General features: G+C 66.5%; 53 protein-coding genes and 1 riboswitch (2 of these 54 cut by a window edge). Of the genes, 26 read left to right on the top strand and 27 right to left on the bottom strand.

What is annotated here, in order from left to right; translation table 11 throughout:
- The 4 genes from rnk to ACT6UX_RS21065 all read right to left on the bottom strand — a co-directional run.
- Positions 1–384, bottom strand: the 5' portion of a protein-coding gene (rnk, locus tag ACT6UX_RS21080; protein WP_444777114.1) for a nucleoside diphosphate kinase regulator. Its footprint begins 27 nt before the window's first position; 384 of the gene's 411 nt are visible here — the first part of the coding sequence; its start codon is at positions 382–384; its stop codon lies off the left edge, out of view.
- A gap of 194 nt (positions 385–578) precedes the next feature.
- A complete protein-coding gene (gene panE, locus ACT6UX_RS21075) occupies positions 579–1,511 on the bottom strand; it encodes a 2-dehydropantoate 2-reductase (protein ID WP_444777113.1) in 933 nt (310 codons plus the stop codon).
- An 8-nt stretch (positions 1,512–1,519) separates the two neighbouring features.
- Positions 1,520–2,452: a ketopantoate reductase family protein gene (locus ACT6UX_RS21070; RefSeq protein WP_444777112.1), complete on the bottom strand. Its 933-nt coding sequence runs from the start codon at positions 2,450–2,452 to the stop codon at positions 1,520–1,522.
- On the bottom strand, positions 2,449–3,144 hold the full coding sequence (locus tag ACT6UX_RS21065) for a pyrimidine 5'-nucleotidase (protein ID WP_444777111.1): 696 nt from the start codon (positions 3,142–3,144) through the stop codon (positions 2,449–2,451). Before ACT6UX_RS21065 ends, ACT6UX_RS21070 begins: the two co-directional genes overlap by 4 nt.
- A gap of 62 nt (positions 3,145–3,206) precedes the next feature.
- On the opposite strand from ACT6UX_RS21065, the gene ACT6UX_RS21060 reads away from it, so the two are divergent.
- Positions 3,207–4,259 carry a DNA recombination protein RmuC gene (locus tag ACT6UX_RS21060; protein WP_444777110.1) on the top strand — a complete coding sequence of 351 codons (1,053 nt, stop codon included), beginning with the start codon at positions 3,207–3,209 and terminating at the stop codon, positions 4,257–4,259.
- A 162-nt stretch (positions 4,260–4,421) separates the two neighbouring features.
- On the opposite strand, the gene htpX is transcribed toward ACT6UX_RS21060, so the two are convergent.
- On the bottom strand, positions 4,422–5,366 hold the full coding sequence (gene htpX, locus ACT6UX_RS21055; protein WP_444777109.1) for a zinc metalloprotease HtpX: 945 nt from the start codon (positions 5,364–5,366) through the stop codon (positions 4,422–4,424).
- 59 nt (positions 5,367–5,425) lie between these two features.
- On the opposite strand from htpX, the gene ACT6UX_RS21050 reads away from it, so the two are divergent.
- The 3 genes from ACT6UX_RS21050 to ACT6UX_RS21040 all read left to right on the top strand — a co-directional run bounded on the left by ACT6UX_RS21050 (position 5,426) and on the right by ACT6UX_RS21040 (position 8,370).
- Positions 5,426–5,593, top strand: coding sequence for a DUF1674 domain-containing protein (locus ACT6UX_RS21050; RefSeq protein ID WP_444777108.1), 168 nt, complete (start codon positions 5,426–5,428; stop codon positions 5,591–5,593).
- Positions 5,594–5,695: 102 nt separating this feature from the next.
- The gene (locus ACT6UX_RS21045; RefSeq protein WP_444777107.1) at positions 5,696–7,027 is read left to right on the top strand and encodes an NAD(P)/FAD-dependent oxidoreductase; all 1,332 of its coding nucleotides are present in this window, start codon (positions 5,696–5,698) and stop codon (positions 7,025–7,027) included.
- A 101-nt stretch (positions 7,028–7,128) separates the two neighbouring features.
- Positions 7,129–8,370 carry a threonine ammonia-lyase gene (locus ACT6UX_RS21040; RefSeq protein ID WP_444777106.1) on the top strand — a complete coding sequence of 414 codons (1,242 nt, stop codon included), beginning with the start codon at positions 7,129–7,131 and terminating at the stop codon, positions 8,368–8,370.
- Between the two features lie 6 nt (positions 8,371–8,376).
- On the opposite strand, the gene ACT6UX_RS21035 is transcribed toward ACT6UX_RS21040, so the two are convergent.
- Together ACT6UX_RS21035 and ACT6UX_RS21030 are read right to left on the bottom strand one after the other, a co-directional pair.
- Positions 8,377–8,862 carry a DUF2269 family protein gene (locus ACT6UX_RS21035; protein ID WP_444777105.1) on the bottom strand — a complete coding sequence of 162 codons (486 nt, stop codon included), beginning with the start codon at positions 8,860–8,862 and terminating at the stop codon, positions 8,377–8,379.
- Positions 8,859–10,154: an SDR family oxidoreductase gene (locus ACT6UX_RS21030; protein WP_444777104.1), complete on the bottom strand. Its 1,296-nt coding sequence runs from the start codon at positions 10,152–10,154 to the stop codon at positions 8,859–8,861. Before ACT6UX_RS21030 ends, ACT6UX_RS21035 begins: the two co-directional genes overlap by 4 nt.
- Positions 10,155–10,237: 83 nt before the next feature.
- Between ACT6UX_RS21030 and purH the strand changes: the two genes are divergently transcribed.
- Entirely contained in the window at positions 10,238–11,851 is a 1,614-nt protein-coding gene (gene purH, locus ACT6UX_RS21025) for a bifunctional phosphoribosylaminoimidazolecarboxamide formyltransferase/IMP cyclohydrolase (RefSeq protein WP_444777103.1), read from the top strand.
- A 73-nt stretch (positions 11,852–11,924) separates the two neighbouring features.
- On the opposite strand, the gene purT is transcribed toward purH, so the two are convergent.
- The 3 genes from purT to ACT6UX_RS21010 are packed head-to-tail and all read right to left on the bottom strand — an operon-like array spanning position 11,925 to position 17,493.
- Positions 11,925–13,115: a formate-dependent phosphoribosylglycinamide formyltransferase gene (gene purT, locus ACT6UX_RS21020; protein WP_444777102.1), complete on the bottom strand. Its 1,191-nt coding sequence runs from the start codon at positions 13,113–13,115 to the stop codon at positions 11,925–11,927.
- 35 nt (positions 13,116–13,150) lie between these two features.
- Positions 13,151–16,288: an efflux RND transporter permease subunit gene (locus ACT6UX_RS21015; protein ID WP_444777121.1), complete on the bottom strand. Its 3,138-nt coding sequence runs from the start codon at positions 16,286–16,288 to the stop codon at positions 13,151–13,153.
- Positions 16,288–17,493, bottom strand: a complete 1,206-nt coding sequence (locus ACT6UX_RS21010; protein WP_444777101.1) for an efflux RND transporter periplasmic adaptor subunit — start codon at positions 17,491–17,493, stop codon at positions 16,288–16,290. Before ACT6UX_RS21010 ends, ACT6UX_RS21015 begins: the two co-directional genes overlap by 1 nt.
- Before the next feature lie 371 nt (positions 17,494–17,864).
- Here ACT6UX_RS21010 and ACT6UX_RS21005 point away from each other — a divergent pair, with 371 nt between their 5' ends.
- Together ACT6UX_RS21005 and ACT6UX_RS21000 are read left to right on the top strand one after the other, a co-directional pair.
- Positions 17,865–19,010, top strand: coding sequence for an efflux RND transporter periplasmic adaptor subunit (locus tag ACT6UX_RS21005; protein ID WP_444777100.1), 1,146 nt, complete (start codon positions 17,865–17,867; stop codon positions 19,008–19,010).
- A 9-nt stretch (positions 19,011–19,019) separates the two neighbouring features.
- Complete coding sequence (locus ACT6UX_RS21000; protein WP_444777099.1) at positions 19,020–22,205, top strand: efflux RND transporter permease subunit; 3,186 nt, start codon at positions 19,020–19,022, stop codon at positions 22,203–22,205.
- Here the strand turns inward: ACT6UX_RS21000 and ACT6UX_RS20995 are convergent.
- Complete coding sequence (locus tag ACT6UX_RS20995; protein ID WP_444777098.1) at positions 22,192–23,424, bottom strand: MFS transporter; 1,233 nt, start codon at positions 23,422–23,424, stop codon at positions 22,192–22,194. The genes ACT6UX_RS21000 and ACT6UX_RS20995 overlap by 14 nt on opposite strands.
- Before the next feature lie 68 nt (positions 23,425–23,492).
- Here ACT6UX_RS20995 and ACT6UX_RS20990 point away from each other — a divergent pair, with 68 nt between their 5' ends.
- Positions 23,493–24,086, top strand: a complete 594-nt coding sequence (locus tag ACT6UX_RS20990; protein ID WP_444777097.1) for a TetR/AcrR family transcriptional regulator — start codon at positions 23,493–23,495, stop codon at positions 24,084–24,086.
- Here ACT6UX_RS20990 and ACT6UX_RS20985 read toward each other — a convergent pair.
- Together ACT6UX_RS20985 and ACT6UX_RS20980 are read right to left on the bottom strand one after the other, a co-directional pair.
- Positions 24,073–24,570 carry a DinB family protein gene (locus ACT6UX_RS20985; protein ID WP_444777096.1) on the bottom strand — a complete coding sequence of 166 codons (498 nt, stop codon included), beginning with the start codon at positions 24,568–24,570 and terminating at the stop codon, positions 24,073–24,075. The two genes, ACT6UX_RS20990 and ACT6UX_RS20985, sit on opposite strands and share 14 nt — an antisense overlap.
- Before the next feature lie 19 nt (positions 24,571–24,589).
- Positions 24,590–24,721, bottom strand: coding sequence for an RSP_7527 family protein (locus ACT6UX_RS20980; RefSeq protein ID WP_444777095.1), 132 nt, complete (start codon positions 24,719–24,721; stop codon positions 24,590–24,592).
- A 103-nt stretch (positions 24,722–24,824) separates the two neighbouring features.
- Between ACT6UX_RS20980 and ACT6UX_RS20975 the strand changes: the two genes are divergently transcribed.
- From ACT6UX_RS20975 to ACT6UX_RS20960, 4 genes are read left to right on the top strand one after another with little or no spacing between them, the layout of a single operon-like run.
- Positions 24,825–25,763 carry a LysR family transcriptional regulator gene (locus ACT6UX_RS20975; protein ID WP_444777094.1) on the top strand — a complete coding sequence of 313 codons (939 nt, stop codon included), beginning with the start codon at positions 24,825–24,827 and terminating at the stop codon, positions 25,761–25,763.
- Between the two features lie 9 nt (positions 25,764–25,772).
- Positions 25,773–26,138 (top strand): hypothetical protein, encoded by a 366-nt coding sequence (locus ACT6UX_RS20970; RefSeq protein ID WP_444777093.1) that lies wholly within the window; start codon positions 25,773–25,775, stop codon positions 26,136–26,138.
- Between the two features lie 16 nt (positions 26,139–26,154).
- On the top strand, positions 26,155–26,523 hold the full coding sequence (locus ACT6UX_RS20965; RefSeq protein ID WP_444777092.1) for a nuclear transport factor 2 family protein: 369 nt from the start codon (positions 26,155–26,157) through the stop codon (positions 26,521–26,523).
- Between the two features lie 5 nt (positions 26,524–26,528).
- On the top strand, positions 26,529–27,320 hold the full coding sequence (locus tag ACT6UX_RS20960) for an enoyl-CoA hydratase-related protein (RefSeq protein WP_444777091.1): 792 nt from the start codon (positions 26,529–26,531) through the stop codon (positions 27,318–27,320).
- A 130-nt stretch (positions 27,321–27,450) separates the two neighbouring features.
- Here ACT6UX_RS20960 and ACT6UX_RS20955 read toward each other — a convergent pair whose 3' ends face one another.
- From ACT6UX_RS20955 to ACT6UX_RS20945, 3 genes are read right to left on the bottom strand one after another with little or no spacing between them, the layout of a single operon-like run.
- Entirely contained in the window at positions 27,451–28,587 is a 1,137-nt protein-coding gene (locus ACT6UX_RS20955) for a C45 family autoproteolytic acyltransferase/hydolase (RefSeq protein WP_444777090.1), read from the bottom strand.
- Between the two features lie 9 nt (positions 28,588–28,596).
- Positions 28,597–29,223, bottom strand: coding sequence for a thiamine pyrophosphate-dependent enzyme (locus tag ACT6UX_RS20950; RefSeq protein ID WP_444777089.1), 627 nt, complete (start codon positions 29,221–29,223; stop codon positions 28,597–28,599).
- 1 nt (position 29,224) lies between these two features.
- On the bottom strand, positions 29,225–29,758 hold the full coding sequence (locus ACT6UX_RS20945) for a phosphonopyruvate decarboxylase (protein ID WP_444777088.1): 534 nt from the start codon (positions 29,756–29,758) through the stop codon (positions 29,225–29,227).
- A gap of 106 nt (positions 29,759–29,864) precedes the next feature.
- Here ACT6UX_RS20945 and ACT6UX_RS20940 point away from each other — a divergent pair, with 106 nt between their 5' ends.
- Positions 29,865–30,812: a LysR substrate-binding domain-containing protein gene (locus tag ACT6UX_RS20940; RefSeq protein ID WP_444777087.1), complete on the top strand. Its 948-nt coding sequence runs from the start codon at positions 29,865–29,867 to the stop codon at positions 30,810–30,812.
- Here ACT6UX_RS20940 and hemJ read toward each other — a convergent pair.
- Genes hemJ through hemE form a run of 3 tightly spaced genes read right to left on the bottom strand, consistent with a single transcriptional unit; the run spans position 30,799 to position 33,306 of the window.
- Positions 30,799–31,224 (bottom strand): protoporphyrinogen oxidase HemJ, encoded by a 426-nt coding sequence (gene hemJ, locus ACT6UX_RS20935; RefSeq protein ID WP_444777086.1) that lies wholly within the window; start codon positions 31,222–31,224, stop codon positions 30,799–30,801. The two genes, ACT6UX_RS20940 and hemJ, sit on opposite strands and share 14 nt — an antisense overlap.
- Positions 31,224–32,255: a ferrochelatase gene (gene hemH / locus ACT6UX_RS20930; protein ID WP_444777085.1), complete on the bottom strand. Its 1,032-nt coding sequence runs from the start codon at positions 32,253–32,255 to the stop codon at positions 31,224–31,226. The genes hemJ and hemH overlap by 1 nt, the downstream gene beginning before the upstream one ends.
- Before the next feature lie 10 nt (positions 32,256–32,265).
- Positions 32,266–33,306 (bottom strand): uroporphyrinogen decarboxylase, encoded by a 1,041-nt coding sequence (gene hemE / locus ACT6UX_RS20925; RefSeq protein ID WP_444777120.1) that lies wholly within the window; start codon positions 33,304–33,306, stop codon positions 32,266–32,268.
- Between the two features lie 331 nt (positions 33,307–33,637).
- Between hemE and ACT6UX_RS20920 the strand changes: the two genes are divergently transcribed.
- Genes ACT6UX_RS20920 through ACT6UX_RS20910 form a run of 3 tightly spaced genes read left to right on the top strand, consistent with a single transcriptional unit; the run spans position 33,638 to position 35,890 of the window.
- Complete coding sequence (locus tag ACT6UX_RS20920) at positions 33,638–34,471, top strand: pyruvate, water dikinase regulatory protein (RefSeq protein ID WP_444777084.1); 834 nt, start codon at positions 33,638–33,640, stop codon at positions 34,469–34,471.
- A 19-nt stretch (positions 34,472–34,490) separates the two neighbouring features.
- Positions 34,491–34,898, top strand: coding sequence for a hypothetical protein (locus ACT6UX_RS20915; protein WP_444777083.1), 408 nt, complete (start codon positions 34,491–34,493; stop codon positions 34,896–34,898).
- Between the two features lie 11 nt (positions 34,899–34,909).
- Complete coding sequence (locus ACT6UX_RS20910; protein ID WP_444777082.1) at positions 34,910–35,890, top strand: Bug family tripartite tricarboxylate transporter substrate binding protein; 981 nt, start codon at positions 34,910–34,912, stop codon at positions 35,888–35,890.
- Between the two features lie 12 nt (positions 35,891–35,902).
- Here ACT6UX_RS20910 and ACT6UX_RS20905 read toward each other — a convergent pair whose 3' ends face one another.
- Positions 35,903–38,695, bottom strand: a complete 2,793-nt coding sequence (locus ACT6UX_RS20905) for a [protein-PII] uridylyltransferase (RefSeq protein ID WP_444777081.1) — start codon at positions 38,693–38,695, stop codon at positions 35,903–35,905.
- A gap of 118 nt (positions 38,696–38,813) precedes the next feature.
- On the opposite strand from ACT6UX_RS20905, the gene ACT6UX_RS20900 reads away from it, so the two are divergent.
- The 4 genes from ACT6UX_RS20900 (at position 38,814) to ku (ending at position 44,113) form a co-directional block, all read left to right on the top strand.
- Positions 38,814–39,155 carry a ComEA family DNA-binding protein gene (locus ACT6UX_RS20900; RefSeq protein ID WP_444777080.1) on the top strand — a complete coding sequence of 114 codons (342 nt, stop codon included), beginning with the start codon at positions 38,814–38,816 and terminating at the stop codon, positions 39,153–39,155.
- Positions 39,152–40,495: a tRNA uridine-5-carboxymethylaminomethyl(34) synthesis GTPase MnmE gene (gene mnmE, locus ACT6UX_RS20895; protein ID WP_444777079.1), complete on the top strand. Its 1,344-nt coding sequence runs from the start codon at positions 39,152–39,154 to the stop codon at positions 40,493–40,495. The genes ACT6UX_RS20900 and mnmE overlap by 4 nt, the downstream gene beginning before the upstream one ends.
- 71 nt (positions 40,496–40,566) lie before the next feature.
- Entirely contained in the window at positions 40,567–43,209 is a 2,643-nt protein-coding gene (ligD, locus tag ACT6UX_RS20890; protein WP_444777078.1) for a DNA ligase D, read from the top strand.
- A gap of 4 nt (positions 43,210–43,213) precedes the next feature.
- Positions 43,214–44,113, top strand: coding sequence for a non-homologous end joining protein Ku (gene ku / locus ACT6UX_RS20885; protein ID WP_444777077.1), 900 nt, complete (start codon positions 43,214–43,216; stop codon positions 44,111–44,113).
- A 3-nt stretch (positions 44,114–44,116) separates the two neighbouring features.
- Here ku and ACT6UX_RS20880 read toward each other — a convergent pair whose 3' ends face one another.
- The 5 genes from ACT6UX_RS20880 to ACT6UX_RS20860 form a co-directional block, all read right to left on the bottom strand.
- Positions 44,117–44,902, bottom strand: coding sequence for an ABC transporter ATP-binding protein (locus tag ACT6UX_RS20880; RefSeq protein ID WP_444777076.1), 786 nt, complete (start codon positions 44,900–44,902; stop codon positions 44,117–44,119).
- On the bottom strand, positions 44,899–45,855 hold the full coding sequence (locus tag ACT6UX_RS20875; protein WP_444777075.1) for a FecCD family ABC transporter permease: 957 nt from the start codon (positions 45,853–45,855) through the stop codon (positions 44,899–44,901). Before ACT6UX_RS20875 ends, ACT6UX_RS20880 begins: the two co-directional genes overlap by 4 nt.
- Complete coding sequence (locus ACT6UX_RS20870; protein WP_444777074.1) at positions 45,852–46,589, bottom strand: ABC transporter substrate-binding protein; 738 nt, start codon at positions 46,587–46,589, stop codon at positions 45,852–45,854. Before ACT6UX_RS20870 ends, ACT6UX_RS20875 begins: the two co-directional genes overlap by 4 nt.
- A gap of 248 nt (positions 46,590–46,837) precedes the next feature.
- Entirely contained in the window at positions 46,838–47,620 is a 783-nt protein-coding gene (locus ACT6UX_RS20865; protein WP_444777073.1) for a carbon-nitrogen hydrolase family protein, read from the bottom strand.
- Between the two features lie 70 nt (positions 47,621–47,690).
- Positions 47,691–49,619 carry a TonB-dependent receptor plug domain-containing protein gene (locus ACT6UX_RS20860; protein WP_444777072.1) on the bottom strand — a complete coding sequence of 643 codons (1,929 nt, stop codon included), beginning with the start codon at positions 49,617–49,619 and terminating at the stop codon, positions 47,691–47,693.
- A gap of 82 nt (positions 49,620–49,701) precedes the next feature.
- Positions 49,702–49,901: riboswitch (cobalamin riboswitch) on the bottom strand.
- A 111-nt stretch (positions 49,902–50,012) separates the two neighbouring features.
- Between ACT6UX_RS20860 and mnmG the strand changes: the two genes are divergently transcribed.
- Genes mnmG through ACT6UX_RS20840 form a run of 4 tightly spaced genes read left to right on the top strand, consistent with a single transcriptional unit; the run spans position 50,013 to position 54,241 of the window.
- Entirely contained in the window at positions 50,013–51,872 is a 1,860-nt protein-coding gene (gene mnmG / locus ACT6UX_RS20855) for a tRNA uridine-5-carboxymethylaminomethyl(34) synthesis enzyme MnmG (RefSeq protein ID WP_444777119.1), read from the top strand.
- 2 nt (positions 51,873–51,874) lie between these two features.
- Positions 51,875–52,513, top strand: a complete 639-nt coding sequence (gene rsmG / locus ACT6UX_RS20850) for a 16S rRNA (guanine(527)-N(7))-methyltransferase RsmG (RefSeq protein ID WP_444777071.1) — start codon at positions 51,875–51,877, stop codon at positions 52,511–52,513.
- A complete protein-coding gene (locus tag ACT6UX_RS20845; protein ID WP_444777070.1) occupies positions 52,431–53,270 on the top strand; it encodes a ParA family protein in 840 nt (279 codons plus the stop codon). Before rsmG ends, ACT6UX_RS20845 begins: the two co-directional genes overlap by 83 nt.
- Entirely contained in the window at positions 53,267–54,241 is a 975-nt protein-coding gene (locus tag ACT6UX_RS20840; protein ID WP_444777069.1) for a ParB/RepB/Spo0J family partition protein, read from the top strand. The genes ACT6UX_RS20845 and ACT6UX_RS20840 overlap by 4 nt, the downstream gene beginning before the upstream one ends.
- A gap of 2 nt (positions 54,242–54,243) precedes the next feature.
- On the opposite strand, the gene ACT6UX_RS20835 is transcribed toward ACT6UX_RS20840, so the two are convergent.
- Positions 54,244–54,711, bottom strand: a complete 468-nt coding sequence (locus tag ACT6UX_RS20835) for a hypothetical protein (protein WP_444777068.1) — start codon at positions 54,709–54,711, stop codon at positions 54,244–54,246.
- A gap of 125 nt (positions 54,712–54,836) precedes the next feature.
- On the opposite strand from ACT6UX_RS20835, the gene ACT6UX_RS20830 reads away from it, so the two are divergent.
- Positions 54,837–55,232: an encapsulin-associated ferritin-like protein gene (locus ACT6UX_RS20830; RefSeq protein ID WP_444777067.1), complete on the top strand. Its 396-nt coding sequence runs from the start codon at positions 54,837–54,839 to the stop codon at positions 55,230–55,232.
- Positions 55,229–56,044 carry a family 1 encapsulin nanocompartment shell protein gene (locus ACT6UX_RS20825; protein WP_444777066.1) on the top strand — a complete coding sequence of 272 codons (816 nt, stop codon included), beginning with the start codon at positions 55,229–55,231 and terminating at the stop codon, positions 56,042–56,044. Before ACT6UX_RS20830 ends, ACT6UX_RS20825 begins: the two co-directional genes overlap by 4 nt.
- Positions 56,045–56,047: 3 nt before the next feature.
- On the opposite strand, the gene holA is transcribed toward ACT6UX_RS20825, so the two are convergent.
- On the bottom strand, positions 56,048–56,255 hold the 3' end of the coding sequence (gene holA / locus ACT6UX_RS20820; RefSeq protein WP_444777065.1) for a DNA polymerase III subunit delta. Its footprint extends 836 nt past the window's final position; the window shows 208 of its 1,044 coding nt (coding positions 837–1,044); its start codon lies off the right edge, out of view; the stop codon is at positions 56,048–56,050.

Here is a 56,255-nt window from a genome sequence, read left to right as displayed (position 1 = left end):
GTGCTTGCGGCCATTGCGGGCGGTCCAGGAAATGGACTGGCCGACCGCGAGGCCGATCAGCGCGGCGCCGACCGGCGTCATTACCGACAGTTTGTGCGCGTCGCTGTCCTCGTCGGCGGGATAGACCAGCGTCTCGGTCAGTTCATGCTGCTCGCCATCGGTGCCGGCGTCGGAACGGAAGGTGACCTTCGATCCCATGCGCACGACGTCCGGCGGAACCTTGTCCTCGCTCACCACCTTTGCGCGCTCCATTTCCGACAGCAGCTCCTCGGCCACTTCCGGCAGCCGCTCCAGCGACGCGGTCGCGAGGTCGGTCAGGCGATCGCAGTCGGAGTCGCTGACGACGATGTTGGGGACGGAACGGTTACGTGCAACGGCGGGCATCGCGGATGCTCCTGCATTTGATGAGACGAATGGGATGTAATCGGTGATCGCAGAAACGCGATCGTGCCCCGATGCCGGGACACAGAGGCCGGCTCGGGGACTACGCTTCCGCGATCGGATGGTTCCGTCGCGGGACGCGCGAAAAGGGGCCCGAAAAGCTCATGAGAGGAGTTAAACCCCTCCCGTGCCGGCTTTCAAGCCGCTTTGCGTGCACGCTTCGCGAGGTAGACCTGGAGGTGCGCGTAGGCGAGGCGCAGGTTGGGCGTCGCGATGCCGGCCTTCTTGGCGCGGGCGATCATGTCGCCCACGATATGATCGGCCTCGACCATGCCGCCCTTCTCGAGATCGTGCAGCATCGAGGCGGTGAACTTCGAGCCCTTCACGGTCAGGAACGAGCGGATGGTCTTGAGACCCTTCTCACCCGGATCGTGCCCGGCGGCGGCCCCGACCTGGCGCCCCTCCTCGACGGTCTCCAGCACGATCGCCAGGCCCTCGTCGGCTTCGAGCACGTCGCCGGACGAGCCGCGCATCAGGCAGCAGGTCGCCGCCAAGGTGCACAGCATGATCCACTTGTCCCACAGATCCTGGACGATGTTGGCGTTCAGCCCGCCGTCGATGCCCGATGCCTTGATGGCGGCATCGAGCTCGACCAGCGCCGGGCGCGCCGACTTGCCGTCGCGTTCGCCGAACGAGATCACGGCGAAGGGGCTGGTGTGCAGAATGTGGCCGTGGCCGTCCATGGCGACGCCGACCCTCGCCAGACCGCCCACCACCTTCTCGGCACCGAAGCGGGCGTCGAGCGCCTCGAGATGGCGCATGCCATTCAACAGCGGCACGATCGTCGTATTGGCGCCGACTGCCGGGGCAATGGCATCCATCGCCGAATCGAGATCGTAGGCCTTGCAGGTCAGCAGGACGAGGTCGTACGGCCCGCCTTCTCCGCCGTTCGTGACCGTCTTCACCTTCTGGGTGACGTCGCCCTTGGTGCTCTTGATCACCAGCCCGTCGCGCTGCAGCGCCTCGTTGCGACCAGCGCGCACGAGGAACGTCACGTCGGCGCCGCTCTGGTGCAGGCGTCCGCCGACATAGCCGCCGATCGCGCCGGCGCCGAGGATCAGGATCTTCATGACAACCTCTACTTCAAGCCACCACGCGCGCGGCGGGCTTCGTATGTCTGCAGATGGGCGTAGGCATAGCGCAGGTTGGGCGCGGCGATGCCGTGCTTGCGGGCGCGCGCCAGCATGTCGCCGACGATCTGCTTGCCCTCCGCCGCGCCGCCCTTCTCCATGTCGCCCAGGATCGAGGCGACCGCCTTGGAACCCTTGGCCGTCAGCATGCCCTTGAGGTTGGCCACGACCTTGTCGCTGGGCGCCTGGCCTTCGGCGACGGCGACTTTCCGGCTCTCCTCGAGCGTCTCGGCGACGATCGCGGCACCGTCCTCGCTCTCCATGATGTCGCCGATCGTGCCGCGCATCGAGGCGCACATGCCGGCGATCGTCGACAGCATGATCCACTTGTCCCAGAGATCCTGGTTGATGTTGTCGTTCAGGCCGCCGTCGATCCCGGCCTTCTTGCAGGCCGCATCGAGTTCGACCAGCGAGGCGCGCGCCGGCTTGCCGTCGCGCTCGCCGAACGACACGCCCGAGGCGCCGCTGTGCAGGATCTCGCCGTTGGGGCCCAGCATGCCGGAGATGCGGGCGAGCCCGCCGGCCACGTGCACGGCGCCGAACTTCGCGTCGAGCGCGGCGAAATGGGCATGGCCGTTCAGCATCGGCACGATGACGGTGTCGGCTCCGACCGCCGGCGCGATGGACTCCATCGCCGAGTCGAGGTCGTAGGCCTTGCAGGCCAGCACGATGACGTCGTAGGGCCCGCCCTCGCCACCCTTGGTCACGACCTTGACCGGCACGACCGCGTCGCCCTTCGGGCTCTTCACGACCAGGCCTTCCGTGCGCACCTTCTCGGCGCGCTTCTCGCGCAGCAGGAAGGTGGTGTCGATGCCGGCCTGCGTGAGCCGCGCGCCCCAATAGCCGCCGACCGCGCCGGCGCCGAGAATCAGGATCTTCACGTCTTGAGGTTCCTTTCGGTCAACCAGTCGTCGAGCCACGTGGCGAGGTCGTCGGTCTGGTGATGGATGTGGCTGAGATCGGCGTCGGCCGCGCGCTTCACGCTCTCGTCGGTGCGGATCCACACCGTGCGCATGCCGATGTCGGCAGCAGGTTTCAGGTTGACGGAGATGTCGTCGGCGAAGGCGGCGCGGGTCGGATCGACGCCGTGCTTCTTCACCAGTGCGTCGTAGATCTGCGGATGAGGCTTGGGCCAGTACTCGCCCGCGGCGATGTCGAAGATCGCCTCGAAATGATGCGCCACGCCCAGCCGCTCCATCACGCGCTCGGCGTGCGGCACGTCGCCCGCGGTGAAGATGATCTTGCGACCGGGCAGCGCGCGCAGTGACGCTTCGAGCGCGGGATTGGCCTCGACCGGCGAGTAGTCGATGTCGTGGACGTAGTCGAGATAGTGCGTCGGGTTCACGCCGTGCAGGGTCATCATCCCGCGCATCGAGGTGCCGTGGTCGCGCCAGTATTGCTTCTGGACGATTCGCGCCTCTTCCGGCGTGACCTTCAGCCAGTCGGCGATGTAGCGCCCGATGCGCACGTCGACTTGCGCGAACAGGTTGCAGCGCGCCGGATAGAGCGTGTTGTCGAGGTCGAACAGCCACACGTCCGGATCGTGCGCGGGGGGATCGTATTTGCGGGCCATGGGACGCATGGATTACCGGCCAGCCGTGCGCTTGTCGAGCCGGCGGCCTATAAGCAAGGGTAATGGATACCCTCTCGATCGCCCTCCTCGCCGCCGTCGTTGTGCTGGTCCTCGTGCTGGTCGTCGTGCTGATGCGCCAGGGCGGCGGCAGCCATGAGGCCGAGCAGCGGATGCAGCAGCAACTCGCCCTGGCGCTGAGCCAGCAGGCCGAAACCGTGCAGCGGGTCGAGAAGTCGCTACGCGAGCAGGAGCAGGCGCTGGGCAAGGTGGTCGCCGAGCGGCTCGACCGCACCGAGAAGGCCACCGGCCAGATCGTCACCGACCTGCGCGAGCGGCTGGTCCGCATCGACGAGGCGCAGAAGAAGATCGGCGAACTCTCCACGCAGGTCGTGAGCCTGCAGGAGGTCCTGTCCAACAAGCAGGCCCGTGGCGCCTTCGGCGAGGTCCAGCTCAACGACCTGGTCCAGAGCGCGCTGCCGCCCTCGGCCTATGATTTCCAGGTGACGCTCTCGACCGGCGTGCGCGCCGACTGCCTGCTGAAGCTGCCCAACCCGCCGGGCTCGATCGCCATCGACGCCAAGTTCCCGCTGGAAAGCTACAGCCTGCTGCGGGCGGTGCCGGCCGGCGACGGCGCGGCGCTGCTGGCAGCGCAGCGCGCTTTCCAGCAGGCGATCCGCAAGCACATCGCCGACATCCGGGCCAAGTACATCGTGCCCGGCGAGACCGCCGAATCGGCCCTGATGTTCCTGCCCTCGGAAGCGGTCTACGGCGAGCTGCATGCCAACTTCACCGGCCTGGTCGAGGAATCCTACAAAGCGCGTGTGTGGATCGTGTCGCCCACGACCATGATGGCGACCCTCAATACCGTGCGCGCCGTCCTGAAGGACGTGCGCATGCGCGAGCAGGCCGGCGAAATCCAGAAGATGGTCGGGCTGATCCTGGGCGACGTGAAGCGGCTCGACGACCGGGTCGACAATCTCAAGAAGCACTTCGCCCAGACCGAGAAGGACCTGCGCGAGATCGACACCTCGACCACGGCGATCACCCGCCGCGGCGAACGCATCCTGGCCGTCGACCTCGGCGAGGAACCGGTGGCGCTACCGCCGAAGGTTTAGCGGGCAAAAAAACCTCCGTCGTCTCGACCGAAGCCTCGCGCAGCGAGGCGGAGCGGAGAGACCTCCTCTCGACGATTAGCCGGCTTTAGGTGGAGGGAAGATCTCTCCACTCCGCCCCTTCAGGGGCTCCGGTCGAGATGACGGCTTCTTTGTTGCGCCGCCTTACCCCCACGGACCGCGGCGCGGGGTCTGCGGGGCGGGATTTCCCCACGGGCCGCGAGGCGCCGACGAGGCCTGCGCGCGCGGCTGCGCATAGCTTTGGCCGCCCATCGCCTGCAGGCGCGCGATGCGCTCCTCCATGGGCGGGTGTGTCGAGAACAGGCTCGACATGCCGCCGGCCAGGGCGAGCGGGTTGGCGATGTACATGTGGGCGGTCGCCGGATTGCGCTCGGCCGCCTCGTTGTGGATCTGCTGCGTGCCGGCATGCAGCTTGGCCAGCGCCGAGGCGAGCCACTGCGGCTGGCCGCAGATCTCCGCGCCCATGCGGTCGGCCTCGTATTCTCGGCCGCGGCTGATCGCCATCTGCACCAGCATGGCGGCCATCGGCGCCAGGATCATCGCGGCGATGGCGACGATCGGATTGACCAGCGGCCGGCCCTCGGAATCGCGGCCGCCGCCCATCAGGCCGCCGAAGCTCGCCAGCATGCCGATGGCGCCCGACAGGGTCGCGGCCACGGTCATGATCAAGGTGTCGCGGTGGCGGACATGGGCCAGCTCGTGCGCCATCACGCCGGCCACCTCCTCTCGGCTGAGGTGGCGCAGCAGGCCGGTGGTCGCGGCCACGGCAGCATGCTCGGGGTCGCGGCCGGTGGCGAAGGCGTTCGGCTGGTCCTCGTCGATCAGGTAGACGCGCGGCATCGGCAGGCCGGCGCGCTGCACCAGCTCGTGGACGATGCCGAACAGCTCGGGCGCGTTCTCGGGCCCGACTTCCTGCGCGTTGGCCATGCGCAGGACCATCTGGTCGCTGTTCCAGTAGGCGAAGAGGTTCATGCCCAGTGCGGCGACGAGGGCGATGACGAGGCCGGTCTGGCCTCCTAGCAGGTAGCCCGCCACGAGGACGAAGCCCGTCAGCGCGGCGAGCAGGAGGGCGGTCTTGACGTAATTCATGCCGGGTAAGTTGGTCTGCAAAAGTGGCGAATCAAGGTAGGGACAGGCATCATGCGGCCATGACCGACACCAGCAAGCCCACCCCGCCGGAGCCGCCGAAAGCCGACCCGGCCACTCCCCCCACGCCTGAGAAGCCCAAGAAGGTCGAGGAGATCGGCGGCCCGCCCGGCCCCGAGCCGACGCGCTACGGCGACTGGCAGTTCAACGGCAAGGTGACAGACTTCTGAAAGAAGTCTGTCATCCCGAGCGCAGCGAGGGATCTGGCAGTGGCACGAAGACTGCCTCGCCTGCTCTATCCGAAGAACTCCGACCAGGCCCCGAGTAAGCCCATGACCAAAGCCGACATCTTCCACCCCAGCTTCAAGGCACAGCCCTGGTGGTGGGAGGCGTGGACGCCCAACAACGCGCTGAGCATCGATCCGCCGGCGAAGACCGACGTGGTGATCGTGGGGGCCGGCTATGGCGGCCTGTCGACGGCGCTGGAACTGCGGCGCAACGGCATCGACTGCGTGGTGCTGGAGCGCGGCGTGTTCGGGATCGGCGCCTCGACCCGCAACGGCGGCATGCTCTCGGGCGGCACCAACATCGCCAAGGGACTGGGCGGCAAGAACCCCAAGGTCGAGGCCGAGTTCGAAGCCAACAAGGCGGCGTTCCTGGGCAGCGGCGCCGATTCGCTGCAGACCCTGATCGACATCATCCACCGCGAGAAGATCGACTGTGGCCTGATCACCAACGGCCGCTTCACCGGCGCCTGGACGCCCAAGCACTACGACGACCAGGCGCGAAAAGTGGAGATGTTCAACAAGTACGCCAATGTCGGCGCCGAGATGATCCCGCGCGAGCGGGTGCGCGAGATGATGGCGTCGGACTATTACTATGGCGGCATGTATGTGCGGAGCGGCGGCAACCTCCACCCCGCACGCTACTACAAGGGCCTGCTCGAGGCGGCCCACCGCCAAGGTGCCGTGCTGTGCGGCGAGGTCGAAGCCGAGCGCATCGAGAAGACTGGAAATGGCTGGCGCGTGCTGACCGCCAAGGGCCCGATCGCCTGCCGGGAAGTCGTGATCGCGACCAACGGCTATACCGGAGACCTGACGCCGAAGCTGAAGATGCGGGTCGTGCCGGTCGCCAGCCACATCATCGCCACCGAAGAGCTGCCGATGCCGGCAACGGATCTGATTCCGCTGCAGCGCTCGATCGGCGACACCAAGCGGGTGCTGACCTATTACCGGCCCTCCCCCGATGGAAGGCACATGATCTTCGGCGGACGCGCCCGCTTCACCGCGGCGCCGCCCGAGGTGAGCGCGCCGATCCTCTACCAGTACATGATCGACCGCTTCCCGCAGCTCAAGGGTATCCGCATCACCCATGTCTGGACGGGCAACGTCGCCTTCGCGCTCGATTCGATGTCGCACATGGGCCAGGACGACGGCATGCACTATCTGCTCGCTTGCAACGGCAGCGGCGTCGCGATGATGACCTATCTCGGCACCCAGACCGCGAAGAAGATCGCCGGCGGCTCCAACGCGCCGGTCAATGCCTTCGACGGCCGCGACTTCCCCGGGCATCCGCTCTACAACGGCGATCCCTCGCTATACCTCCCGCTGATCGGCGCGCTCTACCGCACGCGCGACTGGCTGGATCGCAAGATGGCCGGTTAGCGACTCATTGGAGCGCGCCACTCCAGTGGCGCTCATGCGCCGTCGCCGAGCAGGATATGAGCGCCACTGGAGTGGCGCGCTCCCATGAGATTGAGTCCGATATGACCAGCGCTTCGACAGACACCCTCCCCGTCTCCCTCGCCGATGTCCGCGCCGCCGCAGCGCGTATCGCGGGCGCCGTCGTCCATACGCCCTGCCTGCGCAGCGAGACGCTGTCGCGCATCGCCAAGGCCGATGTCTGGATCAAGTTCGAGAACCTGCAGTTCACCGCCTCCTTCAAGGAGCGCGGCGCGCTGAACACGCTGCTGCAGCTCACCGACGAAGAGCGCCGCCGCGGCGTCATCGCCATGTCGGCCGGCAATCACGCGCAGGGCGTGGCCTATCATGCCGGGCGGCTCGGGATTCCCGCGACCATCGTGATGCCGTCCTTCACGCCCAACACGAAGGTGAAGCACACGCGCGGCCACGGCGCGCGGGTTGTCCTGATCGGCGACACGCTCGCGGAAGCGGCGGCCGAGGCGCATCGGCTGGCCGCCGCCGAGAAGCTGGTCTTCGTCCATCCCTACGACGATCCCCGTATCATCGCGGGCCAGGGCACGATCGCGCTGGAGATGCTGGCCGACGCGCCCGAGCTCGACACGCTGGTCGTGCCGGTCGGCGGCGGCGGCATGCTGGCGGGCTGCGCGGTCGCAGCGCGCGGCCTCAAGCCGGACATGATGGTGATCGGCGTCGAGACGGCCGGCTACTCGGCGATGCGCCAACTGCTGGCCGGCGAGCCCGTCACGGTGGGCGGCGACACGATCGCCGAGGGCATCGCCGTGCGCGACATCGGCCGGACGCCGCTCGCCATCGCCCGCGCCCTGGTCGACCGGGTGCTGGCGGTCGACGAGGTGGCGATCGAGCGCGCCATCGCGCTGTTCCTCGAGGTCGAGAAGACCGTGGCTGAGGGCGCTGGTGCCGCCGGCCTCGCGGCCCTGCTGGCCCATCCCGAGGTCTTCGCCGGCCGCAAGGTCGGGCTGGTCCTGTGCGGCGGCAACATCGACACCCGCCTGCTGGCCTCGGTGCTGCTGCGCGGCCTGGTCCGCGACGGGCGCATCGTGCGGCTGCGCCTGATGATCCCCGACCTGCCCGGCCAGCTCGCCCGGGTCGCCGGCCTGATCGGCGGCGCCGGCGGCAACATCGTGGAAGTGCAGCACCAGCGCCTGTTCGGCAGCGTGGTCGCCAAGTCCACCGAACTCGACGTCACGGTCGAGAGCCGCGACCGCGACCACGCCCGCGAACTGGTCACGGCGCTGCAGGCCGAGGGCTTCACGGTCCGCGTCCTGGAGGGAGCGGACGCTTGATCTCCTTCACCACAGGTCGGGCTTGGCGACCATCAGCAGATAGATGACGACCAGCGCGATGAAGGCGGGCCATCCGAGAGTGAACCAGATCCGCATGGCGCTGTAATAGTCAGGCGGCAGGGGCTGGCCCGTGGCGACCGCTTGCGCCGCAAGATCACGGGCGCGGATCTGCAGCACGACGACCGGCACCCAGCAGATGAAGGCGAGGACGTAGAGCGCATAGGTCACAACGAGCCAGGAGGCTGCGGGATCGAGGCCGCTCTGCATCGCAAGCGCCAGGCCGGTGATCGGCTGCACAATGCCCGCCGGCAGCGTGAACAGCCAATCGGCCAGGACGACATTGCCCGTCACGATGGCGATGCCGCGCACGTCGCCGCGCAGATGCGCGAACCACATCTGGAAGGCCGTGCCGATGCCCGTCCCGAACAGCACCGTGCTGCTCAGGATGTGCAGCCACTTCATCCAGAGATAGGAATCGATACTCAGGATCACCGCTCCTCCTCCAGGACCACCCACACGGCAATCAGCGCGAGGATGGGCAGGTTCTTGAGCAAGGCCCCGAACGGTTCGAGCCAGAGCCCCGGCGCCAGCACGGTGAGCAGGATCGTGTAACCCGCAACAACGATGAACTGGATCGCCGCCATCCAGCGTGGCCGCCAGCGCGCGAGCAATGCCCCGGCAATCAGCAGGTCTACGCCCGAGAAGGCGAGCGCCAGCGGCCGCGACGGCAGGCCGAGGCTTGAAAACGCGGCATCCACCACGGCGTAGGAAGCGACGGGCGCCAGCACACCGGCGAGGGCCGAGCCGAGCCAAAGCAGGATCAGGATCGTTCGCACCAGCGGCCGCAGAAAGTAGAGGCGGGCGTGCCAGAGATCCTGTGTCTGCGCCGGTCGACGGGCCAGCATGTCGTCCATCCGGCGCGGCGCAAACCCGATCTTGTCGGCGAAGGTCGTGGCCGGCTCATTCCCGGCATTGCCGACCTCGAGCTGGCGCAGGCTCGCTGTGCCGAGCGGGCCGCCACCCGCAAGATCGGCGAGGCGCGCCGCAACGCGCATCACGGGCATCGGGATCGAAAGAACGGGGGCCGGCGCGAGGCCGAGCCAGGCGCGGTACTTCCCGATCAGGCCACGCAAGGTCACCACTTCAGGACCGACGGGTTCGAGGGTCTGTCGCGCAAACCGATCGCTCTCCACGACCCTCACCACCGTCTCGACCAGATCGTCGATATGGATCGGCCGAAACGCCGCTGACCCGTCACCGACAAGCGGACTGATGCCCGGCAAGCCCGCGAGCCCCCGCAGCGTCGACGTGCCCCCATAGCTTCCCTCACCGTAAACGAGCGACGGACGCAGGACGATCCAGTCGAGGGGGAGCGCCCGGAGATGATCGTCGGCCCGCTTCTTGGTCAGGGAATAGATCGTCCCCGCTTCCGTGTCGGCGCTGATGGCGGAGATCTGGACGACGCGACGAACGCCCGTGGCGACGCAGGCGTCGAACAACGCCATGGGCGCCTTGGCATGGATGGCCTCGATATCCTGCCCTCGGCCGCCGTGAAGCACGCCGGCGCAATTGATGACGGCATCGATCCCGGCCAGGCGGGGCCGCCAATCGGACGCCGCGGTATCCCGGTTGAAGTCGGCGGCGAGGGCAGACACACCCGGAAACCTGCTTCGGAGAGCCGCCGGGTTGCGGACCGCGGCAACCACCTCGTGCCCCCGGGCCATGAGCCCGGCGAGAAGCTGCCCGCCAATGAATCCGTTCGCGCCTGTCAGCAGAATTCGCACGGCGGGACCTTAGCAAAACCGCGTCCCCTTGGCGCGATGAGCCGCCATGGCGATCCACCGCCGACCGGGCTAAAAGACCGGCCATGTCCGCCTCGACCCAGTACGTCCCCTCGCCCACGCCCGATCTGGCCCGCATCCAGCGCGCGTTGATCTCCGTTTCCGACAAGGAGGGCCTGGTCGAACTGGGCAAGGCGCTGGCGGCGCACGGGATCGAAATCCTCTCGACCGGGGGTTCGGCCAAGTCGCTGCGCGACGCCGGCCTCAAGGTGGTCGAGGTCAGCGACCATACCGGCTTCCCCGAGATCATGGACGGGCGCGTGAAGACGCTGCAGCCCTCGATCCATGGCGGCATCCTCGCCCGCCGCACCGACGCCGGCCACCAGAAGGCGATGAGCGACCATAAGATCGCGGGCATCGATCTGGTGGTGGTGAACCTCTACCCGTTCGAGGCGACGGTCGCGCGCGGCGCCGACTTCCCGACCTGCGTCGAGAACATCGACATCGGCGGCCCGGCGCTGATCCGTGCCTCGGCCAAGAACCACGACTTCGTGACGATCGTGGTCGACCCGAAGGACTATGCCTCGGTGCTGCAGGAGCTCGATGCCAACAAGGGCGCCACGACCCTGGCGCTGCGCCGCAAGCTCGCGGCCAAGGCCTATGCCCGCACCGCGTCCTACGATTCGGCCATCGCCAACTGGTTCGCGGCCCAGGAAGGCGAGACCTTCCCCGAGCGGCTGACCCTGTCGGCCGAGCGCGTGCAGACGCTGCGTTACGGCGAGAACCCGCACCAGAAGGCGGCCTTCTATAGCGACGGCAGCAAGCGGCCGGGCGTCGCCACGGCGCGCATGGTCCAGGGCAAGGAGCTGTCCTACAACAATATCGGCGACACCGAATCGGCCTATGAGTGCGTCGCGGAGTTCGCCGAGTCCGCCATCGTCGTCGTGAAGCACGCCAACCCGTGCGGCGTGGCGGTCGATGCCGACCAGTTCACGGCCTACCAGAAGGCCTATGCCTGCGACCCGGTCTCGATCTTCGGCGGCATCGTCGCGGTCAACCGCACGCTCGAAGCCAAGGTGGCGGCCGAGCTGGTGAAGCTCTTCCTCGAAGTGGTGATCGCGCCCGACGCGACGCCCGAGGCGCTGGCGATCCTCGCCACCAAGAAGAACGTGCGCGTGCTGCTGGCCGGCGCCCTGCCCGATCCCGCGACGGCTGGCATGACGCTGAAGAGCGTGGCCGGTGGCTATCTCTTCCAGACGCGCGACAACGGTCATCTCACGAAGGCCGACCTCAAGGTCGTGACCAAGCGGTCGCCGACGGCGAAGGAACTCGACGACCTGCTGTTCGCCTTCACGGTCTGCAAACACGTGAAGTCGAACGCCATCGTCTATGCCAAGGACGGTGCCACGGTGGGTGTCGGCGCGGGACAGATGAACCGCCGCGATTCTTCGCGCATCGCCGCCATCCGCGCCGCCGAATCGGGCGAGGCCGCGGGTCTCGCGGTGAGCCCGGCGGTCGGCAGCGTGGTGGCCTCCGATGCTTTCTTCCCGTTTGCCGATGGGCTTCTGGCTGCGGCCGAGGCCGGCGCGACGGCGATCATCCAGCCCGGCGGTTCGATGCGCGACAAGGAAGTGATCGACGCCGCCGACGAGAAGGGCCTCGCGATGGTGTTCACCGGAATGCGGCACTTCCGGCACTGAACGTCTCAATGGAGCGCGCCACTCCAGTGGCGCTCAAAGAGAAGAGCGCAACTGGAGTTGCGCGCTCCAATGACTACCCGACCTTGATCTGCTTGGCCGATGCCATGGCCTTGCGGCGCGCGTCCTTGACGGTGCGGCCGGTCGCGAGCGCGACGGCCATGCGGCGGTGGCCCTTCACCTCGGGCTTGCCGAAGATGCGGACGGACGTGCCCGGCGCGGCGAGCGCCTTGGCGATGCCCGTATAGGTCGGGTCCTCGATGGTGCCGTCGCCAAGGACGGGCACCGAGGCAGCCGGCTGGCAGGTGATCTGCGGGATCGGCAGGCCGAGGATGGCGCGGACATGCAGCTCCATCTCGCTCATGTTCTGCGAGACCATCGTGACCATGCCGGTGTCGTGCGGGCGCGGCGACAGTTCGGAGAACCAGACCTGGTCGCCCTTCACGAACATCTCGACACCGAACAGGCCGCGGCCCTTGGCGCCACACAGCTCGTTCACGACCTTCTTCGCAATATCGCGCGCCTTGCGCAGCGCCGCCTTCGACATGGCATGCGGCTGCCAGCTCTCGCGATAGTCGCCGTCGACCTGGATGTGGCCGATCGGTTCGCAGAAGCCGAAGCCATCCTCGTGGCGCACGGTGAGCAGCGTGATCTCATAGTCGAAGTCGATGGCGCCCTCGACGATCACCAGCCCGGTGCTGGCGCGCGTGCCTTCCATCGCGATCTTCCAGCTCTTCGCGACATCGGCGGGCTTGCGCGCGACGCTCTGGCCGTGGCCGGACGACGACATGGTGGGCTTGATGAAGCACGGGAAGCCGACGGCAGCCGCGCCTGCCTGCAGCTCCTCGAGACTGGCGGCAATGCGATAGGGCGAGGTCGGCAGCTTGAGCTTCTCGGCCGCCAGCTTGCGAATGCCGCGACGGTCCATGGTGAGCTGCGCGGCGCGCGCCGTCGGGATGACGGTCCAGCCCTCCTTCTCCAGCTCGACCAGCGTGTCGGTGGCGATGGCCTCGATCTCGGGCACGATGAAGTCGGGCTCCACCGTCTCGACGACATGGCGCATCGCCCCGCCGTCGCGCATGTCGAAGACGTAGGCGCTGTTGGCGACCAGCATGGCCGGCGCATCGGCATAGCGATCGCAGGCGATGACCTCGATCCCGAAGCGCATGGCTTCGATGACGACTTCCTTGCCGAGCTCGCCCGAGCCCAGCAGCATCAGCTTGATCGCGGAGGGCTTGAGCGGCGTACCGAATTTCTTGATCTTCATGGGGCGATGATAGCAGCTGCCCCCGCAGCGCGCCTCTAGTGCGCGGGCGGCGGTGCCGAGTTCTTTCCGTCCGACTTCACCTCCTCTTTCCGCCGGCGCGTGAGCAGGCGGAAGAAGAGCGGGACGAAGAGGATGGCGATGAAGGTCGCGGCCAGCATGCCGCCGATGACGCCGGTGCCGATCGAATGGCGGCTGGCCGATCCTGCGCCGCTGCTGATGGCGAGCGGCACCACGCCCAGGATGAAGGCGAGCGACGTCATGACGATCGGCCGGAAGCGCAGCTTGGCCGCCTCCATCGCCGCATCGTAGGCCGAGAGGCCCTGCCGGTAGCGCTGCGAGGCGAATTCGACGATCAGGATGGCGTTCTTGGCGGCGAGACCGATGAGCGTGATGAGGCCGATCTGGAAATAGACGTCGTTCTCCAGGCCACGGATCCAGACCGCGAGCAGCGCGCCGAACACCGCGAAGGGCACGGCGGTGAGGACGGCGAGCGGCAGCGACCAGCGCTCGTACTGCGCCGCCAGGATCAGGAACACCATGACGAGGCCGAACACGAAGCCCAGGCCGCCCGTGCCCTGGGTGGCCAACTCCTGATAGGCCGACCCGGTCCAGCCGATCGTGTAGTCGCCCGGCAACGTCTCGGCCACGACCTGCTGCATGGCCGCGATCGCCTGGCCCGAGGAATAGCCCGGCGCCGGCCCGCCCAGGATCTTGGCGGCCGGGAAGATGTTGAAGCGGTCGACCGTGTCGGGGCCGACGATGCGCGTCACCGTCACCAGCTCGTTGAGCGGCACCATGACGTTCTTGTCGGACTTCACGAAGACGTGCCGCAGGTCCTCCGGCCGCTCTCGGAAGTCGGACTCCGATGACAGGCTGACGCGATAGGTGCGCCCGAACAGGGTGAAGTCGTTGACGTAGAGGCTGCCGAACGAACTCTGCATAGTGTCGAAGATCGAGTTGATCGGGATGCCGATCGCCTTGGCTTTGTCGCGGTCGACGTCGATCCGGTACTGCGGCACGCTGGTGGAGAAGGTGGTGGAGACGCCCGCGAGTTCCGGATGTTTGGCCGCCGCGGCCACGACCTTGTTGGCCGCTTCCGCGAGGCTGGCCAGCGAGCCGCCGGACCGGTCCTGCAGATAGAACTCGAAGCCGCCGGTCGTGCTCATGCCCTGGATGGGCGGCGGGTTGAAGCCGATCACCACGCCGTCTCGGAAGTGGGTGTTCAATCCGGCGAGGGACGGCGCGAGGTTGCGCGCATCCTGGGCCGGCTCCGTGCGCTCGGACCAGTCCTTGAGCGTGACGAAGGAGATGCCGGAATTGGTCTTCTGGGCGCCCGAGAGGAGGTCGAAGCCGGAGAAGGTGACGATGTTGGCAACCGCGGGATTCTTGCCCAGCTCCTCGGTCGCCTTCGCCGTCACCGCGCGCGTACGCGTCAGCGAGGCGGCGGGCGGCAGCGCCGTCACCAGGAAGACGTAGCCCTGGTCCTCGTTGGGCACGAGCCCGCCCGGGACGCGCTGGAACAGGAACACGGTGGCACCGACGATCACGGCGAAGCCCGCCAGGCCGAAGATGGCCCTCTTCAGCAGGAACGAGACGCCGCCGGTATAGCGCTCGGTAACCCACGCGAAGCCTCTGTTGAACCTGGTGAAGAACCATCCGGGCTTCTCGTGGCCGGGCTTCAGGATCAGCGCCGCGAGCGCGGGCGTGAGCGTCAGCGCCACGATCCCTGAAATCACCACCGAGACGGCGATGGTGACCGCGAACTGGCGGTAGAGCTCGCCCGCCAGGCCGCCCAGGAAGGACACCGGGATGAACACCGCGCAGAGGACCAGGACGATGGCGATGACTGGCCCGGTCACCTCCTGCATCGCCTGCACCGCCGCGTCGCGCGGGCTCTTGCCCTCGGTGGACATGATCCGCTCGACGTTCTCCAGCACCACGATCGCGTCGTCGACGACGATGCCGATCGCGAGGACCAACCCGAACAGGGTGAGAAGGTTGATGGAGAAGCCCAGCAGGTACATGCCGGCGAAGGTGCCGACGATCGACACCGGGATGGCGATGATCGGGATGATCGTCGCCCGCACGCTCTGCAGGAACAGGAAGACGACCAGCACCACGAGGATGACGGCCTCGATGAAGGTGATCACCACTTCCTCGATCGACACCTCGACGAAGCGCGTCGTGTTGAACGGCACGTCGTAGCGCAGCCCCTCGGGAAAGCGCTTCGAAATGCGCTGCATCGTGTCCTGCACCGACTGCGCGACCTGTAGCGCATTGGCGCCGGGCTGCAGATAGACGCCGATCGGCACCGCCGGCGCGCCGTTGAAGATCGCCGAGAAGCCGTAGGTCAACGCGCCCAGCTCGACCTTGGCCACGTCCTTGAGGCGCAGCGCACCGCCGATCTCGTCGGAGCGGATGATGATGTTCTCGAACTGCGTGGGATCGACCAGCCGCGCCGGCGTCGTCACCGAATAGGTGAACTCCTGCGGGTTCTTCATCGGCTCCTCGCCGAACCGGCCGGCCGCGAACTGCGAGTTCTGTTCGCGGATGGCGGCCGCCACGTCGCCGGGCGTCAGATTGTATTGCGCGAGCTTGTCGGGTCTCAGCCAGACGCGCATGGAATAGTCCGAGGCGCCGAACAGGGCGGCATCGCCGACGCCCGGCAGGCGGCGCAACTCGTCGATCACGTTGACCAGCGCGTAGTTGCTGATGAACACCGTGTCGTAGCGCCGGTCCGGCGACGACATGGTCATCACCATCAGGATCGACGACGATCGTTTCTGGACGACGACGCCCTGCCGCGCGACCTCGGCGGGCAACAGCGGAAGCGCCCGCTGCACACGATTGTTCACGTTGATGGCGTTCTGGTCGGGATCGGTGCCGATCTGGAAGCTGACCGTCAGGCTCATCGTGCCCGAGCCGGTCGATGTCGAGCGCATGTAGATCATACGTTCGACGCCGTTGATCTGCTGCTCGAGCGGTGCTGCCACCGTGGAGGCGATCGTCTCCGCCGTCGCGCCGGGATAGCTCGCCGTGACCACCACGTCGGGGGGCACGATCTGCGGATATTGCGAGATCGGCAGCGCGCGCATGGCCACGAGGCCCGCGAGCACGATGACGATCGACAGGACACTGGCGAAGACCGGCCGGTCGATGAAAAACTTCGAGATCACGGTCTGGTCCCGCCCGCCGCCGGTGTTGCGGCCGGGGTGGCGGGTGCCCCGGAGGCGTCGATCGGCTTCACCTTGATGCCGGGCCGCACGCGGATGACCCCGTCCGTGACGACCCGTTCTCCGGCCTTGAGGCCGCTCTTCACGATCCAGCCCTTCTCGACCTCACGGTCGAGCTGGACGGGGCGGGCCTCGGCCACGTCGTTGGCGTCGACGACATAGACGGCGGCACCCTGAGGACCCTGCACGATCGCCGTCTTCGGCACGAGAACGGCATTCGGCATCGTGACGCCGATGATCTCGACCCGCACGAACTGGCCGGGCAGCAGGCCCCGCTTGTCGTTGGGGAAGACCGCGCGGATCTGAACCGTGCCGGTGCGCGGGTCCACGATGCTGGAGCTGATGTCGACCCGGCCGTCGAATGGATAGACGTCGCCGTTGCCGAAGCGCAGCTTCACGGTGACGTCATCTTCGGTCAGCGGCTTGGCGCGCTTGCGGTTGATCTCCGTCAGCTCGCGCAGTTCGCCGTCCGTGGTGGTGAAATAGACATAAGCGGGATCGAGCTGCGTGATGCGGGTGAGCACCGTCTGCTGCGGCTGGACGAGCGTGCCCTGGGGCGGCGAGGCTTCGATGCTGGTGAGGCCTGCGATCGGCGCCTTGATGACCGTGTACTCGAGATTGAGTTCAGCCGTCTGAACATCGGCCTTGGCGGAAGCGAGCGCCGCCGTGCTTTGCTCGCGCGCGGCCGTGGCGTCTTCCAGGGCCTTCTGCGTCGAGACCTGGCGAGCTGCCAACCCTTCGACCCGGGTGAAGTTCTCCGTGGCCTGGGTCAGCGTCGCCTGCGCCTGCGCTTCCTGCGCCTTGGCGCGGGCGAGCGACGCCTCATAGCTGCGGGGATCGATGCGGAACAGCACGTCGCCCGCCTTGACGGCCTCGCCATCGGTGAATTCCCGCTTCAGCAGGAAGCCACCGACCTGCGACCGGATCTCGACGACACGGAAGCCGGTCACTCGGCCTGAATAAAGCAAAGGCAGCGGTACGTCGGCGGACACCAACGTGACCACTCCAACCTCCGCAGGGGGTGGCGCCGCAGCGACAGGCGGCGCCTTGGGACCGCGCAGGGCGAACCAGTAGACGCACGCCGCAGCGAGCGAAACCAAAGTGACAGCAATGACGGCAATTCGAACCGGGGATGCCTTTGCCATCTAGGCGTCTCCATCCATCGGTCCGCGCCAAAGGCTGCCGCCGTGACCCCAGCGCGAGCGCGCCACGACAGTCGCAGACGCTCCCTCTTCTTTGTCGAACCTGAACACAGGCGCCCCCTCCGCACACGGCAAGGCGACGCATGACACCCCGCTCACGACCTTGCTAAACGTGGATGGGTGCGCAACGTTCCGAATCGAACCGACGGATTTGCGCGCCGAACGGCAGGCGCTGCAGGCCTTTAACCCTACAGTTGTTGCTGAAACTTCGTTCCCGGGAAGTGCGCCAGTTACTCCGCGAGGAATTGACACAGCCTAACGCGGCAACCACATGTCGGCTTCGCGACGCAGAATTGTTCGCGGGGGAGTCCCAAGTGTCCGTTCGTCGCCGCCTGCTGGCCGTTGCCAGCCTGAGCCTCTTGGCTTTTTCATCTCCATCCTTCGCCCAGGGCGGCCCGCCGGCCATGCCGGTCGGCGTTTCCGAGCCGCTGGCGAAGCGCGTCACCCAGTGGGACGAGTATTCCGGCCGCTTCGAAGCCGTCGCGACCGTCGAAGTGCGGGCGCGCGTCTCGGGTTTCATCGACAAGATCGACTTCCGCGACGGCCAGATCGTCAAGGAGGGTGCGCCCCTGTTCACCATCGACAAGCGCCCTTACGAGATCGCGGTCGAATCGGCTGAGGCCGAGGTCGCGCGCAACAAGGCCCAGGTCGATCTCGCGGAGCTGCAGGTCGGCCGCGGCGCGTCACTGATCGCCTCCCGCACCATCACCGAGGCGGAGCAGGATTCGCGCAAGTCGACGCTCGCCGTGGCGCGTGCCCAGCTCAAGTCGGCCGAGGCGGCGCTGCGCAACGCCCAACTGAATCTCGAATGGACGAATGTCACGGCGCCGATTGCCGGCCGCATTTCGGACCGCAAGGTCGATGCCGGCAATTTGATCTCGGGCGGACAGACCGGCGCCACCCTGCTGGCCACCATCGTCACGCTCGATCCCATCCGCTTCGTCTTCGACATCTCCGAGGCCGATCATCTGCGCTACAGCCGCCTCATCCTGTCGGGCGCGCTTGCCTCTTCGCGCGACGGCGCCAATCCGGTCCGCATCCGGCTCTCCGACGAGACCGACTGGAAGCGCACCGGCAAGGTCGACTTCGTCGACAATGCAATGACCGCGCGCTCGGGCACGATCCGTGTGCGCGCCCTGGTCGACAACAAGGACCAGCTGCTGACACCCGGCATCTTCGGCCGCCTGCAGCTGTTCGGCGGCGAGTACGACGCGCTGCTGGTGCCCGACTCGGCCATCATCTCCGACCAGGCCCGCAAGATCGTGTTCGTCGTTGGCCCCGGAGATGTCGTGCAGGCCAAGCCCGTGACCCTGGGCACGATCGTCGACGGGCTGCGCGTGATCCGCTCGGGCCTGGAGCCGACGGACAAGGTCGTTCTCGACGGCCTCGCCAATCCCATGGTCCGGCCGGGCGCGAAGGTCGTGCCCCAGAAGGGCGAGATCGTCGCCAAGGCCAAGTAAGGGCCCCCCATGCGCTTTTCACATTTCTTCATCGACCGGCCGATCTTCGCGTCGGTGCTCTCGGTCATCATCGTGATCGTGGGCTTCATCGCCCAGCGCGGGCTTCCCGTGGCCGAGTATCCCGAGATCGCGCCGCCGACCGTCAACATCACCGCGACCTATCCCGGCGCCTCCGCCGAGGTGATCGCCGAGACCGTCGCCACGCCGATCGAGCTCGAGGTCAACGGCGTCGACGACATGCTCTACATCGAGTCGCAGTCGACCGGTGACGGCCGCCTGTCGATCAACGTCGTGTTCAAGCCCGGCGTCGACATCGACCAGGCGCAGGTGCTGGTGCAGAACCGCGTCGCGGTCGCCCAGCCGCGCCTGCCCGAGGACGTGCAGCGTCTCGGCATCGTGGTGCGCAAGGCCTCGCCCGACCTGATGATGGTCGTGCACATGGTCTCGCCCGACGGCAGCCGCGACCAGCAGTACATCTCGAACTACGCCACGCTCTACGTGAAGGACGTGCTGACCCGCGTCGACGGCGTCGGCAACGTGCTGGTGTTCGGCGGCCGCGACTACTCGATGCGCATCTGGCTCGATCCCGCGAGGGTCGCGGCGCGCAACCTGACCGCTGGCGAAGTGGTGCTGGCGCTGCGCGCGGCCAACCTCCAGGTGGCGGCCGGTGCGGTCAACCAGGCGCCGGCTGTGTCGCCGGGCGGGTTCACCCTGTCGGTGCGCACGCTGGGGCGGCTGAGTTCGCCCGACCAGTTCGAGAACATCGTGATCCGCGCCGAGCCGGACGGCTCGGTGACGCGCCTGCGCGACATCGCCCGCGTCGAACTAGGCGCGCAGGACTACACGCTGAACGCCTACCTCAACAACAAGACGGCTACCGCGCTCGGCATCTTCCAGCGTCCCGGATCCAACGCGCTTTCCACCTCGGATGCGATCATCGCCGAGATGGAACGGTTGAAGAAGACCTTCCCGTCGGGCCTCGACTACACGATCGTCTATAACCCCACGACCTTCATCCAGGCCTCCGTCGACGCCGTCATCACGACGCTGTTCGAAGCCGTGATCCTGGTCGTCATCGTCGTGATCCTGTTCCTGCAGACCTGGCGTGCGGCGATCATCCCGATCCTCGCCATCCCGGTCTCGCTGATCGGGTCGTTCGCGATCATGGCCGCGGTGGGCATCTCCTTCAACACGCTGTCGCTGTTCGGCCTGGTGCTGGCGATCGGCATCGTGGTCGACGACGCCATCGTCGTGGTCGAGAACGTCGAACGCTACCTGACGCAGGGCATGTCGCCCAAGGAAGCCGCGCACAAGACGATGGGCGAGGTCGGCGGCGCGCTGATCGCGATCTCCCTGGTGCTGATCGCGGTGTTCCTGCCGACGGCGTTCATCACCGGCCTGCAGGGCACCTTCTACAAGCAGTTCGCCATCACCATCGCCGCCTCGACCGCGATCTCGGCCTTCGTGTCGCTGACGCTGTCGCCGGCGATGGCGGCGCTGCTGCTGAAGACGCATGCCCTGTCGCACGTCGAGAAGCCGAAGCCCGGCCTGATGGAGCGGCTTGCCTGGCCGGTCCACTGGTTCTTCCGGCACTTCAACCGCGGCTTCGAGGCGCTGTCGAACTTCTACGGCCGCATGACAGCACGGGTGATCCGCATGGGCTTCATCATGCTGGTGATCTACGCCGGTCTTCTGGCCCTCACCCAGAACCGCCTCGCATCGACCCCGACCGGTTTGGTGCCGCAGCTCGACCGCTCCTACCTGATCGCGGCCATGCAGCTTCCCGCCGGCTCGACGCTCGAGCGGTCGGACGCGCTGGTCCGCAAAGCCAGCGAGATCATCATGTCGCGGCCGGGCGTCGCGAACGCCGTCTCGTTCGTCGGCTTCGACGGCGCGACCTTCACCAACGCGCCCAACACCGGCGTGATCTTCGTGACCCTGAAGCCCTTCAAGGAGCGTCCCGGCATCACCAAGGACATGATCCTGGCTGACCTGCGCGGCCAGATGTTCGCGCTGCGCGAGGCCTTCGTGTTCGTCCTGGAACCGCCCGCCGTGCCCGGCATCGGCACCGGCGGCGGCCTCAAGGGCTACGTACAGGACCGCGCCTCGCGCGGGCTGACCGCCCTGGAAGGCGCCACCTGGGCCCTGGCCGGCGCGGCCGGACAGGCCCCGGGCCTCACCCAGGCCTTCACGCTCTACAATACGCGCACGCCGCAGATCTATGCCGACATCGACCGGACCAAGGCCGAGCAGCTCGGCGTGCCGATCGCCCGCGTGTTCGAGACGCTGTCGGCCTACATGGGCTCGGCCTACGTCAACGACTTCAACATCCTCGGCCGCACCTACCGTGTGACCGTGCAGGCCGACGACCCCTATCGCCTCACCCTGCGCGACGTCGAGAACCTGAAGACGCGCAGCGTGAGCGGCGAGATGGTCCCGATCGGCGCGGTGGCGACCTTCGAGGACATCACCGGTCCCTATCGCGTGGCCCGCTACAATCTCTACCCCGCGGCCGAGGTGCAGGTCGCCCTGCAGCGCGGCTACTCCTCGGGTCAGGGTATCGCCACGATGGAGGCGCTGGCCGAGAAGGTCCTGCCCTCGGGCTTCGGCTTCGAATGGACAGAGATCGCGCTGCAGGAGAAGCTGGCCGGCAACACCGCGATCCTGGCCTTCGGCCTCGCCGTGCTGTTCGTCTTCCTGCTGCTGGCGGCGCTCTACGAGAGCTGGCTGCTGCCGCTCGCCGTCATCCTGATCGTGCCGATGTGTATTCTCGCGGCGATGATCGGCGTGAACATCCGCGGCCTCGACCGCAACGTCCTGGTCGAGATCGGCCTCGTCGTGCTGGTCGGTCTGGCGGCAAAGAACGCCATCCTGATCGTGGAGTTCGCCAAGCAGGCGCATGAGCAAGGCATGAATCGCTTCGACGCGGCAGTCACCGCCTCGAAGACGCGGTTGCGGCCCATCCTGATGACTTCGCTCGCCTTCATCCTGGGCGTGGTGCCGCTGGTCATCAGCACAGGCGCCGGCGCGGAAATGCGCCAGTCGCTGGGCACGGCGGTGTTCTCCGGCATGATCGGCGTCACGATCTTCGGCCTGATCTTCACGCCGGTCTTCTACGTGCTCTCCGTCGGTCTGGCCGAGCTGCGCTTCAAGTGGCGCAAGCAGGAGATCAAGCCGGACTTCAAGCCGCAATAGGCGTCGGCGCGGGTGGCGGACGCATCAGCGCGAACGCCACCTGCACGATGCCGGCGGTGAGCCCCATCGCGACCCCGAGGCGCCAGGCGAGGTCGTAGGAGCCCAGCGCGTCGAACAGGAGACCGCCGCCCAGGGCGCCGACGAAGCTGCCGACCTGGTGGCTCATGAAGGCGACGCCCTGGATCATCGCCTGCCAGCGCAGGCCGAACATCTCGACGACCGAGCCGGCGACCAGCGGCCCGACCCCAAGCCACAGGAAGCCCATGGCCGAGGCGAAGATGAGCGTGCTGACCGGCGTCGGCGGCATCACGAAGTAGCAGGCGAGCACGATCGAGCGGGCGATGTAGATGCCGCCCAGCAGGCCGGGCTTCGACCAGTGCCCGCCGGCCCAGCCGAAGAAAAGACTGCCGAATACGTTGAACAGCGCGATCGCGCCCAGCGCGCCGGCGCTGAGCGACGGATCCATGCCGCAGATCGCGAGATAGGACGGCAGGTGCGTGGTGATGAACAGAAGCTGCATGCCGCACACGAAGTAGGCGGCCGTCATCACCAGGAAGGATGGATTGCGCAGCGCGGCCCTGAGTGCCGCGCGCGGAGAGGCGGCGCTGATGTCTCCCGTGGCAGGTACCGGAGGCGACAGCCGGTCGACCCGGCCGGCGATCCAGGCTGCAGGCAGCATGAAGACGGTCAGCGCGAGAAATCCAAGCAGCCCGGCGCGCCATCCCAACTCGGTCGTGAGGGTCTGCTCGAGCGGTGCAGCGAGCAGCGCGCCCAGCGAGCCGGTGGCCGTGATCGCTCCCAGCACGAAGCTGCGCGCCTTCGCAGGTACGGCGCGGGCGCCCACGGCGAGCGAGATGGCCGAGGCGGTGCACGCCAGTGCCATGCCGATCAACACACCGCCGCCCAGCATCACCTCGGTCATGCCGCCCGCCATCGCGAACAGGCCGAGCCCCGCAATATAGAGAGCCGAACCGCTGATCATGATCGGCCGGAAACCCAGCCGAACCGCCAATGCGCCTGAGACCGGCTGCAGGAAGCCCCAGGCGAGGTTCTGGACGGACATGGCCAGCGCAAAGTCGGAGACCGTGAGGGCGATGTCACGCGTGAGCGACGGCATCACCAGTCCGAAACTCTGGCGCACGCCCATGCCGAGGCTCAACATGACGGAGGCACCGATCAGGATCGGCAGGACGGGCCGCAGGTCCTTGAGGGTGGCCATGGCAGCGCCTTTCGAATTACACAGGTCTGTGTAATCTACGGACGGCGCCGGAAAGGGGTCAAGACGGCATGGCGAGAGCGGATGTCAGGGCAGCGATGCAGGAACGCATCCTCGAGACGGCGGACCGGCTGTTCTACGGGCAGGGCATCCGCGCCGTCGGCGTCGATACGATCGCGGCCGAGATCGGCATCAGCAAGCGCACGCTCTACAATCACTTCCCGTCGAAGGACGATCTGATCGTGGCCTACCTGTCGCGCCGGCTGAAGCCCGCGCCACCGTCCGACCGGCCGCCGATGGAACAGATACTGGGTGCATTCGACCGGCTGGAGCGCACCATCGCGACCGGCGTCTTCCGCGGCTGCCCCTTCGTGAACGCCGTGGCCGAACTCAAGGAACCCGCCCATGCCGCCAACAAGCTCGCGCTGGCCTTCAAGGAACAACGGCGGACGTGGTTTCAGGGACTTTTGGAACGGCTCGGCGTCGAGCAGGCCCACTTGCTGTCGATGCAGCTCCAACTGCTGACCGACGGCGCGATCGCTGCCGCCCTCGTGCGCGGCGATCCCAAGGTCGCAGCGGCGGCGCGTGAGGCGGCGGCGGTTTTGCTGAAGGCGGCGGGCGTTAACCCCTCGAGAAGCGGTTCGAGTGAGGTCAAGTCGGATTAGGCCGCAGGATACGGTGCAGGTCGAGGACCGGCGGCCTGTGTCCCAGCTGTGAGAGCAGCGTGTGGACCTGCGCCCGGTGATGGGTCTGATGATTGAAGAAATGCGGCAGGATCACCGACCACGGATCCTCGGTGTCGAAACCGGAATTGTTGACGTAGCGCACGCTGCCCTGCTCGAACCCCTCGGGCAGGGTCGCGAAGAACTGTTCCATGTGGCGGTCGAGGCGCTCGCGCTCCGCGCGCAACGCTTCGAACTTCTCGAACTGGACCGCGCCAAGGCCCGTCGAGACATGCGAGCCACCTTCGAACCGGGCCATCCAGATGCGATCGCCCAGCAGCAGATGGTTCAGCGTACCGTGCACGCTGCCGAAGAAGGCCCCGAGATCGCGCCGGTACTCCGCGCCGGAGAGCCCGGCGCAGGCCGCATAGAGCGTCTCGTTGGCGAGCCGGTTGTAACGGGCGTATTGCGCCCAGATCCCGCTCATGGCCTCCCCGCGGCAGCAGTTAGCGGGCCGCGGCCGAAACCCAACGGGTGAAGCCGCGGAAGAGTCCCGCCACGGCGGCACTGCGCAGGCGATGGGCACGGGCTTCGAGGGCCTGGCGTTCGGCGATGGTGGGATAGGGGACCGTGAACATGGGAAAGACCTCCAAAGATTGAAATGAACCTAATTCCGTTCTTCCTGGAGGTTAATACGGAGTGTATGACCAACACTCATGAATATGGTTCATCAATAGCGCAATGATCGATCACGCAAGCGAGATGGCGGCGTTCGTGCGGGTCGTTGAGTCCAAGGGATTTTCCGCGGCTGCGCCGGCCCTTGGCCTGACCCCGTCGGCGGTCAGCAAACTGGTGACGCGCCTGGAAACGAGGCTGGGCGTACGGCTGCTCCAGCGCACGACGCGAGCGATCAGTCTCACCGAGGAGGGTGAGGCCTTCTACGCTGCGGCCCGGCGTATCGTGGGCGAGATCGAGACCCTCGAGAACCAGATCAGCGGGCAGAGCGGCACGCCGCACGGGCTGCTGAAGGTCACGACGTCACTCGCCTTCTCGACCCACCAGCTGGCCCCGGTGATTGCCGAGTTCCTCGAACGCTATCCGTTGCTGCAGCTCGAGCTGATGCCGACGGACCGGGTCGTCGACATGATCGAGGAAGGCGTCGACGTGGCCATCCGCATCGGGCGACTGGCCGACACCAGCTTCATGGCCCGCAAGATCGGCGAGGACGTGCGCCTGGTCTGCGCCTCGCCCTCCTACCTCAGGAACCGGCGGCCGTTACTGCGACCCGAGGACCTGACGCGCCACAACTGCATCGTCTCGCGCGATCGGACCTACCTCAACCGCTGGCCGTTCCGCATCGACGGCGAGATTCGCGAGGTCGAGGTCGGCGGCCGGGTCGCCGTCACCGAGGGCGAAGCGCAGATGCGCCTGGCGCTACAGGGGCTGGGCATCGTGCGCCTGACCCGTCTGACGGTCGCCAGCGCCATCAAGAATGGCGAGCTCGTGTCGCTGCTGGAAGAGTTCCGCGCCGAGCAGCCGATCCCCATTCATGCGGTCTATCCTCACCGCCGCCACCTCGCGCCCAAGGTGACGGCTTTCATCGACTTCATCCTCGAGAAATTCACGCCGCCGCCGTGGGAGGTGCTAGGGTCGTCGCCTAACAAGGACGACGATCCTTGAGGAGGGAGAATGGACGCCGACACCGATCTTTTCGTGCAGGCCTTCTGGGTCAAGTGCCGCGACATCATCCGGCCCGAACTCGACGGGGCCGTCGATTCGATGCGGCATGCAGGCCACGAAGCCAACATCTCGACCCTGGAATTCTCTCCCGATGAGAAGGCGCCCGGGAGCGCGCCGACGCTTACCCTGACCATCCACCCGAGCGGTGCAGGCGAAACGCGTGTCCTGCGCTATCGCGGCGACGTGACGACCCGGGAGATCGAAGTCATGGCGTCCGGCTGCAAGACCTCGCGCTATGATCTGTCGGCCGTCACCCATGACGGCGTGAAGCACGACATCGCGCTCTGTTTCGGCTCGTTGCTCAAGACCAAATGAACCCAAGGAGGATATCATGGCCGACGCCATCGACGACCTGTTCCGCCGCTTCGGCAAGGCCTTCAACAAGGCCGATGTCGATTCGATCGCCGAGTGCGTGACCGACGATTTCGAATGGCGCCTCAATACGGGTGGATCGCCGACCGGTCGGGTGCTCAAGGGCAAGGAGGCGCTGCGCGCGCACTTTGCCGACAAGAGCACGGCGCATCGCGAGGTGCGTTTCTCCGAGGCCAGCATCCATCGCGCCGGCGACAAGCTGTTCGGCACTTTCCGCGCTACCGGCATCGATCATGCCGGCAAGCCGTTCGATCGCTACGGTATCGACCTCTACGAGGTGAAGGACGGCAAGATCGCCCTCAAGGACAGCTACATGAAGGCCGAGTGATGTCGATGTCGAACGATACCGTTCTCTGGGAGATCGACCGCCGTGGCGTGGCTACCGTCACCTTGAACCGGCCGAAGGTGAACAACGCTTATAACGGCGACCTCATCCAGGGCCTGCACGACGCCATGGATTCCCTGGGTGGCGAAAGCAACCTGCGCATCGTCGTGCTCCGGGGCAACGGCAAGCATTTCCAGGCGGGTGCCGATCTGTCGTGGATCACCGGCGTCGCCACACAGTCGCCCGCCGAGAACGAGAAGGTGAGCCGACTCACCGCCGAGGCCGTCAAGCGACTCGACACCTGCCCCGTCCCCACGCTCGCCCTGATCCAGGGCGGCTGCTTCGGCGGCGGCACCGGCATCGCGGCAGCCTGCGACGTCGTCGTGGCGCAGGAGGATGCGCTCTTCTCCATCAGCGAGACGCGCTGGGGCCTGATGGCCGGCATCATCCTGCCGCAGCTCTGCCAGGCGATCGGCCTGCGCCAGACGCGCCGCTACGCACTGACCGGCGAACGCTTCGGCGCCCACGACGCACGCCGTCTCGGCCTTGTGCATGAAGTCTGCCCGGTGGGCGGTCTCTCTGAAGCCGGAGAGAAGATCGTCGAGGCCGTCCTGATGAACGCACCGCGCGCCACCACCGCGACCAAGTTGCGCTCGCTCGCCTCGGCCCGCGCCTTCGTCGACGACGGCGAACTGCGCGACCTGATCGACGAACACGCCCGCACCCGCCAGCAGGACGAGGCTACCGAAGGCCTCGCCAGCTTCAGGGAGAAGCGCAAGCCGGCGTGGTATCCGGGTTAGAAAGCCCGTCGTCGCTCCGCTGCGCTCTCTTTTTCTCTTGTCATCCTGAGCGCAGTGAAGGTCTCGCGCCCGCCAGGGTGTCCTTTGCTCGTTCCGTCAGGTCCTTCGCTGCGCCCAGGACGACAGAGGGCTACTCCGCCGCCTGCTTCTGCGCGAGGCGATCGGGCGTGAGCGTGTAGGTCGTGAACTGGCGGTTCAGCGCCGGCATCGGGCAGGCTTCGAGATGGCCCTCGGCCGGGCGCATCAGGATCATGGCCGTGGTTGCCGTCGAGACGCCGCGTGAGTTGAGGCGCGGCGGACGGCACACCGAATAGGGCGTGCCCCAATCGTCGAAGAAGGCCTGACGGAAATCTTCCAGGGTGAGCTTGCCGCGCTTGGGCGAGAGTTGGTCGCGCACCCGCTTGTCGCGATAGATCGAGTCCGGCGTCTCGGCGAGGCCGGTATCCTTCACCTTGGCGCGCGCCGAATCGGCGATCCAGTGGTTGGCATGGACGTAGAGGCCGCGGTCTGGCGCGATCCAGAACGTGTCGTCGGGCGCGCATTCGAATCCGAAGGCCTCGCCGTCACAGTGACTTACCGCCATGTGGTTCGACCCGGGCTTGGGCGTCGACACGATCGTCTGCACCGCGTGAGCAAGATGAGCGGCCTCCAGCACCTTGCGGCGGATGAAGGGCAGCGGCACGCCCGGACCGCGCTGATAGTCGCGATCGCATTCCAGCGCGTTGGCCGTGAGGCCGATGCCGGCCGAGTTGAGACCCGAGCGCGCGAGTCCGCCCGCTTCGGTGAAGGTCAGGATATCGGGCCCGTCATCGCGACGGATGCGCAACACCACGCCGTTCTCGGCACACTCCGAGCGCCAATCCCAGTTCTGACCATGCAGCAGCACACCGTCGGCGCTGGCCTCGGGCAGTGCGAGCGCCGCCGTACAGCCGTCGGGAAAGTGCTTGGCGGCCTGCTGCTTGCGTGCCGCGACCACCATCTCGGTGCGGGCGTTCATCAGCACGACGGCGGCGAAAGGCTCGTTGGCGCCTTCGGCGATGCCGCGCATTTCCTCGGTATAGGTCGGATCGAACTTGTCGATCAGCGGCACCATGGCCTCGGCGCGCCGCTCCAGTTCCTTCCAGTCGACGCCCGACTTGAGCAGCGACTCGGCGTACATCTTCGCCCCGCGCCGCAGGCGATCGGCGGCGGCCTTGCCGTGAATCCGACCCCGCTCCCTGGGGCCGCCGGACAGATCGATCAGCGGGAAGGGAGTGTAGTCGGTCATGGCGGCCTCTTAAGGGTGACCCAGCAGGGCCTGGCGGAAACGGTCCTTGAGATGCGCACCGTCCTGCGGCGGCATCACGAACTCCAGCTTCTCTACCATGACCTTCACGAGCCGGAACACCGGACCCTTCTTGGTACGGACGTCCTTCACCAACTCTGCGACCTCGCTCGACTCGCGCACGGTCGTGGCGTCGGCGATGCCGCAGCCGCGGGCGATCATGGCGAGATCGGTGCCGGCGCCGGAATCGGTCGGGCCGTTGTTGCGCGGGCTGGTGTGCGTGGCCTGGTTGCCGGTCTCGCCGAACTTCTCGTTGTCGAGTACGACGATCGCCAGGTTCTCCGGCATCTGCGTCGCCACGGTGGCGAGCGAGCCGAGGCTCATCAGCATGTCGCCGTCGCCGGTGATGACCAGCACGCGCTTGGTGGGCTGCGCCAGGGCCAGGCCGAGGCCCATGCCGACCGGGGCACCCATCGAGCCCCATAGCGGCATGTTGAGCGGACGGTCGCCGGCGGCGGTGATGTCCCAGTTCGACGAGCCGAGGCCCGCGATGACCAGCAGGTCGTCACCGGCATTATCGAGGAGCTGCTTGACCAGCGGGCGGCGCTGCAACGTTGCGCCTGACTTGTTGGGGCTCATCTCACTTCTTCCCGAAATTCTTGATGCCGATCAGCTTCTGGCGCAGCAACACGGCGACGGCCTGGCCGCCGTTGAAGGCCGAACGCGCGGCGGCGTCGACGGTGGTCTTCACCTCGGCGGCATTGTCGACGGAGTAGAGCAGCACGCCCATCGCCTCGAGCACCTTCGGCGTGCCCTGGCCCATCGGGTACTGCCAGGAATTGAACTCGCCCCAGTCGCCGCGCATCGTGATCAGGGTCAGGAACGGAAAGCGCAGCGTCTTGGGCATGCCCATCAGGTTGATGGTGTTGCCGACGCCCGAGCTCTGCATCAGCAGCACCGAACGCTGCCCGCCCAGCCACGCGCCGGCGGCGAGCGGGATGCCCTCCTCCTCGGTCGTGAGCGCCAGGGTGCGGATCGAATTCGACTTCTGGCAGGCCTCGATCAGCCGGCCATGACCGGCGTCGGGCACGTGATAGACCTGCTTCACGTCATGGTCCTGGAAGACCTCGAAAATCTGGTCGCGCCAATCAGGCTGCGTCGGTGCGGCGGTCATGTTTCTCCCATTCCCGGTTCAGGATCGGTCGGCACAGTAGCTATAACGGCAGCGAAACTGGACGACTGTTGGGAATGAACAGATATAACGATATTGTATCGCTCCCATGGAGCTTTCCCAACTTCGCACCCTCATCCACGTCGCCGAGCTCGGCAGCCTGAGCAAGGCGGCGGATCGGATCGGTATCGCCCAGCCGGCGCTCAGCCGCCAGATCCGGATGCTGGAAGAGGAACTGTCGGTCCGCCTGTTCACCCGGCATGGGCGCGGCATGGTGCTCACCGACAAGGGGCGGGAGATCCTCGAACACGCCACGCGCGTCATGACGGAGCTGGAAGAGATCCGCGCCACCGCTGCCGATCTCGACGCTCCTCTGCGAGGCCGGATTTCGATCGGCTTTCCGCCGACGGTGGCAGACATCCTCTCGCTCCCCCTGGTCGCTGCTTTCGGAAAGAGCCACCCGCAGGTCGAGTTGAGACTGGTCGGCGCCTACACCGGTCACCTGCTCGACTGGCTGCATCGTGGCGAGATCGACGTCGCCATCCTCTACGATCCAAATTCTGCGAGGTCCCTGCGGTCGGAGCCGTTGCTGCTCGAGAAGCTGTTCCTGATCGGGCCACCCGACTCAGGCCTCTCCAGTGAACGCCCGATCCCGTTCAAGGACCTCGACGGAAAGCGCATCCTTCTGCCCAGCACGCGTCACGGCTTGCGAACGATCGTCGAGCAGTGCGCCGTGGAAGCCGGCATCGCACTGCACATCGCCGTCGAAGCCGATTCCTACGCCACCCTGAAAGATCTGGTGCGTCATGGTCATGGCTGGACCATCCTGCCGCTGTCGCCCATTCACGACGACATCGAAGCGGGCCGCCTGGCCGCTGCGCCGCTGACCGGTCCGGCGCCGGTCCGGCAGTTGGTCCTGTCCTATCCGGCGGACCGGCCGGTCTCACGCCTCACACGATTTGCCGGCGAGACGATCGCCGACATCGTCGCCGATCAGGTCGAACGGAAGATCTGGCCCGGACAGTTGCTTGGGCGCAGCTCGCTCAGAACGGTTTGAGGACCACCAGGAAGACGATCGCGATCATCAGCAGGGTCGGCACTTCGTTCCACCAACGATAATAGTTGGCTGGCCGCACGTTCCGGTCCGCCGCGAATTCCTTGCGCCAGCGGCCGTACAGGTGGTGCACGACGGTGAGGACGCAGACGAAGGTGAACTTCGCGTGCCACCAGCCCGAGTGCCACCACTCGCCCTGCCAGGTGAGCACGAGGCCGAAGATCCAGGTCGCAATCATCGCCGGATTCATGATGCCGCGCAGCAGGCGCCGCTCCATGATTTTGAAGGTCTCGCTCTGAACCGAGCCCTTCTCGGCATCGGCGTGATAGACGAACAGGCGCGGCAGGTAGAGCAGCCCGGCCATCCAGGCGATGACCGAGAGGATGTGCAGCGCCTTCAGCACCTCGTAGAGCATCAGGCGGCTCCGGCGATCAGCGGGCATCCGCGGTGGCTGCCGCTGCACGGCATCGTCTTCGCACCATGGCAGACGGCGACCTGCGGTTCGGCCAGGATGGCGCGTACGCGGTCCGCGAGACCCGCGATGAAGGCGGGATGCGTACCCACGGTCGGAACGCGCACATAGGCCGGCACGCCGCTCTTCTCGCTGAGATGACGATACTCGATGTCGAGCTCGACCAGGGTTTCGGAATGCTCCGACACGAAGGCGAGCGGATAGAGCACGATGGCCTTGCCATCGGTGCCGGCGCGATGGATCTCGGCGTCGGTGGAGGGACCGATCCATTTCAGGGGACCGACGCGGCTCTGGTAGCAGACGGACCAGTCGAGACCGCCGATGCGCTCGGCGATCGCCTTGGCACTGCGCTCGACCTGCGCCTGATAGGGATCTCCGGCCTTGACGATCTTCTCGGGAAGCCCGTGCGCCGAGAACAGCACACGCACGGGACGATCGCCCGCTTCGGCAAGACCCTGCTTAACGAGATCGACCGAAGCCGAGATGAACCCTTCCTCATCGGGATAGCAGCAGACGGTTTGCGTCGGCACGCTGAGCTTCGCCGCGGCCGCCGCTTCCTTCCAGGCTTTCACCGACGACGCCGTCGTCGTGGTGGAGAATTGCGGATAGAGCGGCAGCAGGACGATGCGATCGGGCGCGAATCGCTTCACCGATCGCACGACCGCGTCGGTCATCGGGTGCCAGTAGCGCATACAGACATAGCCGCGCCATTCATGCTCCGGCCCCAACGCCTCTTCGAGTGCGCGGGCCTGGGCTTCCGTCTGCCCGAGGATCGGCGAGCTGCCGCCGATCTGAGCGTAGATGGCCTGGGCCTTGGGCGCACGACGGCTGGAAATGAAGCGCGCCAGCGGCAGCCGGAAGAACGACGGCAGCGAAATGATGGCGGGATCGCTGAACAGGTTGCGCAGGAACGGCTGCACGGCTTCGGGCGAATCCGGACCGCCGAGATTGAACAGGACGATGGCAATCTTCATCGCGCGGACCTCAGCCCGGCTTCCAGTTGCGCACGATCTCGACGAGGCGCGCGACACTCTCGGGCGGCGTCTGCGGTACCACGCCGTGACCCAGATTGAACACGAAGGACCCGTGCCCGAGCTTGTCGAGAATGCGAATGGCCTCGCGCTCCATCGCCTCGCCCCCGACGACGAGCATGATGGGGTCGAGATTGCCCTGCACGCAGATGTGCGGCTGGATTTCCTTTGCCGCCCAATGCGCGCCGATGCCGGTGTCGAGCGACAGGGCGCTGAACGTCTCGGGCAGACGGTACATCAGGGCCGCCGGTCCGACGGCGCGCGGAAAAGCGATGATCGGCACGTCGGGATGACGCTCGCGCAAACCCTTGGCGATCCGCACCATTGGGTCGAGCGACCAATGGAAGAGCTGTTCCTCCGGCAGGACGCCGGCCCAGGAATCGAAGAGCTGAACCGCGTCGACGCCGGCCTCGACCTGGTGGCCGAGATGATCGACCACCGCGTCGACCAGCAGATCGATCAGAAGCTTGAAGGAGTCGGGATGGGCATAGGCCCATTTCTTCACCTTGGCGAAGTCCTTGCTGCCGCTGCCTTCGATCATGTAGCAGGCGAGCGTGAACGGTGCGCCGGCGAACCCGAGCAGCGCCGTGTCCTTCGGCAGTTCGGCACGCGTCTGGCGGATCGCTTCATAAACCGGAGCGAGATGTTCCTGCAGGCGCGCGCGTGACAGTCGGCCGAACTGCGAAGGATCGGTCAGCGCTTCCAGCTTCGGTCCTTCGCCTTCTGCGAACCAGACCTTCTGGCCGAGCGCGTCCGGCACTACGAGGATGTCGGAGAAGATGATCGCCGCATCGAGACCGAACCGCTGGATCGGCTGCAAGGTCACCTCGACCGCCTTGTCCGGCGTGTAGCAGAATTCGAGGAAGGATCGCGTCGTCGATCGTACGGCACGGTACTCCGGCAGATAGCGTCCGGCCTGGCGCATCAGCCAGATGGGTGGCGTCGGATGTCTCGTTCCGGCCAACGTCTCGAGGAACTTCCCCCTCGGGTTCACACTGCTCAAGCTCTGTCCCTCATGCTTCCTTCTACTCTATTCATATTAGGTAGTAGCAGTAGTAGGGCCTGTGGCATGTGGGGATACGCCCTATTGGTGATCGTTCCCCAGGAGGCTGTGGACCGGATCGTACCGATTCCACGCGACTCCAGGGCCTGATTCCCGACTCGCAGGTCATTCGTCCCAAGGTGTACGCAGGGGACGAAGAATTGGACGGGTGAGGCGAGTCGTGTCCCGAATCGGGGCCGTTTCGACGGGTGTGCCCTTTGTCCCCGGAATGCCCGGATCAATCCCGCGTTTCTCCCGGCGTCGCTGTGGGGTAAAACGGGCCGTGGCCAACCGCAATTTTCACGTCCATCTCGTGTCCGACTCGACCGGTGAGACCGTCTCGAGCGTCGCGCGGGCCTGTCTCGTTCAGTACGAGGGCATCTTCGTCCAGGAGCATGTCTGGTCGTTGGTGCGCTCGCCGGCGCAGATGGAAAAGGTGATGCAGGCGGTCGAACGCGACCGCGGTCCCGTCCTCTATACGCTGGTCGATCCCGAACTGCGCGACGTGGTGCGCGATCATTGCCGGCGCCTGCAGCTTCCCTGCGTCGGCGTGCTCGACCAGGCGATGAGCGTGCTGGCCGTTCATTTCCATTCCAAGAGCGAACAGTGGCCCGGCCGCCAGCATCAGCTCGACGAGGGATATTTCGACCGGATCGATGCCATGCACTACACGCTGGCGCACGATGACGGCCAGTCGACGCACGATCTGGACGATGCCGACGTCGTCCTGGTCGGACCCTCGCGCACGTCGAAGACACCGACCTGTGTTTACTTGGCCAATCGTGGGGTGCGGGCGGCGAACGTCCCGCTGGTGCCACAGGTGCCGCCGCCAGCGGAACTCGAGGAGGCAAAGCGGCCGTTGATCGTCGGCCTGATCACGGATCCGGAACGGCTGGTGCAGATTCGCGTCAACCGCCTGCGGCTCATGCAGCAGGACACCGAGACCGACTATACCGACATGGACACGGTACAGGGCGAGATCCAGGACGCCCGCCGGCTCTATGCCCGTCGCAAGTGGGCGACCATCGACGTCACCCGCCGTTCGATCGAGGAGACGGCGGCGACGATCCTGCAGATGCTGGCGACCCGCCGGGAACAGAGGCTCCAAGCGCCGTAAGGAAAAGCAGGAGGCGACCATGAAGGCAGCCTGGGTAGCGTTGGGTGGGGTTCTCTCGTCAACGGCAGCCCTTGCCGCCGACGGCATCGCCGTGACCAGGGGCAGCGACTCCACTGTGTACGGCAACTGCGTACCGAGCCTCGTGGTCGAGAACAGCTCGGGCGAAACGATCGACTATCTCCAGGTCGACCTCGTCCTGGCCTTGCGCGACGGGCGACAGCGCGTCGTCGAACTGAAGTCCGCCTATCGCGAGGGGGTTCCTGCTCCCATCGCCCCGGGTGCCACGGCGACGCTTCGCCAGCATCTGGATACGTCGCGGGCCCTGGGTGTTCCGTGCGGGGAAATCAGCGAAAGACGGGTCTCAGGCACGGTTTGCGAGACAGAACATGGCACATTGTGTGCATCTTCTGTCCTGGTGCAACCCTGAGGCCCTCTTCCATGAAACTCCGTCGTAGGACCGTGCTGGGCGCCGCGGGTGCCTCGCTTCTCGCCGTCCCGTCCATCGGCTCCGCCCTTGCCCAGGATTTTCCCAGCAAGCCGTTGAAGATGATCGTGCCTTACCCGCCCGGCGGCGGCACGGACGGTCTCGGCCGCATCACCGCGCAGTTCCTGTCGGAGAAGCTCGGCCAGCAGATCGTGGTCCAGAACATCGGTGGTGCTTCCAGCACCATCGGCTCGGACACGGTCCGCCGGGCCGAGCCCGACGGCTACACGATCCTGTTCAATGCCAGCCTGTTCGTGCTCGGCAAGACGGTCGTCCCCTCCTGCCCCTACAATCCGCAGACCGATTTCCGCCCGATCGCCCAGGCCGGCGAAGCGCCGCTGGTGCTGTTGGCCAACAACAATGTGCCCGGCAGCGACTATGCTGCCGTCATGGCGGCGGTCGCCAAGGATCCCAAGAAGTTCTTCGTGGCGATCTCCTCCGGCGGCTCGGCCGGCCACATCGCCACACTCGCCTGGCTGAAGCGCATCGGCATCCCGCTCGACCAGATCCTCTACAAGGGCACAGCGCCGGCCAACACCGACCTGATGGCGGGCAGCGTCCAGTTCTTCATGGATCCCTGGACGGCGCTGCTGCCGCTGGCCACGTCGGGCCGGGCCAAGGGCCTGTTCGTGACGTCCAAGGAGCGCACGCCGCTCGCGCCGAACATCCCGACATCCGCCGAAGTTGGCCTCAAGGATTTCAACCTGAGTTCGTGGTACGGCGTGTGGGCGCCCAAGGACACGCCGGATGCCGTCGTGAACAAGCTGGCCGCCGGCATGGCCGCGGTTTCGAGCGACAAGGGGTTCGTCGAGAAAACCACCTCGCTCGGCATCGTCCCGACCGCTCGTGGCCCGAAGGAGTTCGCGGCCTTCATCAAGACGGAAGTCGAAGCCAACACTGCGCTGCTGAAGGAAGCCAACTTCAAGCCCGAGTGACGGCCCCCAGCGCTATTCAGCCGCCTTCGGGACCGGGTCGAAGCGCGAGTCGAATTCGCGGATGCCGCTTTCGACGGCCGCCGAGATCTGCTTCAGCTTGTCCTGGTTCACGACCTTCAGGCCGAACAGGTCCTTGACGTAGAACACGTCGACCGCGCGCTCGCCGTAGGTCGTGACGTGGGCAGTGGCGATCTGCAGGTTGAGGCGCGTGAGCGCCCGCGTGACGACGTGCAGGAAGCCCGGGCGGTCGCGGCCGTTGACCTCGATCACCGTGAAGGTGTCGGAGGCGTTGTTGTCGATCAACACCCTTGGCTCGACGGTGAAGACACGGTCGCGCTTGGGCCACGAGCCGCGCTGGCTGTCCAGTTCGCGCTGGATGTCGAGCCGGTTGGACAGTGCCAGCTCCACGCGCGCCGCAAGCCGCGCCAGCCGCTGCGGCCCGTCGAACGGCTTGCCCTCGAGGTCCTGGATCCAGAACGTGTCCAACGCCATGCCGTTGGCCAGGGTGAAGATCTTGGCGTCGACGATGTTGGCGCCGCTGATCGCCATGGCACCGGCGAGGCGGGCAAACAGGCCATGCGTGTCGAGCGTGTAGATCGTGACCTCGGTCACCGAACGCTCTTCGTCGACACGATGCTCGATGGCGAGTGGCTGTTTTCCCCGTTCGGCGCCCCGCACCAGTTCGGCCTGGCGGACCAGCGTCTCGATCGGGAAGGACAGCCAGTAGGAGGCATAGCCGCGGGCTAAATGCGCCTCCTTGTCGGCTTCGCTCCAGCCCGGCAGTCGCTTCGCGACCTCGGTCTGGATATGCTTGATGCGCTCGGCGCGACCGCCGCCCAGCGTGCCACCCGACAGGACCTGCTCCGTCGCATTGTAGAGCTGGCGCAGGAGCGCGGCCTTCCAGTTGTTCCAGACGTTCGGTCCGACCGCGCGGATGTCGCACACGGTCAGGACCAGCAGCAGGCGCAGGCGTTCGGGTGACTGGATCAGGGCCGCGAAGGTCTCGATGGTCTTCGGGTCCATGAGGTCGCGCTGGAAAGAGGTGGCCGACATGGCGAGGTGATAGCGCACCAGCCAGGCCACGGTTTCGGTCTCGGCGGCGCTGAGGCCGAGGCGCGGTCCGAGCTGCATCGCCACGTCGGCGCCCAGCAGCGAATGATCGCCGCCGCGACCCTTGGCGATGTCGTGCAACAGCACCGCGAGATAGAGCACCGGCCGTGACAGGATTTTGTGCACCACGTCGGCCGACAGCGGATGGTCTTCCTTGAGCGCGCCCGACTCGATCTTGGAGAGGATGCCGATGGCACGGATCGTGTGCTCGTCGACCGTGTAGGTGTGATACATGTCGTGCTGCGTCTGCGCGACGACCCTGCCGAAATCGGGCACGAAGCGGCCGAATACGCCGGCTTCGTTGAGGCGCCTCAAGGTCGTCTCCGGGTCGTGACGCGACGTCAGCATCTCCATGAACAGCCGGTTCGCTTCCGGGTCGTTGCGCAGCCGGTCGACCAGCCGGATGTTCTGCGTGATCAGCCGCAAGGTCGCGGGATGGATGTCGAGGTCGTTCTCCTGCGCGACGTGGAAGAGACGCAGGATCGCCACGGGATCCTTGGTGAAGGCATCGGGCGAGGTGACGGCCAGACGTTCGCCGTCGAGGCGGAAGCCTTCGAGCTCGCGCGGCCGCAGGCTTTGCCACAGCGCCGCGAGCTTGGGCTTGCGGCGGCGGCTGTCCTCGAGGGCGGCCACGAAGATCCGGGTCAGGTCGCCCACGGTCTTGGCGTGGAGATAATAGTGCTTGGTGAACCGTTCGACGCCGCGGCTGCCCGGCCGGTCCTGATAGCCGAGGCGCGCGGCGATCTCGCGCTGGAGATCGAACGAGAGGCGATCGTCGGCGCGACCCGTCAGGTAGTGGATGTGGCAGCGCACGGTGGAGAAGAAGCGCTCGGCCCGTTCGAAGTGGCGGGCTTCTTCCTTGGTGAGCACGCCTTTGGCGACCAACTCGCCGGGCTCGCTCACGCGATACAGATACTTCGCGATCCAGAAGAGCAAATGCAGGTCGCGCAACCCGCCCTTGCCTTCCTTGACGTTGGGCTCGACGACGTAGCGCGAATCGCCCATGCGATGATGGCGCTGGTCGCGCTCCGCGAGTTTGGCGTCGACGAAGTCGCGGCCATCGCCGACGTAGAACTTCTGCGCGAAGCCGCGCTGCAGCTCGTCGAACAAAGCGCGGTCGCCCCACAGATAACGCGCTTCCAGCAGGGCCGTGCGGATCGTCTGGTCGCGCTCGGCATAGCGCAGACTCTCGTCGACCGTGCGTGTCGCGTGGCCGACCTTGAGGCCGAGGTCCCACAGCAGATAGAGCATGAACTCGACGATCTGCTCGCCGCGCGGCGTCTGCTTGTAGGGACGCAGGAACAGCAGATCGATGTCGGAGAGTGGCGCCAGTTCGCCACGGCCGTAGCCGCCGGTCGCCACCACGCCCAGCCGCTCGGCGGCGCTGGGGTTGGCGGCCGGATAGGCATGCTGGTCGGCGAAGTCGAACAGGACCCGGATGATCTGGTCCATCAGATAGGAGGTCGCGATCAGCACCGCCGGCCCGTCATTCTTGAGCGGGCCCGGCTCCTCGAAACGACGGCGAATCTCGGCCCGGCCCCTGGTCAGCGCATCGCGCAACAGGGCGAGCACCGGCGGTCGTGGCGGCTCACCGCCGTCCGACAGGTCCTCGACCAGATGGGCGAGAGCCTCCTCTAGGGTGCGGCGGCGCACGATGGCGCGGCGATCCGGGATTTCGTCGTAGGGCTGTGCCATGGCGGGCGGATACTACAGGGTGCGGGTGGCCTAAAGTAGGCCCTATGAACGGCGCCTCCCTCTCCCGGCAGATGCGGCGGGTCCCGAGCGCCGGCGATTTCGTGCGATACTGACCGGCATGTCGTTCAAAGTCCTGCTTGCAGCCCTTGCGATCCTGTTCGGCGCCGGCCCGGTATTGGCGCAGGGCGCGCGCCCTGCTCCTCCTCCGGCGGCGCCCGCTTCCGGCCTGATCGACCTCAACAGCGCCAGCCGCGACGCTCTCATGTCCCTGGACGGGATCGGCGAGGTGCGGGCCGACGCGATCATTCGGGCCCGCCCTTTGAAGGCCAAGACCGATCTGGTCGAACGGCGCCTGATCCCCGAAGCGCTGTACGAGAAGATCGCCGACAAGGTCATGGCGCGCCCCATGCCGGCTGCTCCTACGCCGCGCCCGGCTCAACCGGCGCCCAAGCGGACGTGACCGACGCCACGATCTATGCGCTGGGCACGCCGACGCCCACGCGTGCCCATCCCGGCGCGCTCGCGGTCGTCCGCGTGAGCGGACCGCGTGCGGGCGACGCGTTGGAGCAACTCACCCGGCGGCCCCTGCCGGAACCCAGGCGTATGGTCCTGCGCGCCCTGCACGATCCTTCGACCGGGGAGGTTTTCGACAAGGCACTCGTCGTCTGGTTTGCCGCACCGAACACCGAGACCGGCGAGCCGATGGCCGAACTCCATCTGCATGGCGGCCGCGCCGTCGTCGGGGCGGCGCTGGACGCCCTGGCTCATCTGGGATCCTGCCGAGTGGCCGAACCCGGCGAGTTCACGCGCCGCGCCTTCGAACACGGCAGGCTCGACCTCACCGAAGCCGAGGGCATCGCCGATCTGGTGGCGGCCGAGACGGCGGCGCAGCGGCGGCAGGCGCTGCAGCAGATGGGGGGCGCGCTGCACCGGCTCTACGAGGACTGGCGCGGCAGGGGCTTGCGGGCGTTGGCCCATCTCGAAGCGGCGATCGACTTTCCCGACGAGGATCTGCCCGAGGGGCTGGCCGCGGCGGTACGGGTCGTCATCGCGGGTCTGCGCGACGAGATCGCGGCTCATCTCGAGGATCGGCGCGGCGAGCGGCTGCGCGACGGGCTGTCCATCGCGATCATCGGCCCGCCCAATGCCGGCAAGTCGTCCCTGCTCAACCTGCTCGCCCGGCGCGAGGCAGCGATCGTCTCGGAGACGGCCGGCACGACGCGCGACGTGATCGAAGTGCATCTCGATCTCGGTGGTTGGCCGGTGGTGCTGGCCGATACCGCCGGCCTTCGCGACTCGGGCGATGCGATCGAGCAGGAAGGCGTCCGCCGGGCACGGGCGCGGGCGGTGGCGGCGGACCTGCGCGTGCTGGTGCTGGATGCTTCGGGCGATTGGCGTCCGGAAATGCAGGCGATCATGCACTCGACCGAAGGCTGGAACCCTGGGCGCGACATCGCCGTGGCGAACAAGGCCGATCTCGTCGCGATCAACGATCCTCTGGTCGTCGCCCTGTCGACCCGGGACGGGACCGGCCTGCCCCGGTTGCTGGCGCGCCTGGAGCAGGCCGCGTCGGCGGCGATGGAGGAAGGCGCCGGTGCGCCGCCGCTCACGCGGGCGCGCCATCGCGAGGCGCTGCTGGACTGCCAGGCATCCCTGGCGCGCGCGCTGCACGCGCCGGAGGTAGCGCTGGCGGCGGAAGATCTCCGGCTGGCCCTGCGCGCCATCGGGCGCATCACCGGCACTGTGCGCCTGGACGAACTCCTCGACGTGATCTTCCGCGACTTCTGCATCGGGAAGTGACGACGCCGGAACAACTCCTCGCTGGAAACGTTCAGGTCGCGGCATAGTTCGCGACGCGCGAGTGGTGGTTCATGCGGAAGGACAGTCTGGCTCCCTATCGCGCCAAGCGCGACTTCGACCTGACGGACGAGCCGTCGGGAAAGTCGTCGTCGATTCCGAAGTCCAGACAGCTTCGGTTCGTCATCCAGCGTCACGATGCGACGCGGCTCCACTACGACTTTCGCCTCGAACTGGATGGCACGTTCAAATCATGGGCCGTGACCAAGGGCCCGTCGCTCGATCCCAAGGTCAAGCGTCTGGCGGTGGAGGTCGAGGATCATCCCCTCGACTATGGTGACTTCGAAGGCACCATTCCCGAGGGCCAGTATGGCGGCGGCACGGTGCAGCTCTGGGATCGCGGCTACTGGATTCCGGAAGGTGATCCGCATGAGGGGCTGAAGAGCGGCGACCTCAAGTTCACGCTGGTGGGCGAGCGGCTCGAAGGAAGCTGGGTGCTGGTGCGCATGAAATGGGACCGCAAGGGCGGCAAGCGCACCAACTGGTTGTTGATCAAGCACCGCGATGCGTCGGCGCACGAAGGCGACGATGACAAGATCCTGAAGGATCCCAAGTCGATCGCCTCGGGCCGCACGCTCGACCAGATCGCGAAAGGCACCGGCAAGGCGCCCACGCCCTTCATGACCGGCAAGAAGCGCAGCGCCGGCGCGGTCTGGCAAAGCAATCGCAAGGATGGCGGCGACGCTGCAGCCACGACGGCGAAGAGCAAGGCCAAAGCAAAGAAGGTTTCTTCGATGCCGAAGTTCGTCGAGCCGCAGCTCGCCAAGCTGGTCGAGCGGGCACCGGCGGCAGCGGGTTGGGCGCACGAGGTCAAGTTCGACGGCTACCGGTTGCAACTCCGTGTCGAGGACGGTGAGGCGCGGCTGCGCACGCGCAAGGGTCTCGACTGGACGGAGAAGTTCGCGGCCCTGGCCCGGCAGGCAAAGAAGCTCCCCGATTGCATCCTCGATGGCGAGGCGGTGGCGCTCGACGAGCATGGTGCCCCGGATTTTGCCGCGTTGCAGGCCGCCCTGTCGGAAGGCCAGTCGGAGAAGCTGATCTTCTTTGCCTTCGATCTTCTGTTCCTTGAAGGCGAGGACCTGCGTCCGCTGCCGTTGCGAGAGCGCAAGGCACGCCTCAAGGAAGTGCTCGATACGCTGCCCGACCGGAATGCCGGCTTGCGTTACGTCGATCATTTCGAGACGGCGGGCGATGCCGTGCTGCAATCAGCCTGCCGCATGCACCTCGAAGGCATCGTGTCCAAGGAACTCGACGCCCCCTACAGGTCGGGGCGCGGCGGCAGCTGGACCAAGGCCAAGTGCCGGGCGGGCCACGAGGTGATCATCGGCGGCTGGACCAGCGAAGGGCGTCGCCTGCGGTCCCTTCTCGCCGGCGTCCATCGCGGCGACGGCAAGAGCCGTAAGCTCGTCTATGTCGGCCGCGTCGGCACCGGCTTCGGGGAAGCGGTGATGCGCTCTCTCGTGCCGAAGCTGCGCGAAGTCGAGAGCAAGACCAGCCCCTTCGCCGCCGGCGCAAGTCCGCCCAAGGAAGCGAACATGCATTGGGCCCGTCCCGATCTGGTGGCAGAGATCGAGTTCGCCGGCTGGACCGGGGCCGGCAACGTGCGTCAGGCTGCCTTCAAGGGATTGCGCGGCGACAAGCCGGCCGAAGAGGTCGAGGCGGAAGTCGCGGCTAACCCCGAGAAGGTCGAGATGGCAAAGCCCACCCCCCGCAGGACTTCCAGGAGCGATCGCAAGACGGAGACCCCTTCGTCAGGCAAGGCGATGGTGATGGGCGTGTCGATCTCGCACCCTGACAAGCCGCTATGGCCCGATGAGAAGCCGCCGGTCACCAAGATCGAGCTCGCGCGCTATTACGAGGCGGTGGGCGACTGGATGATCGGTCACATCGCGGGACGCCCCTGCTCGATCGTGCGCACGCCCGACGGGATCGACGGCAAGCAGCACTTCTTCCAGCGTCACGCCATGGCAGGCTCGTCGCATCTTCTTTCGGAAGTGAAGGTCGATGGCGACAAGAAGCCTTATCTCCAGATCGACCGGGTGGAAGGACTTGCAGCCGTGGCGCAGATGGGCGCGACGGAGCTGCACCCGTGGAACTGCCAGCCCGGGAATCCCGACCTCCCCGGCCGCCTGGTCTTCGATCTCGACCCGGCACCGGACGTGGGCTTCGATGCGGTGATCGTCGGGGCGCGCGAGATCGCCACGCGCCTGCGCAAACTCGACCTCGTACCTTTCTGCAAGACCACGGGCGGCAAGGGACTGCATGTCGTGGTGCCGCTGACCGACGACAGGAAGAGTCCCGATTGGGACACAGCCAAGACCTTCGCCCGGGAGATCTGCCGCCGATTGGCAGAGGACGAACCGGACCACTACGTGATCAACATGGCGAAGAAGGAACGGACGGGCCGCATCTTCCTCGACTATCTGCGCAACGACCGGACGGCTACCGCCGTCGCGCCGCTGTCCTCGCGCGCCCGTCCCGGCGCCACGGTGTCGATGCCGATCGAATGGACTCAGGTGAAGAAGGGCCTCGATCCCACGAAGTACACGGTACGCACCGCGCCTCGGCTGTTGAAGCGCAGCAGGCCCTGGAAGGATTACGCGAAGTCCGCGCGTCCGCTGCGGGCCGCGATCGAGAAGCTCGTGAAGTCGGAGTAAGACAATGGCCAAGAAGAAAGCGATGCGACCGACCTGGGAGGGCCATCTGCGCCTCTCGCTGGTGACCTGTCCGGTCGCGCTCTACACCGCGACCGAGCGAAGTGCCGACATCCATTTCAACCTGATCAATCCCGAAACCAACAACCGCATCCGCATGCAGTCGGTCGATGCCGGCACCGGCGAGCCGGTGGAGCGCGCCGATCTGGTGAGAGGATTCGCCGTATCGAAGAACAAGTACGTGCTGTTCGAGAAGGAGGAGCTGGACTCGGTGCGGCTCGAATCGACGCGCATTCTCGACATCGAGGAGTTCGTCGATGCCGCCGACATCGACCGCATCTATTGGGACGAACCCTACTATCTCGCGCCGTCCGGCAAGACCGGCATCGAGGCCTTCTCGGTGATCCGGGCCGCGATGGAAAAGCAGAAGAAGGTGGCTCTGGGCCGCGTCGTCATGCACCAGCGCGAGCGCATCTGCGCGCTGGAACCGCGCGACGGCGGCATCCTGCTCACGACCTTGCGCACCCACGACGAGATCCGGGCGACGTCGGAAGTGTTCGATCGCACCCTGCCCAAGCCGGACTCCCGCATGCTGCAGATCGCCGAGAAGATCATCGAACAGCAGGATGCCAAATTCGATCCGAGCCGCTTCACCGATCGTTACGAGGATGCGTTGCGCGAGCTGATCGCCAAGAAGAAGAAGGGACAGCCCGTGGTCTCGCAGGCGCCCGAACAGGAGGAAGAGAAGGTCGTCGACCTGATGGAAGCACTGAAGAAGAGCCTCAAGGGCGGTGGCGGACCGTCGCGGGAGAAAGCCGACCGCTTTCTCGAGGCGCACGGGCGCAAGGCAAAGCCCAAGGCGAAAAAGGCCCGGCGCAAGACGACGTCGCGCAAACGGGCGGCGTAACGCTCACCGCTCCCACGCGACCGGTTGGGGAATGCCGTCCACGGTGAGGTGTCGGAACGTGACGCCGTAGGCGGACTCGATGACGCCGGCCGCCAGGGCAACGGACGGCGGACCGTCGGCGGCGACCTTGTTGTTGGCCAGGACGACGATTCGATCGGCGAAGCGGGCCGCGAGACCCAGGTCATGCAGCACCACGATCACGCAGGCGCCGCGCGCCGCCTCGGCGCGCAGGATCGTCATGGTCTCCAGCGCATAGGCCGGGTCGAGGCTGGCGACCGGTTCGTCGGCCAGGAAGACGGCGGCTTCGGTCGCAAGCGCCCGTGCCATCATCATGCGGGCGCGCTCGCCCTGGGACATTGTGTCGATGGGCCGGTCCGCAAGGGCCACGCCGTCCACGCGTTCGAGCGCGTGTTGTATCGCCTGTGCGTCCTGCGCCTTGAGGGGCCGGCTGAGATCGGCGCCATGCGGCAGCCGGCCGAGGGCCACCAGGTCGCGTGCGCGCAACGGCCAGTAGGCGGACGCCGCTTGCGGCAGATAGGCGATGCTCCAGGCGCGGATGGCAGGGCCGAGCGAGGCCAGCAGCTGGCCGCGCAGCTCGACCTGGCCGGCCGACGGCGTGTCGAGGCCCGCGAGATGGCGCAGCAGGGTCGTCTTGCCCGCGCCGTTGGGGCCGACGATGGCGGTGACCTGACCCGCGTCGAAAGCGAGATCGATGCGGTCGAGCACGACGGCATGGTCACGGCGGCTCACGAGACCGCGCACGGAAATGGTGCTTCCGGTCGTGGTCATGTGGCGAGCCAGGCGGCGTGTGCCTTGCGCACGGCGCGCACCAGGAAGGGCGCGCCGACCAGTGAGGTGAAGACGCCGAGCTGGAGTTCGGACGCGGTCGGCAGCAGACGGACCGCGATGTCGGCGCCCAGCACGAGCGCGGCGCCGGCCAGCATCGAGGGGAGCAGCGTCGCGCCGGGGCGGAAGCCCACGCGGCCGCGAACGAGATGAGGGGCGATCAGGCCGACGAAGCCAACGATGCCCGCGACCGAGGTGGCCGCTCCGACCATCAAGCCGACGCCGAGGGTAAGACGCAGGCCGAGCGATCTGGTGTCGGCGCCCAGGCTGCGGGCCGTGTCCTCACCCAGCGACAGGGCGTCGAGCCAGCGGCCGGCGCCCAGGACGATCGTCGCACCGAGGATCATGAAGGGTGCCGCGATGGCGAGGTAGCGCAGGTCGCGATCGACGATCGAGCCGGCCAGCCAGAGCGAGATTTCCTGGTAGGCGAAGGGGTTTGGCGACAGCGCGAGCACCAGCGAGATCAGTGCGGCGGCAATGGCGTTGATCGCCACGCCCATCAGCAGCAGCGAGACGGTCCCCGTGCCGGAACGTACCGCGCCCATCAAGAGGGCGACGGCAATCGCGGCGCCCGCGATGCCGGCCAGCGGCAGTGCCAGCGCGAAAGCGGCAGCGAGACCGCTATAGAAGGCGCAGACCGCGGCGAAACCCGCGCAGGCCGATACGCCGATCACGCCGGGCTCGGCCAGCGGATTGCGCAACCAGCCCTGCAGCACTGCGCCGCTCAGGCCCAGCACGCCGCCGATCAGCAGGCCGAGGGTGGCGCGGGGCAGCCGCAGCTCCCACACGATGGCCCAGCCGACCTCCGTGCCCAGTCGCCACGGCCACCAGGCCGGACCGACGGCCAGCGATACCAGATAGAGCATCGCCACCAGCAGGAGTAGCCAGCGATTCATCGTCCCGCCTCTGCCAGGAGTCGCATCACCTGGAAATTGTCCGGCCCGGCGCAGATCGAATATCGGGTCGGCACCGACGCGAGCTTCGCCGTACCCGCCAGGGCCAGCAGCGCGTGATGACCGACGAACTCGGTGGCGCGCGCAGGGTTCTTGTTGGCGGTGCCGTCGAGCACCAGCAGGTCGGGCTCGGCCGCGAGCACGGTTTCGAGTGACACGCGGCCGAAGGAGCCGATGCCGAGTTCGGCCGCGAGATTGCGGTAGCCGGAGAGTCGCAGCAGCTCGTCCATCAGGCTGCCTTTCCCGGATGTGCCGCGGTTGGCTTCCAGATAGACCGCTGTACCGCGCGGCGCCCCCGTCCAGGTGAGCCGGGTGCGCTGCTCGCGCATGTCGGCAATCAGGTGCCGACCGGTCTCCTCCCGGCCCAGCGCCTTGGCCATCTGGTCGATGACGACCTCGGCCTCCTCGATCGAGGTGGCCCACGGCAATTCGAGCAGACGCACGTCGGCGCCGCGCAGCAGGCGCTTCAGGGGCGCGTGGGTGTCCTTGCCGAGGATCACGAGATCGGGCCGCAGGACGAGGATCGATTCGACGGAGTCGCGCACCGGCGCCAGCGTGGCGGCGCGGTCGGCCAGGACGGAAAGGTGCGGATCCTGCGAGAGGTAGCTCACGCCCACCAGTTGGCCGGGCGCGGCCAGCCGCAGGGCCATCTGATCGAGGCAGAGATTGAGCGTCACCACGCGCTGCGGTGTCTGAGCGGCGGCTGGGAGGGGGGCAAGCAGAACCGTCACACACAGGAGCAGACGGATCAGGCTTTGAACGAGTCCGTCGTCTCGACCGGAGCACCGAAGGTGCGAAGTGGAGAGACCTTCTCCCCACGAAAAGCCGGCAAATCGTCGAGAGAAGGTCTCTCCACTCCGCCTCGCTTCGCTCGGCTCCGGTTGAGACGACGAGTCTTTTGACGGCGGGTCTTTTCTTATCGGCATCATCTCACGACGCGCCAGTTGGTAAGGCGGCGCGTGTCGGTCGCCCAGTCGACCAGCACGATCTGCGGCTCAGGCGAGGCATGCGAGAAGACGATGGCGCCGTCGACCGCGGCGACCGACTGAGCCGCGTCGAAGTCGAGCACGTCCCGGCCCGTGCGGTTGCAGACGAGGACCGGCCGGCCAGTCGTGGCGGAAGCCCGTTCCCATTCGCCGTCCGGCCCGTGATGGCCCGGTGCCCAGGCGGCAGCGGACAGGAGCAGGTCGATGCCACGTGCCGCCGTCTCCCCGACGAGGCGGCTCGAATACATGTCGGCACAGACGAAGAAGCCGACCCTGCCGATGCCATCGACCGTCAGCGCCGTGGTCTGGTCGCCTGGCGTCGACCAGGATTCCGATCCCACCCGCAGCGCGTTGATCTTGCGATGTCGACCGGTGATCGATCCATCGGGGGCGAACAGGATCATGCTGTTGAACAAGGCCGTGCCTTCCGGGTCGGCTTCCGGCGTGCCCAGCACGAGGGAGGCCGCGGTTGCGCGGGCGAGCGCGCCGGCCCAGGCGAAGAGTGCCGGCTGGCCGCGAGCGATCCAGTCGGTGCCCACGAGGTCGCGAAACCCGTACCCGCTCACCGCGAGCTCCGGAGTCACGATCAGGCGGGCGGCATTCTCGTGCGCCCGCTGCACCGCCCGTTCGAGGGCGACCCGGTTCGCTTCTATCTCTCCCGGTCGAGGGTCGAGGTGCAGCAGGGCAATGGTTGTCGTCGAGGTGGCGTTCGCTTGGGTCACGGCTGCGCAAGCTACGCCACCGGCGAAGACTTGCAGCAAGTTTCGCCGATGGCGCAGGCGGATCGTCACCTCAGAACTTGGCCTTCACGCCGAAGAAGGCCTGGAAGTACGGGGCCTGATAGCCTTCGGGTTCCTCATACACCCGATCCAGGACGTTCTCGGCGCGGGCAAAGAGCTGGACGGACGGGATGACGTCGTACTGGGCCGTGATGCGAACCAGCGTATAGGGCGCAGGGGTCATGAACGCGCCGGTCGTGGCATTGATATCGGTGCGGCTGTTGACCTGCAGCACGCCGATCCCGAACAGGGTGTTCTCCCACGGCCGCACCTCGGCGCGGATATTGAAGGTGTCGCCGGGGCGGCGCACCAGCGGCTGGTTGGCGTCGACGTTGCGCGCGATCAGGTGGGTGTAATCGAAGTAGAGGTCGAACCACTTCACCGGGCTGATCTGGAGGGTGACCTCGAAGCCTTCGGTCTGGGCGTTGGCGACGTTCTGCATCAGCGCGAAGGTCGGCGGCGCGCACTGGATCAGGTTCGAATAGGTATTGAAGAAGTAGGTGATGCCGGCCTTCACCTTGCGGTCGAAAATCCCCTGCTCCACGCCAACCTCGTAGCCGCGGCTGTACTCGGGCTGGAGGTTGGGATTGCCGCCGCAGAACGGCCCGGGGCCGAACATTTCGATCAGCGCCGGTGCCTTGAAGGCGGTGCCGTACGACGCCTTGAGCTTGGTGTCCGTCGGCGCCCAGAGATAGGACGCGCCGGCGCGCCAGGTGCCGACCGTGCCGAACATGTCGTTCATGTCGATGCGGCCGCCGACGTTGAGGTTGAATCCGTCGAACGGATTGAGGCGAAGCTGACCGTAGATGCCGGTCTGCGCCATCGTTCCCCACGCCTGGGTATAGGGCGTGAACGGGCCGACGGTATTCGTGTAGGCCCATTGGCGGTCGTAATCGATACCGCCGATGACTTCGACCTGGTCGATGATCTTCACCAGGTTCTTGAAATCGGCCTGCAGGCGGCGACCGTTGAACCAGCTGTCGGTATTGAACGGGAACGGGTTCTGCACGCTCGCATAGTCGAGGTCGTGCCGCGTGATCGTGCTGTAGTTGACTCCGACGACCGGCTTCCAGCGTCCGTCGAAATACGACCCTTCGAGCTCGCCGCGCGTGTAGAACTGCGAGGTGTAGCCGTTGGCATTCGGATCTTCCTGGCCGACCTGGTCGTAGTTGATCTTGCTGTCGATGTAGCGGCCGTACCAGTTGAACTGCGTGTTGTCGTTGATCTCGAATCCGAGGCGCGCGGCGAGCGTGATGTTGCGATAGGGGTCGATGTCGACGAAGCCGCCGTTCGGCGTGAAGCGGGCCGGCACCGGCGTGTCGTTCGGGCTGAACGTGCCGGCAGCCGTCAGGTTGTAATTGAATCGACCAACACTACCCCGCACATAGGCGCCGCTGTTGCTCTGCAGTCGCGTGCCCAGTTCGGTGAAGGCCGCGCCGTTCATCGGACCCTTGCCGGCCTTGGTGACCATGTTGATGACGCCGCCCATCGCCTGGCTGCCGTACATCGTGCTCATGGGGCCGCGCACGACTTCGATGCGGTCGAGGTTCTCGGTGAGGAAGTTGCCGAAATCGACCGCGCCGCTGCCGCTCGAAGGATCGCTGACGTTGACGCCGTCGATCAGTACCAGCACGTGGTTGGCATTGGAGCCGCGCACGAAAACCGAGGTCAATGTTCCGACGCCGCCTGACTGCTGCACGGAGACGCCGGGGACGGTCTTCAGCACTTCGGCGGCCGTGCGAAGCTGCCGTCGCTGCATCTCTTCCTGCATGACGACGGTGTAGCTGGCGGTGACCTTGTTCGGATCGGTCGGGAAGCGATCGGCGGTCACGACCGTGGCGGGCATCATTGCGTCCGGTTCGGTCTGGGCCTGCGCCGTCATGGGGGCAGCGAGCGGCGCGAGGAACGGAAGGACGAATAGAATTCGACGGATCGGCGTCATCGACGGATCTCCCAAGACAGAACACGCACAAGGCGCGTCACCGCTCGGTTGACCGTCCCGTTGGATTGTCCCGTCCATCGGAAGAGCGACGCTATCGGCGGCAGGTCTTCTGGCTCACGGGTCACGGCTCCTGCCCGTCTTCCCAGACTTTCGTCCAGTGACTCTGGGGCAGTCGCTCGCCGCTTACAGCTGCGGGTACAGCTGCCGATTAGCCCCCGAAGGAGCAGCACGGCATTCCCTGTTAGCCTCCGGTTAAGGAGGACCGTCGATGCCTCGCTGTTAGGCAAGTCGGTGCCCGACGTCAAGATTTTGGCGATCCCGTGGCAAGGCCGGGACGGGGGGATTCGCGACTGGTGACTCGACCGTTGCCGGCCGGAAGCGTAAATGCCGGGGATGCGGACCTTTTCTTATGACGTCATCGTGGTCGGTGGCGGCCACGCGGGCTGTGAGGCCGCGGCCGCCTCCGCGCGCCTCGGTGCCCGCACCCTTCTCCTCACCCACCGGATCGAGACGATCGGTGAGATGTCCTGCAATCCCGCGATCGGCGGGCTCGGCAAGGGACATCTGGTTCGCGAGATCGACGCACTCGACGGAATCATGGGCCGGGCGATCGATCGCGGCGGGATCCAGTTTCGCACATTGAACCTTTCAAAGGGGCCGGCCGTCCGCGGGCCGCGGGCTCAGGCCGATCGCAAACTGTACCGGCAGGCCATCCAGGATCTGCTGGCCGAGCAGGCGAACCTTGAGATCCGCGCAGAAGCGGTTGCAGATATTCTCGTAGATGCAACGGGTACGTGTGCGGGGGTCATCACGGAGTCGGGCGCCGAGATCGGCGCCGGGCGGGTGATTCTGACGACGGGGACCTTCCTGCGCGGTCTCATCCATATGGGCGAGACCAAGATTCCGGCCGGCCGGGCGCGGGGCAATGGGGTCGAGGAACCCTCGACGGCGTTGGCGCTCACGTTGCACCGCCTGGGCTTCAAGCTCGGACGGCTCAAGACGGGTACGCCGGCACGCCTCGATGGTCGCACGATCGACTACGCCTCGTTGGAGCGGCAGGATGGCGACGATCCGCCGAGGCCATTCTCCTATTTGAGCAGTCGGATTACGACACCTCAGGTACCCTGCTACATCACGACGACCACGGCAGAGACGCACGAGATCATCCGCGGCAACCTGCACAGGGCGCCCATGTACTCCGGGCAGATCGAAAGCGTGGGACCCCGTTATTGCCCGTCGATCGAGGATAAGGTGGTGCGGTTCGGCCAGCGGGACCGCCACCAGATTTTCCTCGAGCCCGAGGGTCTGGACGACGACACCGTCTATCCCAATGGCATCTCGACCTCCCTGCCGCAGGACGTCCAGCTTGCGATGCTCCGGACCATACCGGGGTTGGAGCGGACGGAGATGCTGAGGCCGGGTTACGCCATCGAGTACGACCACATCGACCCGCGCGAGCTCAAGGCGACCTTGGAAACGCGCCGTGTGCCGGGCCTTTTCATGGCCGGCCAGATCAATGGCACGACCGGATACGAGGAGGCGGCGGCCCAAGGATTGATCGCCGGATTGAATGCGGTACTGGCAAAGCCTTTCGTCGTCGACCGCGCGGATGGTTACCTTGGGGTCCTGATCGACGACCTCGTCTCCCTCGGGGTGACGGAACCCTATCGGATGTTCACCTCGCGGGCCGAGTACCGTCTGTGGCTGCGCGCCGACAATGCCGACCAGCGGCTGACGCCGCGAGGGCTTGAGATCGGCTGTGTGGGCGGCGAACGGGCGGCGATGTTTCACGTGAAACATCGGGCCCTAGAGGAAGCCAGAACTCTGGCGAGCAGTCTCACGATCAGCCCGTCGGCTTTGGTGAAGCGCGGGATCACGATCAATCTTGATGGTGTCGCGCGCTCGGCGCTCGATCTCCTCGCCTACCCGGAACTCGACTGGGCCCGTCTCGTTGGCGTATGGCCTGAACTCGGCCCCGTATCGCCGGAGATCGTGGAACAGCTTACCATAGACTCGCGCTACGAGGGATACCTGTCCCGGCAACGCGGCGATATCGCGGCCTACAGGCGGGATGAAGCCCTGATCCTACCCCCAGATCTTGATTATGGCGCCATCGGGAGCCTGTCGACAGAGGTGCGCCAGAAGCTGGAAGCGAATCGTCCGGCAACCCTGGGTCAGGCGGCGCGAATTTCCGGGGTGACGCCGGCGGCACTGGTTGCCCTTCTGAAGCATGTCCGTCGGCGGGCGGCATAGCCGTGGATCCTCTTTCTGATGTTTCACGTGAAACACTTCGCCGTCTGGAGATTCTGATCGAGACCTTGGGTCGATGGCAGAAGGCCATCAACCTGGTCGGACGGAATACCCTGGAGGGGGCGTGGAAGCGCCACGTGGTCGATTCCGCTCAAGTGGTTTCCCTCATCCCGGCGAATGCCAAGTCGCTCGCCGACCTGGGAAGCGGTGGTGGATTTCCCGGCCTCGTCATCGCGGCCTTACGCCCGGATCTGCCGATCACACTGATCGAATCGGACGCGCGGAAGGCGGCTTTCCTCGGCGAAGCAGGTCGGAAAATGGGCCTGGAGAGGCCTCCCGCGGTGGTGGTGAAGCGGATTGAGATGGCGCCACCGGCGGGCGCGGACGTGATCACCGCAAGGGCCCTTGCGCCCTTGGGTCAGTTGCTCGCATGGTCAGATAGACATAGGACAGAGAACGCCACTTGCCTCCTCCACAAAGGCAAGGGTTGGCAGGCCGAGGTGGACGAAGCGAAAAAGAAATGGGACTTTTCTCCCGATGCCATTGCAAGCGTGACCGATCGTGACTCCGTCATCCTCCGAATCGGCCCCTACACCAGCGCCCCAGATCTTCGCGATCGCGAACCAGAAGGGCGGCGTCGGTAAAACGACGACGGCCATCAACCTTGCGACGGCGCTGGCGGCGGTCGGCGAAAAGGTCCTTCTTATTGACCTAGACCCCCAGGGAAATGCCTCGACCAGTCTAGGGGTGGGTCGGAATGAGCGCTCACCCGGTTCATATGAGTATCTGCTCGGCCTGAAGTCCATGGGTGAGTGCGTCCGGCAGACCCGCATCCCGGGCCTGGAGGTCATGCCCGCGGCCGTTCAGCTCGCGGGCGCCGAGATCGAATTGATCGACATGGACCGCCGCGAGAACCGGTTGGCGGACGCGCTGGCCGCGCCGGAGAGCGATGCCCGGCAGCGCTGGAACATCGTGCTCATCGACTGTCCCCCCTCCCTGGGCCTCGTCACCCTGAATGCGCTGGTGGCGGTTGATGCCGTCCTCGTCCCCCTGCAGGCCGAGTTCCTGGCCCTCGAAGGGATCGGTGCGCTCGGCAATACGATCGAGCGCGTGAAAAAGCGCCTTAATCCGAGATTGCACATCTTCGGTGTCGTCCTGACCATGGTGGACCGCCGGATGACCTTGAGTCAGCAGGTCGTGGCCGACGTCCGTGGTCACTACGGCGAGCTGGTGTTCGGGACGACGATCCCACGCAACGTCCGCATTGCCGAAGCGCCGTCCCACGGCATGCCGGTGCTGATCTACGACAATGCCTGCGCCGGATCGCAGGCCTACATTCTGCTGGCGAGCGAGTTCATCCGCCGCCGGCGCCTCGCCGCAGAACAGGCAGCCGTACAATGACCCAAGCTCCCAAACCGCGTGGCCTCGGCCGCGGCCTCTCTGCCCTTCTCGGCGACGATGAGGTCGCCGCCGCAGTGACGCCTTCTCCAGCCGCTTCGCAGGTCGAGCCGCAACCAGTAGTTGCGTCGTCCGGAGCGGGCCCTGTCGAAACTCCGCGCCCTTCGGCCAACAAAACGCCCATCACCTTACCCATCGGACAGCTCAAGCCTGGCAAGATGCAGCCGCGCACCAGTTTCGAAGGCATCGAGATGCTGGTCGAATCGGTCAAGGAATATGGACTTCTACAACCTATCCTTGTGCGTCCGCTGCGCGACGCTTCCGACTCGTACGAAATCATCGCCGGCGAGCGCCGCTGGCGGGCCGCGCAAAAGGCCCAGCTCCACGACGTTCCGGTCGTCATCCGCAGCATCGACGACAGAGATGCGCTGCAGATCGGCCTGGTCGAAAACCTGCAGCGTTCCGACCTCACCGCGATCGACGAGGCGCAGGGCTACAAACGCCTGATCGACGATTACAGCCACACGCAGGAAGACATCGCACGCATGATGGGCCGCAGTCGGCCGCATGTCGCCAACACCCTTCGGCTCCTGGATCTGCCGCCGGCCGTTCAGGAAATGGTGCGCGACGGTGACCTGTCCGCCGGTCAGGCCCGTACACTGATCGGTGTACCTGACCCGCTGGCGATGGCCCAGAGGGCGATTGCCGAGAAGCTGACGGTGCGCGACCTCGAGCGCCTCACCGGCGAAACGAAGAAGGCCACCAAAGGCGGCGGCTCAAAGTCCAGCACGGCCGCTGGCGCCGCCGCGCCGAAGAGCGCCGACACGCGCGCCCTCGAGAAGCGTATCGAGGAAGCGCTGGGCCTCAAGGCAGACCTGAGTCTTCGTGGTCTCGGCGAACAGAGCATGCTCACCCTGGAGATCCGCGACTTCGATCAGCTCGACACGGTGGTGGACAAGCTCACGCGGCGTTGACCTCAGTTCGCCGCCATTGCGCGGTTGCCGTCCGTCACCGCGGCGCGGCCTTTGTCGGCCGACACTTCGCTGGCCACGCAGCGCGGATTGAGCGGAAGTCCCGGCCACACATCCACTTCGAGGAAGCGGATTTCGCCGGGTGCCAGATCAACCGTGGCAGCCTCCGCCGGTGTCTGCGTCAGCGGCGCGTAACTCGGCACGCTGCAAGTGATGACGTGCCGCCCCGGCACGACGTCCACGCGGATCCAGGTTCTGTTTGCCAATGAGCCGACCGGCTGCTGGTTGTCCGCGAGCGAGAAGGCGACCTCGGACCCGAGAACCGAACTTCGATAGAGATACAAGGCGGACTGACCCGGCGGTGGCGGGTCGAACCGCTTGCCATCGGCGTCGGCCGTCGGCCCTGCCATGGGAACGGTGGCACAGGCACTCAACAGGAAGGACGCCGCCACAAGGCAACTCAAAGCGCGCACGTCCCTCTCCACAGTTGTGTAACGATAGCCTGGCAACGCAAGGAGGGCGACGCCGTTCCTCGAAACGTCGGTGCGACCGCCGTCTCCCTCGCGGAACCTCATGCGGGCCCAGACGTTGCTGCGCCATGGCTAGTGAAACGCTGCACGAAGACCCGGCCAAGCTTGGCCCCGAGGTCATCGATCGCCATCGAGCGATCGTTTCCCTCATGGAAGAACTCGAGGCCGTCGACTGGTACGACCAGCGCGCCAAGGCCACCTCCAATACCGAGTTGCGTTCCATCCTCGAGCACAACCGCGACGAGGAAAAGGAGCACGCGGCGATGGCTCTCGAATGGCTGCGCCGCAACGATCCCAAGATGGACGAGCATCTCCGGACCTTCCTGTTCAAGAAAGGCCCGATCAAGGAGATCGAGGCGGACATGAAGGGTGACGGAGCCGGTGGCGCCGAAGCCGAAAAAGTCTCCGATGGCAGTTTGGGAATCGGCAGCCTGCGCAGGACGCCCGATCAGGTGAGAAAATGAAGAACCATCTGTTTCGTGATCGCGCGCCCATTACCGAAGCCGGTTGGGAAGAAATCGAGAAGGAAGCGAAGCGGACGCTGCGTACCCTGCTCGCGGCCCGTCGAGTGGTTGATTTCCGCGGGCCCCTGGGCTGGGGAGCATCCGATGTCGAGTTGGGTCGCGCCGATCCCATCGCCTCGCCGCCAGGCGGTCAGAACGTACGGGCGCTGCTGCGGCGCATCCAGCCGCTCGTTGAGCTTCGGATACCCTTCGAAGTCTCGCGGGCGGAACTGGATGCCATCGATCGCGGGGCCCGCGATCCCGATCTCGATTCGGTGACGGCGGCGGCACGCGAGATCGCCATCGCGGAGGATCGTGCCATCTTTCACGGCTATACGGCGGCCCAGATCATCGGGATCTGCGAAGCGCAGAAGGGCCAAGCGGTGGCCATGGGGACCAGCCACGCCGATTACCCCGATGCGGTGGCGGCAGCCCTCAAGAAGCTGCGGGACGAAGGTGTCGAAGGACCGTTCGCCGTCGTGCTGAGCGAGCAGCTCTTCAAGGATCTCCAGTCGCGCACCGACGGGGGCTATCCGATCCTCAGTCACGTTCAGCGGCTGATCGACGGCGAGGTCCACGCCGCGCCCGGGCTCGATGGAGGTCTCGTGGTCTCCCTGCGCGGGGGCGACTTCGAGTTGACGGTCGGACAGGATTTTTCGATCGGATACCTCGAGCACGACACCGAGCGTGTCCGGCTCTACATCGAAGAGAGCTTCACCTTCCTCGTCCTCTCGCCGCAGGCGGCGATTCCGCTGACGCCCACGGGCAAGTAAACCCTAACGCCGGGCCTTTGCCGACCGCGCTGCCTGGCTGAGGCGGAGGCAGAGGCGTCGGGCAATGGCCTCGTGCGGCAGGCCCGTCCGCTTGCAGTCGATCTCGGCCTCCAGAATGGTCGACACTGCAGCGCTGAGGCGTGGCAGGGGCCAGCCGCGCAGGTGGCGTTCGAACCGCTGGCGAACGGGACCGCCACGGGGCAGTCCTCGC

This window comes from Reyranella sp. (assembly GCF_052439685.1).
GTDB lineage: Bacteria > Pseudomonadota > Alphaproteobacteria > Reyranellales > Reyranellaceae > Reyranella.
Note: the sequence above shows the minus strand (reverse complement) of the source record. Positions and strands in the feature narration are given on the sequence as shown.

Bases quoted from the DNA above. Each gene is read 5' to 3' on its own strand.
- panE (WP_444777113.1), bottom strand. From the start codon at position 1,511: ATGAAGATCCTGATCCTCGGCGCCGGCGCGATCGGCGGCTATGTCGGC.
- ACT6UX_RS21065 (WP_444777111.1), bottom strand. From the start codon at position 3,144: ATGGCCCGCAAATACGATCCCCCCGCGCACGATCCGGACGTGTGGCTG.
- ACT6UX_RS21060 (WP_444777110.1), top strand. From the start codon at position 3,207: ATGGATACCCTCTCGATCGCCCTCCTCGCCGCCGTCGTTGTGCTGGTC.
- htpX (WP_444777109.1), bottom strand. From the start codon at position 5,366: ATGAATTACGTCAAGACCGCCCTCCTGCTCGCCGCGCTGACGGGCTTC.
- ACT6UX_RS21050 (WP_444777108.1), top strand. From the start codon at position 5,426: ATGACCGACACCAGCAAGCCCACCCCGCCGGAGCCGCCGAAAGCCGAC.
- ACT6UX_RS21045 (WP_444777107.1), top strand. From the start codon at position 5,696: ATGACCAAAGCCGACATCTTCCACCCCAGCTTCAAGGCACAGCCCTGG.
- ACT6UX_RS21040 (WP_444777106.1), top strand. From the start codon at position 7,129: ATGACCAGCGCTTCGACAGACACCCTCCCCGTCTCCCTCGCCGATGTC.
- purH (WP_444777103.1), top strand. From the start codon at position 10,238: ATGTCCGCCTCGACCCAGTACGTCCCCTCGCCCACGCCCGATCTGGCC.
- purT (WP_444777102.1), bottom strand. From the start codon at position 13,115: ATGAAGATCAAGAAATTCGGTACGCCGCTCAAGCCCTCCGCGATCAAG.
- ACT6UX_RS21010 (WP_444777101.1), bottom strand. From the start codon at position 17,493: ATGGCAAAGGCATCCCCGGTTCGAATTGCCGTCATTGCTGTCACTTTG.
- ACT6UX_RS21000 (WP_444777099.1), top strand. From the start codon at position 19,020: ATGCGCTTTTCACATTTCTTCATCGACCGGCCGATCTTCGCGTCGGTG.
- ACT6UX_RS20995 (WP_444777098.1), bottom strand. From the start codon at position 23,424: ATGGCCACCCTCAAGGACCTGCGGCCCGTCCTGCCGATCCTGATCGGT.
- ACT6UX_RS20990 (WP_444777097.1), top strand. From the start codon at position 23,493: ATGGCGAGAGCGGATGTCAGGGCAGCGATGCAGGAACGCATCCTCGAG.
- ACT6UX_RS20985 (WP_444777096.1), bottom strand. From the start codon at position 24,570: ATGAGCGGGATCTGGGCGCAATACGCCCGTTACAACCGGCTCGCCAAC.
- ACT6UX_RS20980 (WP_444777095.1), bottom strand. From the start codon at position 24,721: ATGTTCACGGTCCCCTATCCCACCATCGCCGAACGCCAGGCCCTCGAA.
- ACT6UX_RS20975 (WP_444777094.1), top strand. From the start codon at position 24,825: ATGATCGATCACGCAAGCGAGATGGCGGCGTTCGTGCGGGTCGTTGAG.
- ACT6UX_RS20970 (WP_444777093.1), top strand. From the start codon at position 25,773: ATGGACGCCGACACCGATCTTTTCGTGCAGGCCTTCTGGGTCAAGTGC.
- ACT6UX_RS20965 (WP_444777092.1), top strand. From the start codon at position 26,155: ATGGCCGACGCCATCGACGACCTGTTCCGCCGCTTCGGCAAGGCCTTC.
- ACT6UX_RS20960 (WP_444777091.1), top strand. From the start codon at position 26,529: ATGTCGAACGATACCGTTCTCTGGGAGATCGACCGCCGTGGCGTGGCT.
- ACT6UX_RS20955 (WP_444777090.1), bottom strand. From the start codon at position 28,587: ATGACCGACTACACTCCCTTCCCGCTGATCGATCTGTCCGGCGGCCCC.
- ACT6UX_RS20950 (WP_444777089.1), bottom strand. From the start codon at position 29,223: ATGAGCCCCAACAAGTCAGGCGCAACGTTGCAGCGCCGCCCGCTGGTC.
- ACT6UX_RS20945 (WP_444777088.1), bottom strand. From the start codon at position 29,758: ATGACCGCCGCACCGACGCAGCCTGATTGGCGCGACCAGATTTTCGAG.
- ACT6UX_RS20940 (WP_444777087.1), top strand. From the start codon at position 29,865: ATGGAGCTTTCCCAACTTCGCACCCTCATCCACGTCGCCGAGCTCGGC.
- hemJ (WP_444777086.1), bottom strand. From the start codon at position 31,224: ATGCTCTACGAGGTGCTGAAGGCGCTGCACATCCTCTCGGTCATCGCC.
- hemH (WP_444777085.1), bottom strand. From the start codon at position 32,255: ATGAAGATTGCCATCGTCCTGTTCAATCTCGGCGGTCCGGATTCGCCC.
- ACT6UX_RS20915 (WP_444777083.1), top strand. From the start codon at position 34,491: ATGAAGGCAGCCTGGGTAGCGTTGGGTGGGGTTCTCTCGTCAACGGCA.
- ACT6UX_RS20910 (WP_444777082.1), top strand. From the start codon at position 34,910: ATGAAACTCCGTCGTAGGACCGTGCTGGGCGCCGCGGGTGCCTCGCTT.
- ACT6UX_RS20905 (WP_444777081.1), bottom strand. From the start codon at position 38,695: ATGGCACAGCCCTACGACGAAATCCCGGATCGCCGCGCCATCGTGCGC.
- ACT6UX_RS20900 (WP_444777080.1), top strand. From the start codon at position 38,814: ATGTCGTTCAAAGTCCTGCTTGCAGCCCTTGCGATCCTGTTCGGCGCC.
- ligD (WP_444777078.1), top strand. From the start codon at position 40,567: ATGCGGAAGGACAGTCTGGCTCCCTATCGCGCCAAGCGCGACTTCGAC.
- ku (WP_444777077.1), top strand. From the start codon at position 43,214: ATGGCCAAGAAGAAAGCGATGCGACCGACCTGGGAGGGCCATCTGCGC.
- ACT6UX_RS20880 (WP_444777076.1), bottom strand. From the start codon at position 44,902: ATGACCACGACCGGAAGCACCATTTCCGTGCGCGGTCTCGTGAGCCGC.
- ACT6UX_RS20875 (WP_444777075.1), bottom strand. From the start codon at position 45,855: ATGAATCGCTGGCTACTCCTGCTGGTGGCGATGCTCTATCTGGTATCG.
- ACT6UX_RS20860 (WP_444777072.1), bottom strand. From the start codon at position 49,619: ATGACGCCGATCCGTCGAATTCTATTCGTCCTTCCGTTCCTCGCGCCG.
- mnmG (WP_444777119.1), top strand. From the start codon at position 50,013: ATGCGGACCTTTTCTTATGACGTCATCGTGGTCGGTGGCGGCCACGCG.
- ACT6UX_RS20840 (WP_444777069.1), top strand. From the start codon at position 53,267: ATGACCCAAGCTCCCAAACCGCGTGGCCTCGGCCGCGGCCTCTCTGCC.
- ACT6UX_RS20830 (WP_444777067.1), top strand. From the start codon at position 54,837: ATGGCTAGTGAAACGCTGCACGAAGACCCGGCCAAGCTTGGCCCCGAG.
- ACT6UX_RS20825 (WP_444777066.1), top strand. From the start codon at position 55,229: ATGAAGAACCATCTGTTTCGTGATCGCGCGCCCATTACCGAAGCCGGT.